Origin of the sequence: Mobilisporobacter senegalensis (genome assembly GCF_003752155.1) — a bacterium.
GTDB classification, from domain to species: domain Bacteria; phylum Bacillota; class Clostridia; order Lachnospirales; family Lachnospiraceae; genus Mobilisporobacter; species Mobilisporobacter senegalensis.
This window is the reverse complement of record NZ_RJVG01000012.1, coordinates 1-57,671: the sequence shown is the minus strand read 5'-3', so window position 1 is coordinate 57,671 and position 57,671 is coordinate 1. Positions and strand designations below refer to the sequence as shown.

The window sequence follows — 57,671 nt, the reverse complement described above, 5'->3', positions numbered from 1 at the left end:
GACATGTATTAGGGCATGCAAACTGGAGCCATTTTTCAAGTAATATGGTATTATTTTTAGTTTTAGGGCCCATGCTGGAAGAGAAATATGGTACAAAATCATTTATAAAAATGATAGGGATTACTGCAGTGATCTCTGGTCTTTTTTATATAATATTTTATCCTGCCAGCGTCTTATTAGGAGCCAGCGGAATCGTATTCATGATGATAGTATTATCGTCAGCAGCAGGTGTAAAGGATGGAAAAATTCCTATCACTCTTATATTGGTCACTATTATATATCTGGGGGGTGAAGTGCTGGATGGAGCCGGCATGGAAGACGGTATTGCACACGCAGCTCATATTATAGGCGGGATATGTGGAGCTGGATTTGGATTATATAAGCAACGTCAATAAAGCTATTTGGAATGTTATATTGGACTTAATAATTAATATAAAAGCCAATAATGACTGTATTAAATTATGATTTTAGAATAGAATAAAAATATTAGTTTGAATTAAGGAGGGATTCATATGCAAAAAATCATTCCACATTTATGGTACGACAAAGAAGCCAGGGAAGCTGCAGATTTCTATATGTCTTTATTTAAAAATTCCAGGATTAAGAATACGACAATCTTAAATGATACACCATCAGGGACAGCAGAACTGCTTACAATTGAACTGGAAGGGCAGGAATTCATGTTAATATCAGCCGGTCCCTTTTTTAAATTCACTCCGGCTGTATCATTTCTTGTTGCTTGTAATTCTACGAATGAGGCAGAATTACTCTGGGATAAATTTGTAGAAAATGGCTCAGTTCTCATACCTCTAGAAACATATAACTTTAGCAGGAAATTTGGCTGGGTAATGGATAAATATGGACTTTTCTGGCAAATAATCCATAAGGATGAAATGGTGATAGAACAAAAAATAACACCAGTAGTAACGTTTGTTGGGGAACAAAGTGGGAAAGCAGAAGAAGCGATTCAATTCTATACCTCTATATTTAAACACTCAAAAATTAATAATATCCTAAGATACAATGAAAGTGATACTGTGAATAGAGCTAATACGGTGGAGAATGGAGAATTTATATTAGAAAATCAAACATTTATAGCTATGGATAGCCCACATGACTATGATTTTACTTTTAATGAGGCAATATCATTTGTTGTAAATTGTGATACCCAGGAAGAAATAGACTACTATTGGGACAAGTTATCTGCATATCCTGAGGCAGAGCAATGCGGATGGTTAAAGGATAGATATGGATTGTCCTGGCAGATTACACCAACAATAATGAATGATATGATGAACGAGAAGGATGATTTAAGATTAGCTAATGTTACAAAGGCATTTCTTAAAATGAAAAAATTTGATATCTCTGAATTAAAAAAAGCGTATGCAAAAATAACGATACAAACTACCATCAATGCTCCAATCGAAAAAGTATGGGAGTATTGGACAAAGCCAGAACATATAAAAAAATGGAATAGCGCATCCGGTGACTTTGATTTTAGCGGTACTTACGATGAGATGAAATTACATGAAGTCATTTCCTATGTACTTGTTGATGGCAGAAAGGTAAAAAGTACTTTCATAAGTGAAGATGAGAAAACTAAAATCATTGAAACATTCGATCCGGAAGAGGCGAATTCCATCCAGGTGCAGCAGGAAGGCTGGCAGGCGATTTTGGATAATTTTAAAAAATATACAGAGCAAAATTAAAGGAGAATACATTATGATAAATCCAGCAAAATTATTTAAATTAAAAAGTTTATGGGATGCATTCACAAAAAATCACCCTAAATTCCCTAAATTTCTTGAGGCAGTGCATAAGAATGGAATAGAAGAAGGAACAATATTTGAAATGAACGTAACTACCAGATCAGGTAAGACTTTAAGCTGTAATTTGAAACTTACGGAATCGGATACTAAATTATTTAAAGAATTATCAGATTTATTTGGCAGCATGTAACAAAAACATAGGCAAATAATAGTATAATAATTGGTATCAGGCAGACACTAGCAGGGTGATATTTTTTCAAAATTGAGCTGGTAAATGAGAAACATCATAGAGTACCTATGATGTTTTTTTAAATATGAAAATAAATAGCAGCCCAAATGGGAAATAGGAAAGGAGACACAATGAATGAGAGAAAAATAGAAACAAGCTGGAATTTTGACAATAGTTATGCCCGTCTTCCCAAATCTTTTTTTACCAGTCTGAAACCATCACCAGTAAAAGGGCCGGAATTAATTACTCTTAATGATACATTAGCTGCATCCTTAGGATTGAATATCCAGGAATTGCGAAGCAGTGACGGAGCAGCCATATTTGCTGGAAATCAGATTCCTGCCGGAGCGGCTCCTCTTGCCCAAGCCTATGCAGGGCATCAATACGGATATTTTACTATGTTAGGAGATGGCAGGGCGATTTTACTTGGGGAACAGATTACACCTAAAGGTGAACGATTTGATATTCAACTTAAGGGTTCCGGCAGAACACCATATTCACGTGGTGGCGATGGAAGAGCAGTTCTTGGACCAATGTTAAGGGAATACATTATCAGTGAAGCGATGTATGCCCTGGGAATTCCTACAACCCGTAGTCTTGCTGTAGTATCAACAGGTGAAACGGTAATCAGAGAAACGATGCAGCCTGGTGCAATTCTTGCACGTGTAGCAGCCAGCCATATTCGCGTTGGTACCTTTCAATATGTTTCCAATTGGTGCAGTACTGATGAATTACGAAATCTGGCAGATTATACATTACAAAGACATTATCCAGACAGTCATCATGGGGCAAATCCTTATCTTACCTTATTGAGAGAAGCAATCAGACGGCAGGCTTTCCTTATAGCAAAATGGCAGCTGGTTGGATTTGTGCATGGAGTAATGAATACGGACAATATGGCTATAAGTGGAGAAACAATTGATTATGGTCCTTGTGCTTTCATGGATATCTATGATCCTGCAACCGTATTTAGTTCCATCGACAGTAAAGGCCGTTATGCCTATGGAAATCAGCCAAGTATCGGCGCGTGGAATCTGGCCAGATTTGCCGAAACACTATTGCCATTGCTTCATGAAAACGAAGAAGAAGCCATTCATTTGGCTGAGATTGAGATATCTAAATTTAATGAGTTATATCACAAGTATTGGATGAAAGGAATGAGAGAAAAACTGGGCATATTCAATGAAGAGAGGGAGGATGAAGTGCTTATCCAGTCTCTTCTTAATATGATGCAGAAATATAGTGCAGATTACACCAATATCTTTTGCGCCCTGACTCATGATAAAATGGAAGAAACAGTATTATATAATACAGAGGAATTTTCACAATGGTATCAATTATGGCAGGCAAGAATGGGAAGACAGAAAGAAACGAAAGAAATTTCAAAGCAGCTAATGAGTGACAGTAATCCTGGAGTAATCCCTCGGAATCATAGAGTAGAAGAGGCGCTGGAAGCTGCCGAGAAAGGAGATTACAGCGTGATGGAACGACTGCTTCATGTTCTTTCAAACCCCTATGGACATTTGCCAGAACATGCAGAGTATGCCAAGTTACCTGAGGTGTCCGGCAAATGTTATAAAACCTATTGCGGTACTTAATATAGTAGTTTCCTTTTTTTGTAATATAATTTTTTTATAGTAAGTAGATAGTTGACACTCTTAATAACATATGTTATTATTAACATATGTTATTATTAACATATGTTATATTTAGAAGGAGTTAAAATAATGTCTATTAAATACGCTATTTTAGGAATATTAAGCTATAACTCATACACAGGATATGATCTTAAGAAGATTATCCAGGATTCACCGTTTATGCATTGGTCCGGTAATAATAATCAGATCTATAGATCTTTAGTGGAACTATTGGGGGAAGGATTAGTTACGAATGAAGTTCTGCATCAGGAAAGTTCTCCTTCCAAAAAGCTTTATACAATAACGGAAGAAGGAAGGGTCAGGTTAAAAGAATGGATACTTTTATCGCCGGAACCTCCGGAATTTAAAAAATCTTTCTTAGTTCAATTAGCATGGGCGGATCAGCTTACTGATGATGAGCTTAATGATCTATTAATGAAATATGAGTATGAAATCAATATGCAGATATTATTACAGCAGGAAATGATCCGAAGAGGTCCTTTTTTACCAAACAGGAGTCCAAGAGAGGAATTCATATGGAATATGATTCATAAAAATATCATATCTGCTTACGAAAATGAAGTGAAATGGGTGGCTTATTTACGCCAGGAATTATGTAAACAAAAGAGGAGAACAATACTATGAACTATACTGTGATAGAAGAAAACAATAAAAAATATATTGAATGTGGAACGAAAGAGGCATCTATTCATAATGAACAAAGCGCATTGGACTTAATTGGAGCATGTTTTGAGAATGAAACGAATCTCATATTGATTCATATGGATGCTTTGTCAGATGATTTTTTCAAATTAAGGACGGGTTTAGCTGGTAGTATATTACAAAAGTTTGTAAATTATAATATTAAAATTGCTGTCGTTATTACAGATACTGACAAAGTAAAAGGAAAATTTAAAGATTTATTAGTAGAATCAAATAATGGAAATGATTTTAGAGTCTTTAATAGCAAGAATAAAGCTTTGAATTGGATAACAAATTTATAAGCAATATACAAAGAGGAGATTGGAATTTATAGATTTACAATCTCCTTTATGCATGGGTAAAGAGTAATAAAACTTTGCAAAAATATACTTGACATTTAAATATTACAGCTGTAATATTTACTTAAAAGAGAAAAAAATTTTTTTATCTTAAAATCTTACAAATGTAATATTAAAAGATAAAGAACAGAAACTAAATAAATTAAAAATTATCTTAATCTCTTAAATATTTTTAATGTCAAAAGAATGTTTAGTAAAATCAGAATAGGAGAGTGTATATGAGACGAATAGTATTAACATTAATTTTAGGGGTTTGCTTATTAACTACTGCATGTAATAAATCAATTGTAGAAAAAAATCAAAAAGGGGATGAAGTAATATCAGCCAAGGATGTAGAAGGCAGTAAGGAAGAGAAATTGCTAGAGAAAGATAGTATGAAAGAAAAAGTGATAAATGAAGTAAATTTTAGTGAAAGTTTTCAAGATATAAATGGATGTGCTTATTTCTATGATGAAAATGATAATAGATACGATATCTATAATTCAAAGCTAACCAAAGAACAGATATCCCCATATTCATCATTTAAAATAATATCTACACTTATGGGTTTGGACGCGGGTGTTATACAATCAAAACAATCTACCATGGGATATAATGGAGAAAATTACTGGAATGAGGATTGGAATAAAAATCTGAACTTAGAAGAAGCATTTAAAACATCATGTGTCTGGTATTTTGAGAAAGTGGTTGATGGTCTTAGTAAAGATTATGTCCAAAAGATATTAGAAAGTTTAGAATACGGTAATAACGACTTGAGTACATGGACAGCAACAGGACATAATGATTTTTGGTTAGATGCTTCTTTAAAGATTTCTCCAGAAGAGCAAATAGAAGTATTAGTTAAGATTTTTAATTATAAGACATCGTTTTCTAAAGAGCATATTAATTTATTGAAAGAAATTATGCTGGTTAAATCGGACCAGGAATATAAAATATATGGAAAAACTGGCAGCGCTAAGGTGGAAAATGGATGGTTTGTAGGATTCTTTGAGAAGAATGATCGTAAAGTTTACTTTGCTGTTAGGCTGGATGAGGAATTTTTAGAATTGCCAGGACCGAAAGCAAAGGAAATCACATTTGACATAATCAAACAATATTATTAAGGGATATTGTTAATGAATATAATGAAACAATATTGATAAGTAATCATTGTTGGTATAGAAATAGATATATAAAGGGCATGAAATCAAGAGTGAATATGATTTCATGCCCCTTTATATCTATTCAGATGAATATATATTTTTATCTTTTAAGATAGATAAAGTAATACTTGCAGCATTACTTCCGTTACTCTTATCATTATTTTGAATATGAGTAGCAAAGAAATAGGTATTATCTTTTACCTCTATAAATCCGACAAACCATCCATTTACATTTTTGCCATCTACACTACCAGTGCCAGTTTTACCATAGAGATTAGCTTCATTAGAACTGGATAGCAACATAGCGTCTTTTACTGTTTGGATGTTTTTATCTTCAAATTGGAATGTATTATAGTAGAATTTAGATAACAATTCCACTTGTTCCATCGGGGAAATTTTTAAAGAGGATTCCATCCAGTAATTTGAAATGCCTCCAGATAGGCTTTGATTACCATATTCAATTTTTTGATAATAATGTTTTAAGGTCTGCAGACCTGTTCTTTGGTCTAATGCTTGAAAATACCAATTTACAGAGTTTTTCATAGCTGTATTTAATGAATGATCTTGATTCCAAGTATCATATGGATATATAATTTTATCCCACATAATCAAGGAAGAATGAGGTGATATACTATTTGCTTCTAGACCAAATAAAGCACTATATATTTTATAAGTTGAATCTGGCGATACACGCTTCATTGCATCAGTTTCATTGTATATAAAGCAATAATCTTTATTTGGCTCATATAAGACAAAACTGCCATTATAATCTTTAAAGTAATCACTTAAATCTTCTGTTGTGGTTCTTATATTTGAAGTCTTATAAATACTGTCATTAAAGCCATGAGTGGAAAGAATTGGTGTAAATCCCAATATAGTAATTCCAATCAAAATGAATATCAGTGTACTTTTTAATTTTAACCATTGAGACTCTCCCTGAAAAGAAACAATATTAATAATTCTTTTCTTAATCTGCTTTTTTGGACCACCCATTCCTGAAACTGATGAAAGGTAAGAAAGTTTTTGTGCAAAGTTGAGTAATGTATGTCCATATTCCGAATGATATTCTTTATCAAGCATGGATAAAACGGATGAGTCACAGGCTAATTCACAATCGTTACGCATTTCTTTTATAACATACCATATTACGGGATTAAACCAATATATGATCTGTGTTAGACACATCCAAAGATTAACCTGTATATCTCTATGCTTATAGTGTTGAAGTTCATGTAGAAGAATATATCGAATTTCTTTAAGTTTAAATTCTGATATCAAATACATTGGAAGAATAATGCAGGGCTTAAAATGTCCCATAGTGACAGGGGTGTTTAAATAGGCACTGGTTAAAATAGGAAGCTCGTTCTTTAAACCTATATCCTTAACACATATCTTACATAGCAGTCTGATTTTTTTGTTTTGTACTGGTAAAGAAGAGGTTTTTAACTGCTTAATTTTATGATTATTATAAATTGTTATAGTAGTCATAACAATAATTCCAATCGTCCAAATGCTTATTAGAAATACGTTGATATAGGAGGGAGTTTTACTGTTAATGGAAATTGAAAAATCCTGTAACCAATTACCACTTAATAGTTGTTTTCCGTTATTTAATGTTTGAGTAACTCCATTCTGATTTGACATTCTTACATTATGCAGTCCTATCATCCAGTTTTGAAGATTTTGAAAACCTAAAGTATTTACAGGAAGAAAAGGAATTATTAGCATGCTTAATGTAAGAAACCATATATTGTACTGCATTCGGATGGAAATATGTTTTTTGAATATTCTTTTAATTAGCAGGATGGCAGCAATAAGTATTGAAATAACTAGATTACTCAAGAGAAAGGAAATACCAAAAGTATGAATCAAATTAATCTCCTCCCTCTTTGGAGTCCAATAGATTACGTAGTTCCTCTATTTCTTTATCTGAAAGTTTTTCATTCGCCAGAAAGTTTGTTAACATGGAAGCTATATTTCCATCATATAAACGTTCTAAAAAATGAATATTTTCATGCTTTAAATATTCTCCTTCTTTCACTAATGGAGTATAGATGAATACACGGCCCTCTTTTTCGTAAATAAGTGCTCCTTTTTGTACCAGACGTTTTAGCATTGTTTGAATTGTTTTTGGACTCCAATCCGTGGTCCGTATTAATTTTTCGATCACCTCATTTGTACTAATAGGTGAATGGCTCCATATAATTTTCATTACTTTATATTCCGCTTCTGAAATTTGAGGTAAGTTTTTCATAATTCATATCTCCTTAAATATTACACATGTAATATAATAATTATATTCTTATAAAAATGACTTGTCAATTCAATTCATTTAGGATATCCATAAACTGACATACAATTAACATAAATAAATATTAAAATCGAAAAATCAGTCCTAAAAATATATTTCTAACTATTTTTAGAATTCAAACCTATTTTACCACGGTTCATCTTAGCAAAATCTAAGGAACATAACGCTTGGCAAGATATTTCAAAAATATTACTACCAGGAGGAAAAGAACATGATTCGAGTGGAACACATTAACAAGACCTTTCAGGTCGCAAGGCGTAATTCAGGTATTTCAGAGGCTTTTAAGGCTTTATTTCATAAGGAATACGAATGCGTAAAGGCTCTTGATGACATCTCTTTCACCATTGATGAGGGAGAGATGGTTGGGTATATTGGCCCTAACGGAGCCGGAAAAAGCAGTACAATTAAAATTTTGAGCGGTATATTAACACCAGATAGTGGCAGTTGCCAAATTAATGGGCGGACTCCATGGAAAGAGAGAATTGCACATGTACGTGATATAGGAGTTGTATTTGGACAACGGTCCCAATTATGGTGGGATGTGCCGGTGATAGATTCTTTTGAATTATTAAGGGATATTTATAGTATTCCCATGAAGAAATTTAAAGAGAATCTGGATGAATTAGTAACTTTACTGAATTTAGAAGAAATCATCAAAACACCAGCCAGACAGTTATCCTTAGGACAGAGGATGCGATGTGAAATTGGGGCGTCTCTTATACATAGTCCTAAGATATTATTTTTGGATGAACCAACAATTGGCCTGGATGCAGTATCAAAGATAGCAGTTCGAAATTTTATCTTAGATATGAATAAAAGGCATAAAACTACGGTTATACTCACGACCCATGATATGCAGGATATTGAGGCTCTTACCAGGAGAATTATTCTCATAGGAAAGGGAAAGATCCTAATGGATGGAGACCTTGAAAGTATGAAAAAAGGTTCTTCTGTTGATGAAGTAGTAGTGGAACTTTATAAAAAGTATGAAATATAAGGAGGAGACTATGAATAAATACTTATCTTTTTTTCGGCTCCGATTTATATATGGATTTCAATATAGAGCAGCAGCACTGGCAGGTATAATGACCCAATTTACCTGGGGCGCCCTGGAAATATTAATGTTTAAAGCTTTCTATAATGCAGATGCAAAAGCATTTCCAATGACATTTTCTGCATTAGTTTCTTATGTATGGATGCAGCAGGCATTTTTAGCTCTATTTATGACTTGGATTTTAGAAAATGAAATATTTGATATAATAACGAACGGTAATATTGCCTATGAATTATGCAGACCTGTTGATGTCTATAATATGTGGTTTACAAGAAGTATGGCAAACAGACTTTCAAAAGCTCTATTAAGAAGTATGCCTATATTGTTATTTGCCGTATTTTTACCAGCTCCTTATGGATTAAGACTTCCTGATAATGGAAAAACTTTCAGCTGGTTTCTGCTTACTATGGTATTGGGGTTTTTAACCGTAATTGCTTATTGCATGTTACTATATATCATAAATTTTTATACTATTTCCCCCATGGGAATTCGAATGGTATCTGTTGCAGTGGTTGAATTTTTCTCTGGTGCAGTAATCCCATTGCCGTTTTTTCCAAAAGGAATCCGTGAAATATTTGAAATACTTCCTTTTGCATCTATGCAGAATGTACCTTTGCGTATTTACTCCGGGGATATTAGTGGAACAGGATTATATAGAGCAGCAGGCTTGCAAATATTTTGGGTTATTTTATTAATTGTGGCTGGTAAAATACTTATGACTAAAGCTCTCAAAAAAGTTGTTGTGCAGGGAGGCTGAGAAAAATGAAACTATATTACAAATACTTTCTGATACATTTAAAAAGTATATTTCAACATAAAGCTTCTTTTCTACTAACGACGATAGGACAGTTCTTAGTTTCTTTTAATGTATTTTTGGGAGTTTATTTTATGTTCTTACGTTTTAATAAAGTAAATAATTTTACCTATAGTGAAGTTTTATTATGTTTTTCTATTGTACTGATACAATTTTCTTTGGCTGAATGTTTTGCCAGAGGATTTGATACTTTTTCATCTACCATTAGCAATGGTGAATTTGACAGGATCATGGTAAGACCAAGAAATGAGATGCTGCAGGTTCTTGGAAGTAAGATTGAATTCACGAGAATAGGACGTATTCTCCAGGCGCTTATCATGTTTATCTATGGTATTATGAAAAGCAATGTAACATGGAGTTATGGCAGAATATTTACAGTAGTATTCATGATAATTGGTGGAACTGTTGTGTTTACCGGGATTTTCATAATTTATGCAGCTCTTTGCTTTTTTACCATAGAAGGATTGGAGTTTATGAATATATTTACAGATGGAGCCAGAGAATATGGAAAATATCCTGTGAGTATTTATGGGAAAATAGTGCTGCAAATCTGCACTTTTATCATACCATTTGCATTGGTTCAATATTATCCCCTATTATATGTACTTGGGAAAAGCCATAATGAGGGGTATATATTTTTTCCAATCCTGGGCTGTGGTTTTATCATTCCATGCTATCTGTTCTGGAAATTTGGTATCAGACATTATAAATCTACCGGCTCTTAAACCAAAAATTAACAAAAAGGACAATGTTCATAGGAATGACTGGCTGGTCTAACCAATATATTTTAATAATAAAGATTATTGGAGTTCACTATGAGATGGAAAAAATATAAAAGTATAATAGCGACCATTCTTTTGTTTTCATTGGCATATTTTTTTGGTGGAGGGATTGCTTTATTAACGAATGCTTATGAAAAGGATACACTAAAAGAGTCAGGAGGCGAAAATTGGGGCCTTGGATTTCCTACGGAAGGACAGCCGCCTACGGCGAATGCAACTCCCGATGAATTAAAAGAGTATGACACTTACTATATTGGAGATACCAATAAGAAAGTCATTTATCTGACATTTGATGCAGGATATGAAAATGGTTATACAGCAGCAATTCTGGATGCATTAAAAAAGCATGATGTACATGTGACCTTTTTCCTGGTAGGAAATTTTATAAATACAAGTCCTGATCTTGTAAAACGAATGATAGAAGAAGGTCATCATGTAGCAAACCATACATACAATCATCCAAATATGTCAAGGATTTCATCCATGGATAGTTTTCGGAAGGAGATTGAAGATTTGGAAAAAGCTTATGAAGAAACCACAGGTGAGAAAATGTCCAAATTTTATCGTCCACCTCAGGGTAAATATAGTGTAGATAATTTAAAGATGGCAAAAGAGCTTGGGTATAAGACTTTCTTCTGGAGCCTTGCCTATGTAGACTGGTATAATGATAAACAACCAACGAAAGAAGAAGCATTTAAAAAGTTATTAGGCAGGATTCATCCGGGTGCGATTGTTCTTCTTCATAGTACTTCTAAGACAAATTCGGAAATCTTAGATGAACTCCTTACCAAATGGGAAGAAATGGGCTATACATTTGGAACCCTGGATGAATTTTGATACATTACACTTACAATAAAGACTATCTGGAAGATTCACAAAGTAGTAAATCTTCCAGATAGTCTTTTATTTCTATACAACTAAAATATAGACGAAAAAATACTAAAATAGTATTTATAAATCTTTTTTTGTGATTTATTATAAAATATACATAAATTATTATTGTAGTTTTGATCAAAAAATAGTATAATGAAAAAATTAAACACTATATTGAAAAAAATAGTTTAAAAGTGAAGGTGTTATATCATGAATCCCGAACAATTTGAAAAATATCAGTTTTTTACTGAAAAGACAATTAATACTCTCTCTCAAAAAGTCACTGTTCTTGAGAATAAACTAAATATGTTAACGAATCTATTGGAAATAAGCAAATATATTAATACCTATATCAAAGACCCAAATCTTTTTAGAATAATTAATGATATGTTAATTGGTGTATTTGGTGCAGAGGATTCTATCATATATATTAAAATCAATGATGAGTATTATGAAGCGAATGATGAAATGAATTTAAGTTTTATCAAGGTAGGGAAAAAATTGATAATGGATCATAATGAGGAGGAATTTATTATATCGAATGAATCTCCTATTTATGAATGCCAGGACTGCAAAAAAAGTGTATACTCCTGTCTTGGTGTACCGATTAAGGTTGATAATCGTTTACTAGGTTTTATTCTGGTTCAGCATAGAGAAAAAAGGTATTTTACAAAAGATCATGCAATATTTTTATCTTCTATCAGTAATCATATTGGTGTTGCTATAGAAAATAATTTTTTATATAAGCAAATTAAAGACAGTGCGAATCGTGACGGTCTTACAGAACTTTTTAATAAGAGATATTTTTTTGAAACACTTAATCTTAATCCGAACCTGTCAGAGGAAAATTATAGTATTGCAATGCTTGATTTAGATGAATTTAAATATATCAATGACACCTATGGACACCCATACGGTGATATGGCATTAATTAAAGTTGGTAATATTATTAATAATTATGCAAGGCCTAAAGATATTGCTGCCAGATATGGGGGAGATGAAATCATAGTGTATTTTAATAACCTGTATGATAAGGAGGAAGTACTCCGTTATGTTGAAATAATAAGACAGGAAATTGAACGTACAATTATTAAAGACGATAATATTCTTTTTTCTATTACTGCAAGTTTTGGAGTGTATTGTAAGTACAATGAAACCCTCACTTTAGACGAAGTAATCAAAAAAGTGGATGATATTTTGTATCAAAGTAAGAGAAGTGGTAAAAACAGAATAACGATAAATTAAAAATGGGCTGTTCTAACAGCCCATTTTTTATATCCAATAAAACTTAAAAATTGATTTAAATCACATACATAATTTTAACAATCTATAAAATTAATATAGCTAGTAATGACAGACAATAGATGAGGAGACGATAAAATGTTCTTAAATAAAAAGAAAAAAACGGATATAAGTGAGAGACCAGATGATAATAATAAGACAAGTGAATCGGTAATTAATAAGGGATTCAGTCAATTTCTGAATTTTGTTGATTCAACAAAAAAGCTATTAAAGGATACAACGAAACAGCATACCAGAGTGAATAAGCAACATGATGATCTGGCACATCTGACAGAGAATGTCCAGGAACATATGAATGTGATCTCACGTTTAACAGATGAAACAAGCAAAGCAACAGAGAAACTATCAGATGAGGGGAAAAGTTTAAAACAGATCACCAATGAAACAGTAAAAATGTCCCAGGAAGGGAAAGCAGCAATTGAAGAGATGGTTGAGATCATAAAAATACTTGAAAATGAAAATAAAAACAGCAGAAATATGATCAATGAACTTGTGAATAAATTTGGGAAAGTGAATGAAGTAGTTGATTTAATTAATAATATAGCAAATCAAACCAATCTTTTAGCCTTAAATGCTGCCATTGAAGCAGCAAGGGCCGGTGAACATGGGAAAGGTTTTTCGGTAGTTGCAGGAGAAGTTAAAATATTAGCAGAGCAGACAAAAAACAGTACGAAAGATATTTCTGGACTAATTAACAGCATCTCTGCAGAAGCAAAAAATGTCCGGAATAATTCAGAACGATCGATTGAGGTCATAAAAAAAGGAGTTAGTACATCTTCCAATGCCATTGAAAAAATTGAATCAAGCTTATTATCTGTTTCAAAGGTTGATGATGAAGTGAAGAAGGTGATTGCTATCTTACATACTCAGCAAGCCCATACTTTAAATATGATTGAACAAATCGTGAAAGTCGATGATATTCTTAAGATAACCACGAAGGCAATTACATCCCATATTGAAGAGGCAAACGTTGTGGATCATTATTTAGAGGATGCTTCTAAAAAAATTGGAGAATTTGAAAATATAATGAATGGAAGCCGGCACAATTTTATCTGATGACATTACCATTTGAAAAAACAGGTAAATGTATAATGGGTTAATAAAAAGGTAAAAATGGTATTAAAGGTTCGTTTCTAAAAAGCTATTAGTACAATATAATTGTACTTTAGTTCATATATTATATATAAAATATTATAATTTAGGAGGAGCATAATGCAAAAGTATGTGTGTGATGTTTGTGGATATATATATGATCCGGAAGTAGGCGATCCTGATGGTGGTATTGCACCTGGGACAGCTTTTGAGGATATCCCGGATGATTGGGTTTGTCCATTATGTGGTGTTTCAAAAGATGAATTTTCTCCAACAGATTAATTAAAAACATGAATATGATTTAAATATCAAATTAAAAAATCCTGATTTAGAAATTATCTAAAATCCAGGATTTTTTATTATTTTAACTAAAATTTATTACTCATTTTCTGTATAAATTTTTAATATAAATCTTTTTAAGAAATTACTCTTACCTCTCCCCTTAATATAAAAATATCCAAAGGTTGAAAAAACAACAGCACCAATAAAATTAACGAATAGATCCATCATAGTATCAATGAGTCCTATATCAATATAACCTTTCCAAGGTTCTCCATTGATAATTACACTGTCAAAATTAACTTTAACAGGAATATTATGTCCATTCTGATTTAATAATACGGATTGAAAAGATGAGATATAAGTATCTTTTTGCATATCCATACCAAAATAAGTATCCATAGCAAATTCAAAGAATTCCCAAACTACACCAATTGTCATGGAAAAGCAGAAGGCAACAAGAGCAACAAAAAGAGGAGACAGGGAGATGGAAAAGCGTTTATTTTTATTAAGGATATCAATGAGGGAGAGACCGATGGCAGATGCTAAAAATCCATTTATAGTATGTAGGATAGTATCCCAATAAGGAAAAATTAAATAATATGAATTGATTTCCCCTAAAATTTCTGCCGAAAATATAAATAGCAATATGATGGTTTCCAAAGTATCTGGAATATCAATATGAATCCTTCGTTCAATAAAACTTGGTACTAAAAATAAAATCATAGTCAAAACACATAAAAAAACATTCTCATAATTCCTATCATGAAGCTGGGCAAAAAAAACGTAGATAACTAACATTCTTAATATAAAATAGACGATAGAAATTGCTTTATATTTTTTGTTTGGACGTAGTTTTAGAAATTTCAAAATCATATCCTCCTGAATGAATTAAATTAGCCGGTTAATATAGAATATTCTCAACTATATTATTGTATCATGTTACACTGTTTTTGCAAATCTAATAAGCACTTCGTATGATCATGTAAACTCAGGATAACATGAAATGTTATCTATAATTGGTAGAATCTTTGGAAAATTACAGTATAATGAGTATAAAGGATGTGAAAAGTATGATAAATATGAATTTAAAACAATTAAGAAAAATGAATAAATTCACCCAGGAAGAAGTTGCTGATAAGATTGGTGTTTCCAGGCAGGCAGTCGCAAAATGGGAGAGTGGTGAAACAATACCGGATATAAATAATTGTATGGCTTTGGCTAAAATATATGATGTTTCATTGGATAATCTGATTAATTATTCTGAGGAGAAAGAAAAAATAAGTATTCCACCTAAAGGAAAACATATTTTTGGATCTGTAAAGGTGGGAGAACGGGGACAAATAGTAATTCCTAAAAAGGCAAGAGAGATATTTAATATTAATCCTGGTGACAGTTTACTTGTTCTTGGAGATGAAGAGCAGGGAATTGCTTTAGCCCAATATGATAGATTAATGAATTTTATAGAGGCTGTATATAAAGCAGAAGATTGTTCAGAGGAGTGAATAGATGAATCAGAGTGGAACTTATGAAACAGGAAATCAAAAGAATAAAAAGAAATTTAAAATATGGAAGATAATTTTAATTATCTTATTAGTACTCATAACTGCAGGTGCAATCGGAATAGCTATATTTGCTTATCAGAATCTGCATTATGATGAATGGCCTTTAAAGAAAACATTGAAAAGCGGCTATGAAGAGAAACAGGTTACTCTTTTAGATGGAACGATGCTAAATTATGCAGAAGGTCCAGACAATGGTCCTGCCCTTCTTTTAATTCATGGGCAATCAATGGCATGGGAAGATTATTCGAGAGTACTCCCTCAGTTATCCAAATACTATCATGTATTTGCAATTGATTGCCATGGACATGGTGAATCCAGTCATGATCCTTCAAAATATACAGGAGTTGCTATGGGGCAGGATTTTGTCTGGTTCATAAAGAATGTCATTGGTGAACCCTGCGTGGTATCTGGTCATTCTTCCGGTGGAATTTTAGCAGCATGGATTGCATCCAATTCCCCTGAAGATGTTTTAGGACTTGTGTTAGAAGACCCTCCATTCTTTAGCGTAACTCCGGAAGAGATGCAGAATACATTTGTCTGGAAAGAGAGTTTTGAGTTAGGATATAACTTTAGAAATCAGACAAAAGAGAATGATTTTGTAGTGTATTACATGGAAAACAGTTACCTCTGGGGGATGTTTGGTGATTTGCCTAAACTTCTTTCGAAAAGTGCAAAAGAATACAGGGAAAAACATCCGGGGGAACCATTAAAATTATGGTATGTTCCATACAACTGGATTCATGGAACACTCTACATGGATAATTTTGATCAGGATTTTTCACATTCATTTTATACAGGAACATGGTTCGAAGGTTTGGATCAGGAAGAAACCTTATCAAACATAAAAGCTCCATCTGTTTATATTAAGGCTAAGACTCAATATGGAGAGGATGGAGTACTTTACGCTGCTAATAGTGATGAAGATGCAGAAAAAGTTCATAATCTGATCAAAGGAAATGAGATGATAACAATAAAATCTGGACATGATATACATTTTGAGAAGCCGGATGAATTCGTTCAAATCATGGTAGATTTTTTGGATAAGATAGATTAATAATTAAGAGAGGCTTTCATAGCCATTAGATACCATCTGTGTAGAGCCACACAGATGGTATTTTTGTAGGAAGCAGAATTATAAGTAGTAGGTCTGTATATTAATTTTCTATTGACAGAATAAATATATTGCACTATGATGAAATAAAGTAAACTAATAGTTTAGCTTACTATCTGTGTATACGATGGAAGGTGAAGTGATTGGGCGTTACAGCGCGTAAGGAAAAAGAAAGAGATATACGAAAGAAAGATATTATTGATGCTGCTGAAAAAATATTCTTTGAAAAAGGGTTTCATAATGCCACAATGGATGATATAGCAAAAGAAGCAGAGTTCAGTAAAAGGACAGTATACGTATATTTTAGGAGCAAAGAACAGCTATATTTTGAAATTATGATAAGAGGGTATAAGTTATTAAATGGTCTTTTTGAAAAAGTGGTAGAAGAAAACTGCACTAAAACAGGAATTGAAAAAACAGAATTACTGGGAAAAGCACTTGTTGATTTTAGTAATCTATATCCGGAGTATTTCAAAGCCATTATGGACTATGAAAATGGCGATATGGATTTTGAAAATAATGATGATAAGTCGATTAAAGAATGTTATATGGAGGGTGAGAAATTATTTGATTTCCTAAAGGATACATTGGATGAGGGAATTCAAGATGGTACGGTCTTAAATGGTATAGATGTAATTAATACAGCATTGATCTTATGGGCAAGTATGGTTGGAGTATTGAATACATCAAAAAAGAAGGAAAAATATTTAATACATTATCGCAATAGAACAATAGAGGAATTAGTAGAGGAAGCTCTTAAATTTTTGATTTGTTCCATTAAAAAGTAGTGAAAAGGGGAGTGTAGAATATGAAAAAACGGATTATTCCTATAGGTATCATGGTTTTAATTATATGTGCAATTATATTCTTTGTAATTCTGACAAGAAAAGATAAAGTGATAAATCTAAAAGACAATATGACAGGTAAGAGTGTAAGTATCAGTATTTATAAAGGTAAAAATTATCTCCATGACTTTAAAGTGAATTCTTTTATAACAATAAAAACACCCCCTCAGATGGCTGTCTGGGTTGAAGATCTACAAGGAAATTATATTGAAACTCTTTATGCTACAAGTAAAATTGTTCATCAAAACTGGAGTAAAGCGTCATCTGATCATGTGGGCAAAGGTCAGATTCAACGTAAAGAAGCGCTTCCATACTGGACACATAAGCGAAGTAATGTACAAATTGTACCTGATACAATTACATCGGCTACACCAAAGGGGAATGCCACAATTCACACAAAATTAGATACAGAGAAAAATCAATATATAATTCTGGCAGAAATAAATATGTCAACCGATTTCAACGATTATTATCCAAGAGAAGCTAAAATTGGGGATGTCAGCTATTCAGGGGGTGAATATGGAAGCGGCCAGCCTGGAATAGTATACTCTGCAACTATAGATTCAACAGATCAAAAAACTTACGAGCTGGTGCAAATAGGGCACAGCAGTCCTGATGGAAGCGATGGAAAACTAAATCAAGACTTTACTAAATTAACAACAGCAAAAGATATTATTGATAAAATAACGTTTACAATAAAGTAATAACCGCCACCAACGTGAAAAGGGCGCCCCACAATTTAGTGGGACAGCCCCCTTTTTATATCATTTATTTTGCAGCATATCATCTAAGATCCGCTTTGCTTTTACATTATTGTGCTCACATTGCTCCAGAATATGGCTGACAGTTTCATATCCAAGTTTCATAGTATATTCCGTAGCAAAGGCAAAAGATGAATTGAGCAAATCATCACATCTTTTTGGATTGGGCTTCATATCATCAATACATTTTTTGCGGAATAATTTTACACAGTTATATAATAATTCAAGGCTTTCCAATAAGGAATCTGCAATCAGTGGCAAAAATGCATTGAGTTCAAATTCACCATGAGCTGCTGCAGAAGAAATTGCATAATCATTTGCCATAACACGCATAGATACCTGGATGACCATTTCAGGAATAACAGGATTTATCTTTCCTGGCATGATGGTACTTCCCATCTGCATTGGTCTTAATCGGATTTCACCAATGGCATTTGAATTCATGAGACGCAGATCGTTGGCTATCTTCATCATATTGACTGCAAGTGCCTTTAATAAGCCCGAAACTTCAACAAAAACATCATTATTTTGTGTAATATCCAGAGGATATTCTGAAACAGCAAGTCCAATACCGGTCATATTCCTCAGTGCTTCAATAATACCAAAACGATACTGTTTCTCTGCATTGGTACCAGTTCCAATTGCAGTTCCACCAATATTGACCTGGCGTAAACGTTCTTCCACTTTATAGAGCCGCCATCGATCCCTCGCAATAGCCTGTGCATAGGCTCCGAATTCTGCTCCAAGTGTTACAGGGATTGCATCCATTAGTTCCGTCCTGCCCACTTTTTTGATGTGGTCATATTCGTTTTCTTTCTTCTGAAGAGCTTCCTGTAATTTTGCACATTCCTCGCTTAGATCACGTAAAGTATCAATTGCAGCAATCCGTAAAGCAGTGGGATAAACATCATTGGTGGACTGACCCCGGTTTACATCATCAAGAGGATGGATAATATCATAAGAACCAGAAGTCTTGCCTATAAGTTGTAAAGCAAGATTAGCGATGACTTCATTTACATTCATATTTGTTGATGTTCCAGCTCCCCCCTGAAGGGACTGGGTAATGAACTGATCGTCTTCCCCTCCGGCAAGTATGAGATCGCAGGCTTTGATGATCGGTCTATAAATGTCCTTGCTATCTCTGCCAATATCAATATAAGTCTGTGCTGCGGCTTTTTTAATTTTTACAATAGAATAAATAAGGTGGAGATTTGTCCGCTTACATTTTAAATTAAAATTTTCATACGCCCGTTTGGTCTGCAGGCCATACAGTTCATTCGCCTCAAATTCCATTTGACCCAGTTTATCCGATTCTGTTCTCATATTAACTCCTATCTTGGTGCTTCATGTGTGTTTCAACCTAATTCGTCCAGCACCGCCTCAAGATGAGGAAAAATTTTCAGGCTGCGTTTCAGGATTCCCTGCATATAGGCTATGGTTACTCCATAATTGGTAATTGGTACACCCTGATCTACTGCACATTTCATACGGTAGCGTACTTCACGTTCATTCAGCATACAACCACCGCAGTGAATAATCATTTTATAAGGGGATAGATTCTCAGGAAACTCTGTACCAGATGTAAACTGAAAATTTATATTTTTACCGGTATAGTTTTTGATCCAGCGAGGAATTTTAACAGTACCGATATCATCACATTGGCGATGATGGGAACAGCCTTCTGAAATTAAAACCGTATCCCCATCCTTAAGTTCTTCAACAGCTACAACGCCCTTTACAGCAGTATCAAGGAGTCCTTTATATCTGGCCATAAGAATAGAAAAGGATGTAAGGGGTATATTTGATGGGGCATCTGCTGACACTTTTGCAAATACCTGGCTATCAGTAATAATCATTGCCGGTTCTTTACCAAGATTCTCAAGTGTCTCTCGAAGTTCATATTCTTTTACAACAATTGCTGTTGCATCTGCCTCAAGTATGTCACGAATCGTTTGCTGTTGGGGCAGAATTAACCTGCCCTTTGGTGCAGCCTTGTCAATAGGTGTCACAAGTACAACAAAATCAGATGGATGAAGAAGATCAGCAACAATCTTTAGTTTTTCATCATCTATTTGTACTGAGTGTGCAATTTTTTCTTTCAATTCATATATTCCGGTTAATTCCTGTGCACTAACATATATCTCATTCGGTTTTTTTGCCGGCAAATTACCAAGCAGATCTGATTTATTATAAGCGATAAGATATGGTATCTCCTTAGAGATAAATGTATTTACTAAATCCAGATCAGTATCCGCCATTCCTTCCGTAGCATCAACAACAAGTATGGCGATATCAGTTTTATTCAGAACTTGCTTTGCTTTTTTTATACGAAGCTCACCAAGTCCTCCCTCATCATCAATACCTGGAGTATCAATGATCATAACGGGTCCCAATGGGAGTAATTCCATTGCCTTATAGACGGGGTCAGTTGTTGTTCCTTTTACATCAGAAACAACGGCAAGTGATTGGGCTGTAACGGCATTCACAAGACTTGATTTCCCTGCATTTCTTTTACCAAAAAAACCAATATGAATTCTATTTGCTGATGGGGTTTCATTTAATCCCATAATTATTCCTCCACTAAAACTTCTAATTAGAATCTGAAATCACGAATTCCTTCTTCTATTTTCTCAAGGTGATCAATACAGATTTCACGGACTTTTTCTTTTGGAATCTTCTTCAATTCTGCTTCAATCAACTTTTCACCAATTGCCTTTGTTTCTTCAGCAGCATAATCCATAAGGTATTCTTTTAAGGTCATCAGTGCATTTGGCTGGCAGCAGTTTTGAATCTGGCCGCTCTTGCAAAGCTGCATAAAACGATCTCCTGTTCTGCCTTCACGATAGCAGGCAGTACAAAAAGATGGAATATATCCCAGTTCCATAAGCCATTTTACAACTTCATCAAGAGTCCGCTGATCGCTTACGTCAAATTGTTCCGAACGTTCATCATCCGGTTCCGGTTCATCGTATCCTCCAACGCTGGTACGAGAACCACCGCTAAGTTGAGATACGCCAAGGCGCAGAACCTTTCCTCTTACCTCTTTCGATTCACGGGTAGAGATTATCATTCCAGTGTAAGGCACGCAGATTCTTACGAGAGCACAAATCTTTGCAAATACTTCGTCGCTGATACTGTTGTCAAAAGCATTCGGATCAATATCATCGGCACGTTTTATACGTGGGACACTGATCGTATGAGGGCCCACACCATGAACTGCTTCAAGATGTTCTGCATGCATAAGTAATGCTGCAAATTCATATCTGTATAATTCAAGTCCAAATAATACACCGAGTCCTACATCGTCAATTCCACCCTCCATCGCTCTGTCCATTGCTTCTGTATGATAAGCATAATCATGCTTTGGACCTGTTGGATGAAGTTTTTCATAACTTTCTTTATGATAAGTCTCCTGAAATAGAATATAAGTTCCAATTCCAGCATCTTTTAATTTTCGATAATTTTCAACTGTCGTAGCTGCTATATTTACGTTAACACGACGGATAGCACCATTCTTATGTTTAATACTATAAATTGTATCAATACATTCAAGTATATATTCAATAGGGTTCATCGTAGGATGTTCACCGGCTTCAATGGCAAGACGTTTATGTCCCATATCCTGCAATGCAGTGACTTCTTTCACGATATCTTCCTGAGTCAGTTTCTTTCTGGCAATATGTTTGTTTTTTAGATGGTATGGGCAGTATATACACCCGTTTACACAATAATTAGATAGATAAAGGGGAGCGAACATTACAATACGATTTCCATAAAAATCTTTTTTTATTTGTTCTGCAAGAGTATAGATTTTTTGTATTCTCTCTTCATCTGGACAGGCTAAAAGTACGGAGGCTTCTCTGTGAGTAAGGCCTTTTCTTAATTTAGCTTTTTCAATAAGTGCATCAACTAGTTCAAGGTTGTTTTTGTTTTCATCAGCATAGGCAAGTGTTGCCAGAACTTCTTCATTATCGATGAATTCCTCTGCTTTTAGTGATTTTGGATTATACATAGTGATTTTCCTTTCTTTCAGGTTAGAATTTCTTCCCTGTTAGTTATATGATATTGTTTTTAGATACTAAGATTTCTACTTCATTCATCAGTACCGCATATTACATTAGAATAAGCGGTCTTGGCGTTAATATTGGGAATACGTCCGATTTTACCTGATAGAGCACTGATAATATCCTGGGGGGCATCCACGGCAATACTGATTACATTAACCTTGCGTTTTGGGTAGGGAATTCCCATTCGTCCAATAATATATTCGCCATATTCATGTAATACGGAGTTGAGTTTGTCCACTGATTCTGAATTTTCAACTATGATGCCTATGACTGCGATTCTTGTCTCCATAATTTAAACCACCTTCCATCTAAGATAGGGTTGGAATCTGAGTAAATGACTTTGTTATAATTATAACATTCTTAAAATTGAGTGTCAAATGATAGATAGGTTATGAATAGGATAAATCCTATAAAAATAAGGTCAGCTATTTCAAATTGGAATAACTGACCTTATTTTTACTTTTGCATATCACGCAAAAAATGATGTATCACTACAATGATAAAAGCAGCAAGAAGGGAATTCATAAATCCGCCCATATTAACTCCATCTACAAAGTTATCAGCAATCATAATTGTCCAGGCATTTACAATAAAGTTGAATAAACCTAAAGTAAGTATGCTAAAAGGTAATGTGATTAAAAGTAGTAATGGCTTTAATAAAAGATTTACAATTAATAAGACAAATCCCATAATGAGCAAATCAGAAATATCATCAATGTAAATCGTATCAATTATCATAGATAATCCATAAATGGATAATATGATGGATAGGTATTTTAAAAATATTTTAGTCATTCTAACCTCCTTACCTGATCTTAATGAAAACGCTGGCGTTAGCAGTTTTAATATCAACTAGATCATATGGCTCATCCTGTGTCAGGGAATCCAGTAAATTCATTGTTATATCAATAAGTTCCTTCACCAGGTAAATGCCAAAGGATGGAGAAGTTACTGTTTGCGTAGATTTTGGTGTAAAAAGACATATAACCGTTAATAAATCAGAGGTACAATCTAATAATTCCTGAAAGATATACATAGGAATAGGAAAGGGCAAGCCCCAATGGGTATTCTTACCTACTTGTATCTTTAACCATAATATACGGAAATGTTTATTCCACATAAATCTTTACCTTAACTGTAGATTGATGCTCCTCATCCCATACTTCTATATCTATGATATCCGGATCTTCAATTGTACCATTTAGTATCTCTTCAATTATTTTGGCAAAATCAATACTTGTAATATCAATGCCTTTTGCCTCCATCTCTTTTCTGGCATCGGTTGGAACCATAACGGTCAACTTGTCAGCAATCTCACCAATGGTAGTTAATAATTTGATAGGAATATTAACATTAACATTGACCGAATTATTATCTGCATTCACTTTAATCTTAAAGTATTTGTAATTACGTATAGGATTAGACATGATTCCTACATCTGGTTCTGATGCAGATTCCTTTCCCATATTAATTGCTTCTAATAATTCCATACCTTCAGCAGCAGTAATCTGCCCTTTTTCAATCATTTCTAAAATTCGTTGTTGTTCACTCATACTATGACCTCCTTAAATTATAAAATTTTTAATCTTTCCGTTGCTTCTTTTGGTGTAATTTCGCCTTTGGATAATTGGTCAAGAATTTCATTCCTGGATGCTAATTTATCTTCATTTTCTTTTATTGTTTCTTTGGTTGAGACTTCAAATCCCAACCCTTTTATTACAGAATCCAGTTTTCCACGGACTGTTGGATAGGAGATACCCAGTTCTTTTTCCACATCTTTGATATTACCTCTGCATTTAATGAATACCTTAGCAAATTCTAGATCTTCCTCGGGAAGTCTGCAGAATTCACAAGGTTCAAAATCTCCTTCAATTGATGTGGAACACTTTGGACACCCTAATTTTATGATAGAAAGTTTTTCACCACATACAGGGCATTTTCCAGGAGCTTTGTATTTCATAGTCTTCACCATCCTAATGTAATATTATGATTCTAATATACATCCTGTGATTAAAATAGTCAATAGATAAATTAAAATAATTAATTTCAATATTAATATTATTAATTTTGGAGTTAATTATTTTAAGAGAATGACTTAAAGTTAAAAAATTATATGGCAAAGTTTAATTTGATTCCGGCCTTGCAAAAAATAGTCAATATGTAATAATAAAAATATAAATATTGACCCATTCGGTCAGAAATCATAAGAAGGAGGTAAAATATATGAGTGAAATATTTTCAGAGCTTCCCAAGAAGAGGCGTACAGCCATTGTAAATGCAGGTCTTGAAGTATTTTCAAAATTTGAATATAAGCGTGCTTCTACGGAAGAGATAGCCATAAAAGCTGGTATATCCAAAGGATTGCTGTTCTACTATTTTCATAACAAGATGAGCTTATACATGTTCTTACTGGATTATTGCAATGATTTATTGAAAGAGCAGAGCGAGATCATGAAATTAGAAGATATTACGGATTTTTTTGAATATATTGGAAAGGCAGTAGAGCTAAAAACCATCCTTCTGGAAAAAAATCCTTATATTATGGATTTTACCATGAGAGCTTATTATTCTCAAAATGAAATTATATCAGAAAAACTGCAGAATAAAATTCAAAAGGATATGAATGACCAATACAGTACTCATTTTAAAAAAGTTGATTATTCAAAATTCAGGGAAGAAGCAGACCCGGAAGAAATTTATCAGATGTTGATCTGGATGACGGATGGGTATTTACATGAAAAACAAAGAAGGAGTGAAGCAATCAATGTTGTTTCTGTAAAGAAAGAACTTGATAAGTGGATTGATAAATTAAAACGAATATCTTATAAGGAGGATTATTTATGAGTAATCATAATATAGAATTAATTTCACTTTCCTATCACAATTATTTTATTCAGGGATATATGTTAGGAACCGGTGACAAAACAATTGTATTGTTACACGGAGGCGGAGTTGATTCTGCATTAATCTCCTGGAAGGAAGTGATGCTGCTCCTTTCAGATGAGTACCGTGTATATACATTTGATTTATTAGGATATGGAAAGAGTGATATGCCAGATGCAATTTTATCTATTCCATTCTATATTGATATGCTCCATTCAATTATGGGACAGTTAAAGGTAGATCAATGTATTCTATCAGGTCTGTCTCTTGGTGGTGGCATAGCAATCGGTTATGCCCTGAAATATCCTGAGAAAATTGAAAAGTTAATTCCAGTAGGTGCATGGGGATTATATAGCAGGATGCCATTCCATAGATTATGTTACTGGTATGTGAACAGCCCTGTTAATTTAACTGCATATCAATGGTTAGGCAAGAATAAAAAGAGAGTCCGGGGAAATATTGCAGGAAATTTAATTGGTGATAAATCAAGGATAACGGATGATTTGGTCGATCAAGTTTATCAATTGCTCCAATCTCCTGATTCAGGAAAGGCATTTCAATCCTTTCAACGTTATGAACTGGGGAAAAAGAAAGTCACTACAGATATATTGGATGAGATACATAAATTAACAATGCCGGTATTATTTATAAATGGTGAAAAAGATCCAGGAGTTCCTGTGAAATATGTCAGGGAAGCCAGTAAACGAGTGAGTGGTTCCAAGATACATATTATGAAAGGCTGCAAGCATTGGGCCCAGAAAGAAAGACCGGAAGAATATGCAGAAGTAGTGAGAGGTTTTATCAAGTAAAATGTAAAAGAACTTACTGTACTTAGATCAAAATAATAGAGAAAACCTCAGTTTGCAATATGAAAAAAACTGAGGTTTTTCATGTATAAATGAAATATATGCAACATATCAATTATTAATAAAAACAAATTTTGCAGGTAGAGTAATGAGCCGGATATTCCATAATTTTGATAATAATAAATGCTCTTACAATGAAAATTCTTATGATACTATTCTTAATTCCAATAGTATATCAAACAATAACCAGACAAATTTTAATAACAATTTAAATGTTCAGTGTGATGAGATTATTGAGCACACGAGACAAACTTTCCTGGCACTGGTAGAAGTGATCATTCCTCAAACACCAAGACTTGCTCAGGAGTATGGAAGAATTCAGTATTATGGGGCAAAAGATTTAAATATTGATGAATACCTGATCATGTCATTTAATAATTATCCTATTCCTTTGGCCAATTCTATTGCACAATTATTAGATGCAGCAGCTTCTCAGCTATTTACTATAAATGGTTCTTTGGGGCTTGGTATTTTTATAGCACTATCCCCAAGGGACCGGATGCGGGTGTTGATCTCAATTGAGGAACTGGCCATTGATTTAGACAGATTACCAGAACCATTTAAGAACGATCCTGAGTTAGTACTTTCTGTTATTGAAGCCATAAAAAGGTTAACATTAATGGGATATTATTCAGAATGGTCTGGATATGGTTCTACACGATTAGATCCTCCTGACAGACGTGTATTAGAATTTTTCCCTATCAGCTGGCAGCAAGTAGGATATCCTGGCCCTTCCCTGGGCTATCGGGCATTAAGAGAATTATAAATATTATATATCACATAAGGAGAGAATGTATGAATGTTGATGCTGATGTCATAATCATTGGAGCAGGTGGCGGAGGAGCAGTGGTTGCAAAGGAACTGGCTGAAAATGGGATTAAGGTATTAGTATTAGAAGCTGGTCCATGGTATGGGAATAAGAACTGGCCGAATCCCAATACTGACTATGGTGCTTTAAGCAGTAGTAGTTACGATGATCTAAGTATTGATATATTGAAGGAATGCTTTACCGATCTGGAAGATGATATGAATGACTTTGTATCCGGTAAATTTCGCTGGGGACCTGCAAACAGGGAAATGAGTCCATGGGCCAGAAGATTTTCATCCGGTGGTTATGCCTGGCAGGTTGCGGGAATAGGAGGAACTACTCTTCATTATTTTGCAAATTCACCCCGTGCGTTTCCAAGTGCAGTTGATGACATCTGGCCTATATCTTATGAAGAACTTATCCCATATTATGAGAAGGTGGAAGCAACCCTGCCAGTTCATTCAGCTCCTGCAACGGCGAAGGAAGAATTGTTTTATTATGGAGCAAGAAAAGCCGGGTGGGAACGATTGGAATCACCGGACGTAACTAGCCCCGGATATCGGCCTCAGCCTAATGCAATATTAAGTCCCAACCCCCGTATCAATGATCCGGATTTTGATTTAGAGAATAATACCTCAGTTGGGTGCACTTTACGCGGGCATTGTGTAAATGGATGCCATATAGGACCAACAGTGGATGCAGTAGCAAAGAGATCCACCTTAGTAAGTTATATACCACTCGCACTTAGAACAGGGAACGCAGAGATCCGGCCAAATACATTTGTTACAAGAATTTTGACAGAAGAAGATCCTATAGAAGGCTTATATGCCTCAGGTGTTGAATATAGAAATACATGGACAGGAGAGACTGGTAGTTTACGGGCAAACGTAATAGTAATGGCAGCCGGAGGAATAGAAACACCGCGCCTTTGGCTGAATTCTGAATTACCTGAAAATGAATGGGTAGGAAGAGGACTGATTAATCATTGGTTTGACAGTGTAGCAGGAATCTTTGATGAAAGAGACCTAATGAATATATTAGGTGTTTCAGATGTGAAACCATATGTGGGACAGAATGCAGCAGCCAGATTCGATTATCCAGGGCTTGGAGTCGTTGAAACTTATGGGATGAGTCCCGGGTTATTCGCAACAACACTATATGGATCCAGTAATGAGGGTTATAGTGCCATGACCCAATTAAATGAGTCAATATCTTGGGATATTGAAGGAGGAGTTATTGGAGAGCAGCTTAAGGAGTTAATGAGAAATTATCCAAGAACAGTGAATACATTAATTTTTACAGATGATGATGTGAATTGGGAAAACAGAGTTACAGTGGATCCCGAACGAAAAGACGAGAATGGAAATATACCAGTGATTTACTATCAACCGAGTCAAAATAGTATAGAAAAAAGAGATGAATTAGCTAATATTGCTGCAGGCATTCTAAGGAATGCGGGTGCCAAGACAATTATCCGTTCCAACTGGCTGCCGGATATATATATTCATATTCAAAGTACTATGAGAATAGGCCTAGTGACAGATAACAACTGTGAAGCCAGGCAGGTAAAAAGATTATATATTGCGGATAACAGTGTATTATATAATGGGATAGGAGGACCAAATCCTACCCTTACCACTCAGGCACTTGCTACAAGGACAGCAGAAAAGATTTTAAATACATATTTTAGTTAATGGATAGGACTTTGGATTTGTGTTTATAATAGTGATACAAATCCAGGTCCAAACTTATATGAGTCGTCTGTATTAACAAGAATATAGATTAAAAGAATCCTATATATTCAAAATAAAATGAAAAAACATTTGACATGCAACCAAAAGGTTGCTAATATTAATTCATGGACAAAATATTTAATGCATTAGGTGACAAATCCCGTAGGTACCTGCTGGATCTATTATATGAAAAAAATGGACAATCTCTAACTGAGCTTAGTTCAAATTTAGAAATGTCAAGACAGGCTGTGACTAAGCATCTTAAAATTTTAGAAAATGCCAGCTTAATAGTGCCAGTATGGAGGGGAAAAGAGAAGCTACATTATTTAAATCCGGTTCCTTTACAACTTATTTATTCCAGATGGATAAGTAAATTTGAAGAGAGCAGATTACAAGGTCTATATGAACTAAAAAATATTTTAGAAAATAACACTCAGGAGGTTAAAATGAAAGGTTTTATGTATCAAATTGTTATAACATCAAGTGCAGAAAAGGTATGGGAATCACTGATTAATCCCGAATTTACACGAAAATTCTGGTTTGGACGCAGGGTCATATCAGATTGGAAAATAGGCTCAGCTGTGTCTATAATGACACCAGAAGAAAAAGAAGAAGTAAAAGGTGAAGTCGTTGATTTCCAGGAAAATAAAAGATTAGCTTATACATGGCAAGTTCCTGGGGAAGAGGATGAAAAAGTGACAACAGTAGTTTTTGAATTACAGGAAATGGGGCCGATGACGAAATTAACAATTTTGCATGATATTGATGCAGATAGTGCAAAGTTCCAACAGGCAGCAGCTGGATGGACATTTATTCTGTGTGGATTAAAGACCTTCTTAGAAACAGGTACACCTATGCCTTCTATACCTTGGAACGGTAAAGATAATACAAAATAAGAAGATATAATTTTATAAATGACATAGAAATAGTAATTAGAAATAAAACGTCAGATATTATCCGTGAAAATTAAAATGGATATTATTTGACGTTTTTAATATATTTTGTTTTATAAAGGCATTACAGTTTTATTGAACTCCTGATTAATAATCTGACCAAAAGCATTATAAAGAGCAGATAGTCCACAGAAGATTCCAACATATCCTGCAAAGGTATGTATTGACTCTGAACCTGTAAAGTTTGCAAGTGAGAGCAGTAAGAATAAAAGTGTTAGAGATCCAAATACTACCTGACTGGCACGGTTATGCTTCAATGTACCAATAAACATAAAGCCTGTGAACACAAACCATAGTCCCAGATAGAATCCCATGCTCATAGGATCGGCAGCTTCTATTTTAGAAAATGGATTTATCCATATTAAAATTAATGACCACCAGAAGAATCCATACGCAGTGAATGCAGTTGCACCAAAGGTATTATTTTTCTTGAATTCCATAATTCCTGCAATGATCTGGGCAGCTCCGCCCAAAGCAAATCCCATTGCGATAATAACAATTGAGAGAGAAATAAAGCCTGCATTGTGTAAATTAAGTAAGCATGTTGTCATTCCAAACCCTAAAAGCCCAAGAGGAGCCGGATTTGCAATATTTGAACTTGTTCCTTGAGTTGACATTTTTTGATAAATATCCTTTCATTTTTTCTATTTATGTGAGCACACTTGACCTATGGTAACATCTTTCTATTTGAAATTCAATCATTATTTTTAAAAGTATATTGGCCTTATATAAAGATGTACCTTACGACTTCTTTCTACATAAAATATAGTAGCACTGACACGGCGAGGTGTTCCTATGTCTTTTGAAATAAGGATAATTGGTATATTAATAATAATGATAGTTCTTGGAATCATATTATTTATTGAGCATAAAAAAGAATCATGATAAAATTAAGAATAAATAAAGACTTATACTTAAGGAGAAATATATATGCAAGGATATAATTGTATCATGGTATATAACCATAGCAGAAATAAAATACTGTTTTGTAAAAGAGTAAAAGATCCATATAAAGGATTATATAACTTAGTAGGCGGTAAAATTGAAGAGAGAGAAGAAGGGTATATTGGAGCTTACCGTGAACTTGAAGAGGAAACAGGTATCACGAAAGAAGATATATTGTTAAATCATATGATGGATTTTACCTACTATAATCAAAAATGCTATGTAGAAGTTTATGTTGGTATCTTAAAAAGAGAGATTGACTTGAAAGAAGAATTGCATCCTCTTTATTGGCTGGATGTTACAGAAGATTTCTTTTCTTTGGATAGGTTTGCAGGGGAAGGTAATATTGGTCATATGATCGAACAGGTGAACCAATATGGAATGGGGATACCGAAAGGTTTTGTATGATCAGACAGGATTGATATCAATGGTGATACCTGGACTGGAAGAATAAATAATTATTAAAATTCATATACTATTCTATTAACATGATAAATTGAGGTGCAGTATTTGAATTACGATGGAATTATTATTGGCATACTGACTTTCGTCATAATTGGATTGCTACATCCAGTTGTTATTAAAGCAGAGTATTATGTGGGTACGAAAGTATGGCCGTTTTTCTTAATATCAGGTCTGTTGTGTATCAGTGGATCTTTTTTCATAAATTCAGTGGTCATAGCATCAGTATTCTCTATTTTAGGATTTTCACTCCTTTGGAGCATAAGAGAGCTATTTGAACAAAAAAATAGAGTAGCCAGAGGATGGTTTCCTAAAAATCCAAAGAAAGACGATCTGTTTTAACAGAAAGCCAGAGGAAGAATAAAAGAAAAATATATTTATTGATATTAGGGCTTTTCTGGACAAATCTTCTTTTGATCCAAAAATTCTATAAGATGGTTGTATTTTAGAAAAGCCCTTTGCATTTTAGCTGCTAAGATTAGAAACTAATTATTACCTTTTTCTCTTTTTTTGTTGGATCTGCTTTTCTCGTGGTGACCTTCGTGTACACCTATTATTTTACCGTCAATAATACCTAGATCTGCATTATTTTTAGGGTGCATCTTACGTAATTCCGGGTTGCTTTTTTCTCGGTCTTTCATTCTATTCTTATTATTATCCATAATTAAAATTCCTTTCTATCAATATTTCCCTAAATAGTATTGGCATTAAAAATAAAATTTATTGCAGAATATTTCAATTAGAATTTGAAATTAATACAGTGAAAAGTTATAAATCAACCTGAACTTTGACATTCCACTAAGAAACAATCCTATATTTTCATATCCAAACGTATAAATATAATAGATGAAATCAGGAATGGGATGAATATATGACAAGGATGAATCAGAATGTAAATTTAAAAAATTACTTTTTTAAAATCATGTTACTCTTTAATGGGCTAGCTTTCCTATCAGGCATTCTGTATCAATGTCTGGATACAGATTCTTTCTTATGGAATATTTATGGTTTTATTATGCTGCCGGTATTTGGGTTAAATGCTTATATGGCTTACGTTGATTTTAAATATAACTGGCTTAGTTATATTTATTTAGCAGCAGAACCTGTCATAATGATTCTCCTTATTACTATTAATTTGGTAGTATCTAGTGATCCAATGAATCAGACTTCCCCAAATATTGTTACAAAGATAATGATACATTCTCTTTTTATTATGGGTATGTTAATTGCAGGCAGTAATATATTTGTAAAACAAAGGGATAAGGAAGATTGTTGTTTCAACATAGAAGGATGCTCAGATAAGCATAAAATGAAAAAGAATGTTATACTCCTGATACTTACTATGATACAGATTACAGGATTATGGATTTCTTATAAGATTTTAAAACCACACAAAGGAATTTCCCTTATATCTGTAGCACATTTATCTTTATTTTATGCGTATATCTATTTAAGTACAGGTTTCTTAATTAGAAAAATTTTAAAGTCAGTGAAATATAAAATCCTGAATATATTTGTATTACTATCAACGATAGTAATCGTATTTAGCTGCTTTATCCCGTTTATAACAATTCCGCTCCTCATACATAATGGTGATAAGAACTATTCAGTGTCTTTTGGAGAGTATTATAAACTGAACCCGATTTTTAAAAACAGTGGATTTAGACAGTCCAGATTTTATTTACCAGAATATTTTTATGGAACGAAATCGAAAGGTTATAAAGTCATGGAGAACATTCTCTTTTATGAGGGAAAGGAAGAGGATGCAGGATTAAAACTCTATTTTGATGTATATTCTCCAGAGACGGGTGGGGAAAATCTTCCTGGCAAAAACTCGGTCCTTATAAGAATTCATGGGGGCGGCTGGGCATTTGGAGACAAAGGTATATTAAATTCAGCACAGATGAATAAATATTTCGCGAATCAGGGCTATATCGTTTTTGACATTCAATATGGGTTCAGTAAGTTTAATCCGCTATATAACCCTTTTATAATGAAGGATGTCCGTTATGGAGATTATACCATTGATGATATGGTTCGTCATATCGGGAAATTTACTACATATCTTGCCGAGCATAGGAAAGAGTATGATGCTAATATAAATTCTGTATTTATATCAGGAGGTTCTGCTGGGGGAAATCTTTCTTTGGCAGCAGGTCTTGGAATTGCAAGTGAAAAATATACAAATATTTTAGACTCCAGGATTAAGATAAAAGGGCTAATTCCTTTTTATCCTGCAAATGAGATACCAGTAGTACTTGGTATAGGAAATAGGAATGAATTTATAAATCCAGGCCTGCTTGCTGATAAAAAATCACCCCCATGTTTAATTTTTCAGGGGACTCACGATGGAATTGTGGATTATACCATTAGTGAAAGATTTAGGGATAGTTATCTTGGAGAGGAGAATGAGAAATGTGCAATCATATATATGCCATTTGGAGAACATGGATGTGATGCATATTTTTCAGGATATTATAATCAGGTATTCTTATATTATATGGAACGGTTCATGTACCAGTATCGATAGGGCATTGAGGAAAAGAAACTATATATTCTATTTATGTATTTCATGGGATGTTACATAAATTTAAATATATAGTTTCTTATATTTTATATAATACATAGAGACATATAGTGCTAAATGACCGGATAATTCCATTCGCATCTTGGATTTGTATAGTATGGTGGTCTTGGACCGATTTTAGGCATTTTAAAAGGCTTCCTGTTAAAAGCGTACAATACATTCACCTTTTCTTTTGATTGATTTTCCAATAATAATTCCACTTCATTACAGGAACTGGTTTTCATAATAGATCTCCTTAAAATAGTACTTTACTTTTTAGTGTATTCATAATTTTATAGTTCGTGCTTATATATAGGGAGGTCCATATATGTTTAAATAGGCACTTTCAATCCTTTTATTACATAATATATTCTGTTGATATTTATAGGAGGGATTATTATAAAGAATTGTAAATATTCAGAGCATGGCAAATATGAAACATATCCAATGCATCCTAATTATGGAACAATAACCCGTTATGAAGACGTACCTGTCACTGTGCCCGAACAAAGGCAATGCAGACAACCTGGACTGGAGAAATTGATGGTTCCAATGCCAATCATCGAAAATCCTGACTATACAGGGAGTGGAAAACTAGCAGGAAAAGCAGCACTTATCACAGGAGGAGACAGCGGTATGGGTGCCGCAGTAGCTATTGCTTTTGCAAAAGAAGGAGCAGACGTTGCCATTGCATATCTGGATGAACATGAAGATGCAATTCGAACGGCGAAAAGAATTGAAGAACTTGGTCAGAATTGTTTATTGCTGCCAGGAGATTTAAGAGAGAAACAACAGTGTATTGATATTGTAGAAGAAACGGTAAAAACATTTGGAAGGCTTGATATTTTATGTAATCATGTAGGAATACAATTTCAACAGCTTAGCTTATTAGATATTACAGATGAACAGTTTGATGATACTTTTAAGGTGAATATCTATTCCCATTTCTATACCACCAGGGCAGCTCTGCCATATCTTAAGGAAGGCAGCTCAATCATTAATACCACATCTGTTGTCGCTTACTATGGGAATGAACAACTAATTGATTATACAGCAACAAAGGCAGCCAATGTGGGATTTACAAGAGCATTGGCAAATAATCTGGTGAGCAGGGGAATCCGTGTAAATGCAGTTGCACCGGGGCGATTCTGGACTCCTCTGATTCCAGCCAGTTTCTCAGCAGATGTAGTAACCCAGGCTGATAATCCTATGCAGCGTCAAGGCCAGCCCTTTGAGATAGCTCCTGCATTTGTTTTTTTGGCATCTGATGATTCAAGGTTTGTTACTGGTCAGACAATTCATGTAAATGGAGGACAGGTCACAGGCTCATAATAAAAATATGACACCATCCTAAAAAAGCAGTACTTAGCAATCACCAGTAATTTTTGTAATACTAAATTATAATAAAATAAATAACAAGGGGTGGTTTCATGTTCAAAAAGAAAATTATTATTATTTCATTGGTTATTACAATGATAGTTTCATTGATTGGCTGTAACAATAATATTAATAGAGAAGCTGGAAAAGAAACTCAGGAGACAAGTACGGTTACAGATGATAAAGGATATATGGATAAAAGCCTGTCCACGAAAAAAAGAGTTGAACTTTTAATTAGTGAGATGAGCCTGGAAGAGAAAGTGGGACAGATGATGCAAGGCAGCAGAGATGTAGTTTCTGGCGATGATCTGAAGGATTTAGGCCTTGGGTCTGTATTAAGTGGCGGTGGTTCTTATCCTGGCAATAATACAATGAAAGATTGGAATGATATGTTTATTGACTATCAGGATTCAGCCATGAGTTCCAAACATAAAATTCCTATCCTGTATGGTGTAGATGCCGTTCACGGATTAGCACTAATTCCCGGAGCAGTTGTATATCCACATAATATTGGATTAGGAGCGGCTAATGATCCTGAATTAACATACCAGATGGGGGCTGCTGTAGCAGAAGAGATGAAACTGGTTAATATTTTGTGGAATTTCTCTCCCTGCGTAGCAGTAAATACTGATCCAAGATGGGGGAGGACTTATGAATGTTTCTCATCTGATCCGGCAATAGTAACTTCTCTTTCTGATGCATATTTAAAAGGACAGTCAGACCAGGGAGTTGCAGCAACGGCTAAGCACTATATTGCAGATGGTGGAACAAAATTCGGAACTGGTGAAGGCAATTTCCTTATAGACCGTGGAGATGTAGTAATAACAGAAGAAGTATTAAGAACGATTCATTTAAAACCATATGAACAATTGATTCAATCTGGTGTTAAAATTATTATGGCATCCTTTAGTTCTTATAATGGCCTAAAAATGCATGAAAATAAATATTTATTAACCGATGTACTAAAAAATGAACTGGGCTTTCAAGGTTTTGTGGTATCTGATTGGGAAGCCATCAATGGCTTAAGCGGCAGCAGTTTTGAAGAAAAAATGATAAAAGCAGTAAATGCCGGTGTCGATATGTTTATGGAACCTTTTAATTATAAAGAGGGGATAAATGCTATTATAAATGGAGTAAATAACAAAGAGATAGGAACAGAAAGAATTGATGATGCAGTAAGCCGGATCTTAACTGTAAAATTTGATATGGGACTCTTTGAAGATCCGTATATGGAGCAATCAACACATCAGATAGAAGATCTGGGGAATGAGGAATATAGAAATCTGGCAAGACAATTAGTAGAAAAATCTCTTGTCCTGTTAAAAAATGAGAATAAGATATTGCCATTAAAAAGAAACCAAAAAATATTTGTGACCGGACCTGCCATTGACGATATGGGGCTTCAATGCGGAGGCTGGGGATTAACCTGGCAAGGGAATATGGATAATGGAGGTAAAAAAGTTACAGAAGGGGCTACCATATTAGAAGGTCTTAGGAAATATGCAGAAAAATATAATCTGGAGATCATTACTGAAAAAGACAGGGCAAAGGAAGCGGATATCGTAATATTAGCAGTTGGAGAAGTACCATATGCTGAATTTGAGGGAGATACAGATGATTTATCCATTACAGGTGCCAAAGGCCATCCAGATAATTTAGAAGCAATAGAATATGCAAAAGCATTAAACAAGCCGGTGCTAACATTAATAGTCGCTGGAAGAAATGTAATAATAAATGAATATATGGAAGACTGGGATGGTATTGTAATGTGCTATTTACCTGGTTCAGAAGGAGAAGGAGTGGCTTCTGTTCTGACTGGAGAAAGTTCCTTTACCGGGAAATTGCCAATGCCGTATTACAAAAATACCACTGATATTGGAAAAGAAGATCCAGATCTATTATATGCTCCGGGGTATGGCTTAAGTTATGAATAAACGTTAAACAGATCATTTAAGAAAAAATTTATCTTATAAAGAAACTATATATTTCAGAAGGAATTTCTCTGAAATATATAGTTTCTTTAGTTTTGATCTGTAATTAAGAAAAGTTATTCCACTCCATGAACTATTTCACAGAATCTTTGTTGTATCTTCAAATGGGGAATTATTTTAATTAAATATTGACAGAATGATATCATTGTTTTATGATGAATATAAATTCATTCAATAAAAAAGGAGGTGTAATATTGCCAAGGACAAAAGAGCAATATGAAATAATGAGAACTGCAACAAGGGAAAAGATACAAGCAGCAGCCATTAAATTATTCAGCCGAAAGGGATTTGCTGCTACCAGTGTACAAGATATTGCAGAGGAGGCAGGTATTAGTACAGGACTTATGTATCGCCACTATAAATCTAAAGATGATTTATTTGTTGCACTTGTAAATGAAGCGGCGGAGGGTTTAAATAAAATAACACGGGCTTTTCAAAGCAAAGAATCTCCCATTGATTTAATATTGGGGCTTACCGGGGAGGTTCTGGATGATTTGACCAGAAATGATGAATTTGCAGAATATACAATATTAATGAATCAGAGCATTGTATTAGAAAAATCAAATCCTTTAGTTTCTAATTTAGTGAAACAAAGTGGATTAATGATGAATCAGACAGCTCATCTTATAGAGGAAGGTCAGAAACTTGGCCAATTTAAAGAAGGAGATCCGTATATGATGGCTCTTTATTACTATGCAGCGATACAAGGCCTGGCAGAGATGAAATTAACACTAGGGAGTGGTTTTGTTACCCCCACCGCCAAAATAGCAACCGCATTTTTAATTAAGGAGGAATAAACCTATGATCGAAGTAAGATCAGCCAAGGAACTGGGAAAAACGGCAGGACAGAAGATAAGTGAAATATTTGTAGATAGCTTTTATGAACATTTATCCTATTTTTCAAAGGATAAAGAGAAATTGGCGAAAGCATTAGAGCATATGTTTGTACTCGACTTATTCTATGTGGCAATAATAGATGGTGAAATAGCCGGAATGACTGCATGTACTAATGGAAAAGATTATTCTGTAAAACAGGATAAAAAAGAATTGATCAAACATTTAGGATTTATAAGAGGTACGATCGCAAACAGAGCATTTAAAAGCGAATTTCAAAAACCCGCTATGTATATTGGAGAAAAGACAGCGTCTGTTGAATTTGTTGCAACTGCTTCTAAATATAGAGGGAGAGGGGCAGCAACGGCTATTATGAATTATCTGTTCCAGCTGCCAGAGTATGACGAATATGTTTTAGAAGCTGCGGATACTAATTATAAGGCAGTAAAACTTTATGAGAAATTAGGTTACAGAGAATTCGAAAGAATAAAGCAAAAGTTCAGTAAATATGTGGGTATTAATTACCGTGTTTATATGAAGTATACAAAGCCTTTAAAATCCACGATGTAATGAAAATAATGTAACTATAAATCCATGGCTGCATAATATTATAATATAACTTCCATAAAGATGGTGCTTTTATGTATGTATATACAGACCAGTATACGGTAGAACCCGGTGATACACTTAGCAGCATTGCAAGACAATTTGATCTGCCCTCTTACCGGCAATTATTATATATCAATCGTGATATTCTGAATTCCAATGCCCTCTATCCGGGACAGAGAATAAATATTCCTAAGATGATACCCATGACCACATATATAGTAGAGCCCGGTGATACTCTGGGGAATATTGTGTATCATTATAACAGGGATTTAATGGATATATATGGACATGAGATTACATTTGATGAAGTTATGGCATATAATCCTGAAATCACCAATCCCAATAATATATACCCTGATATGGTTATTTATTTACCTGAAATATTATAATATTAAGAAAAAGGGAGCATTGCTCCCTTCATCCATTAAAGTGGATTTTCTAATTATTATTGATGGTGCCGGCGCTTTTGTTTATTGCCGTGTATTTATATTTATCTTTTTCACATCTGCTATATCTTAATTATCTTGTTATCTCACCATTCTTTATATCATATTCTAAGACTGCCGTTTGGCTTATTCTTGTTTTTTCGAAAACAGTTTTTTCTTATAGCCCCATCAAGTACATGAAGGGATGTAATACCATTTGCGATTCTCTAAAAAAGGTGAAAGGAAAATCAGAAAAAAGATAATATGCAAACATAAATTTTTTTACTCTTTATATTTGCTTCATTCAAATGCAAGCGATCCTGGGATTGGTGGATTTGGTACAAATTATAAAAACCTTATAAAAGTTAGTAATATGTTACATTTTTATGCTTAAGGGGAATGAATGGTTAAGAGACATTAGCGCCAATGCTCTGTAGTTTTATTAAATAGGAATTGTTGTTCTGGAAAGAGAATTAAGTTGAAATACAACTGGTTCTAGTAAGAGTTTATTTGATGCAATCGGTCATACTATAGGATTAAAACAATAAATAGTGGAGGTGATGGTATAAAAGAACTTTATTATAGCTAAATTATAGATTTTAAATCGATAAATAGAGAGGCACACCAATTTTTCATAATTCTTTGTGCCTTGAACAAAACGAAAGGATTGATTGAAATATGAAAACGTTATTTAATGCAAAAAAATTATTATTAGGAATGCTTGTTCCATTTATACTCCTAACAGATCCGTTATCAACTTTCGCATACGAGAAAAATATTTCGTATTCACCTGAAAAAGAAATAAGCATAAAAAATAAAATTACTAAGGATAATGTAAAAGTGTACTATGATTATGTTAATGACTTTTATTTTACTCAACCTTTTAGAGTTGAAAAAGGGGTTAAGAGAGAAATCAGTTATGAAGAATATATGTCTAGGGTATTAGAAGCTAAGACTTTTAAAGAAACACAAGCTCAACGTACTAATGAAATTTTAAATAGTAATAGTAAATTAATAAATGATAATGGAATCATACAACCAATGATGCTTACATATAGTTATCAATATGGTAAAGCTGGAGAAAAAATTGTACTTAATACTGATAAAGCAACACGTGTGTCACCAACAGTTACAGCAAGAGATATTGATACAAACATTTCTGTAAGTATTAGTACATCAGTATCTGAAACTTTTAAAGGAGATTTCGGAGTAACCGCTGAAATTAAAAAGTTGATAAAAGCAACATTAACACTAGGGTATTCAAAAACTACTGTAAATTCTCAAACATTTAGCAGTAGTGGAACAATACCAAAAGGGTATTCAGGCTATTATCAATTTACTCCTAGAATGCTTTATACATGGGGTACAGTAACTCAGATAGAATATACTAATTATGTAGAATGCCATAGATATTATTCTTCATATACAGCATATTTGCCGAGAGAGGTTGGAGGATATGCTGATGGAGATTATGTTATAAAATTAACTAAGTTGTAAAATGAGTAGTATATTTGTCATTTAATAATAAGAATTTTACTTGGAATTTTCCAAGTAAAATTCTTATTATGTATTATACACATTGAGAGCTATCTGAGATATAATAGAGTAAATATAATTATAGGAGTTAATAAATGAATAAATATAATATGAAACCTAAAAAGATTGTAATAATGCTTATATTTTTAATACTTATCTCAATTACATTTTATTTGGTAATTAATAAAAATAATGAGACTTTATATCAAACTTATGAAAATGCTGTGAACTACGGTAAAAAGGAATTCAATGGAGATGTGACAGTTTTAAAAGAAAGCAGAATTGATGATGATATTGATAATACCAATTTAATCTTTTATAAAGTAGAAGAGAGCACAACAATTTATATTTCTAAAATAGTTAAATATAAGAATAAATTCAAATATTATAGATTATCACCTACATTCAACTTAACGAATCAGGATATTAATTCCTCATATGAAATCCCGGTAACCATAAATAATAATCAATATTATGTTTTAATAGGAAAAGTTGCCAGTACTAATAAGGCTTATAATAATGTAGGAGAACTTAAGCTGCTTTCAGATAGAATTTTTGTAAATATTAATTTAAATGAAGAAAATCAGGTGAGATTTGAGGAAATGGTATTGAAAGATTAGTCCTAAACCAGAGCAGCAATTATAAAATTTGTTACAGTTCAGTCCCAATGTCATTTAGTTAAATTCAATGGTTAGATTCCTAAATGGGGTCTAACCAAATTTTTTTGCTTATTTTCCAAAAACAGTTGACATCTACTTGGATTTATGCGGCCGCTTTCGTAACTGATTATTTTAAGAAATTACGAAAGCGGCCCTTGTAATTAGAAATATATTTGATTCTAATTCAAGGAGGTACACATATGACATTTCCTGAAAAAGTTAAATCTTATCTTTTGGCAGATGTAGCAGATATGGCACTCTGCCCCGCCACTTTTTCAAAAAAATCCCTCTTCTGATTTCACAAGGAACAGAAGTCTTCCATTTGATAAATTAATGCAATTCTGTATTTCAATGGAAAGCAACACGATCAACCAAGAACTCCTCAAAGAGTTCGACTTTAGTTGTAATACACCATCTGCCTCTGCATTCTGTCAACAGCGCGGCAAACTTAAAATGGATGCTTTTACTCATCTTTTGAGAACATTTAATTCTCATTTTCCTTTAAAAATATATAAAGAAAAATATACATTGATTGCGTGTGACGGCTCTGAATTTAATATTCCCAGAAACCCGGCTGATACCAGTACTTTTAATCCGCCAAACAAAACCGCTCTACAGGGCTTTAACATGATGCATACTGTTTCTTTCTATGATGTCCTCGGTAAACGTTATCTTGATGTTGTTGTCCAGCCTGGTCGTGAAAAAGATGAATTCCGGGCGCTGTGTGAACTTACCGATCGATATTCTTATGGTGGGTCTCCCATCATTCTTGCTGACAGAGGCTTTGCTTCTTACAATGTATTTGCACATGCATCCAATTTCGCACAAGCCATGAAAATCTGCATCACTTTTCTTAGGTGGAGTGCGAATGCCTCACCATTAAATATAGAAGGCCTGATAGGTAAATATATACTACCTGTCAGGCCTGACAGAAACTATGCCCGCCAGCATAGAATCCAACATCCAGCAAGCTTCGCCTACAGATTTCAGTAATTCTGACGATGCTGCTCATTAGATAGTATACTCTTTTTTTAGACGGATGCAAATCCGTCTTAAAATCATGCTCTGAAATACCACTTTTAAGTTGGTATATGTCATTTCATCTGTTATTAATATAATATTTAAACTTCATTTCTAATACTACTATCAAAAGAATTGCAATATCAAGGATTAACTAAATGACATTATGGTTGAACTGTAACAAAAATTTTGTAAGATGTTACACTTTCGTGTCTAAGTGGAATGTACTAATAAGAGAAGTTGGCGCCGGCTCTCTGGGAACATGTACTAGATAAAATATGGACATGCTGTTTAATTAAAGAAAGGATGGGGTTTTATGTTTAAAACAAAAAAGAAATTTGTATTGATGTTTAGTGTTTTATTATTAGCTTCACTATTTGCTCCATTGTTACATAATGTAAAGGCAGCTGATATATCGACGAGTAAATTCGGGGGAAAAGCAGAAACAAATCTGACTATACTTGCCAGTAACTATCCTGCATGGGATAGTAGTAAAGTTTACTGGGGCGGAGATATGGTATCCTATAATGGGAAGGATTATAAGGCAAAATGGTGGACTCAGGGAGAGACTCCAGGTGTTGCTGATGTTTGGGAATTGGTAGCAACCAATCCAAATCCAACGACACCTGTTGCAGATGGAGTCTATCGGATCACAAATAAATCCAGTGGAAAAGTATTGGATGTGATAGATAAATCCACTGCCAGCGGTGCTAAGATTCACCAATGGACAAATTATAATACTACCAATCAACAATTTAAAGTTGAAAAACAATCGGATGGCTATTATAAATTAACTGCAGTGCATAGCGGATTAGTCCTCGATGTGCCAAATAGTTCAACCAGTAATAGTGTCCAGTTACAGCAATGGACCAATAATAATACAAATGCCCAAAGATGGCAGATCACAGATGTGGGCGGCGGATATTACAAGGTCATATCAAAAGTAAGTGGTCTGGCAATGGATGTACGGAGTTCCTCAAAAGACGACGGAGCTGTAGTACAACAATATACAGACAATGGAACAGATGCACAGAAATGGTCATTTACTCTGGCAGATTCCACTGATCCAACAGATCCACCTATCACCGGATTTAAGGTTGTGGGATATTATCCAAGCTGGGAACCAGGAAAGATCAATACGATTCAATACAATAATCTGACTCATATTAATTATGCATTTGCAATTCCAACAAGTGATGGTTCACTTCTGCCTTTGGAAAATCCAGACGAAGCCAGACAAATTATTCAAAAAGCTCATGAGAATGGTGTAAAAGTATTACTGGCAGTAGGTGGCTGGTCTTATAATGGAACTCCACTTGAATCCACATTTATGTCAGCAACCAATACTCATGATAAGGTTGTAAGATTTGGAAATGCGATTGTTTCAATGGCAAAACAATATGGATTTGATGGTGTTGATATGGATTGGGAACACCCTCGTAATGATGGCAGCAGCAAACAGCAGTATGAAGATTTGATGGTATACCTTAGTGGTGAATTACATAGAAATAATATGCTTTTAACAGCTGCAGTATTAAGTGGTGTTACACCTGAAGGTGTTGTATATTGGGATGCCGCCGCTCATACAGATAAAGTTATCAGTGTTGTAGACTGGTTCAATGTTATGGCATATGATGGCGGTGATGGTGAAAGACATTCTTCCTATGATTTCGCAATTAACTGTGCTAAATATTGGAGAGATACAAGACATATGCCTCGTGAAAAAGTAGTTTTAGGTGTGCCATTCTACGGCAGACCATCATGGGCTTCTTATGCGGCTATATTACAAGCAAATCCTAATGCCTATAATACTGATGTTTCCATGATAAACGGAATGCAGGCACACTATAATGGAATTCCTACAATTAAAGCAAAAACCCAATGGGCATGTGATAATATCGGTGGCGTCATGGCTTGGGAATTAAGTCAGGATACTACTGATCTAAGTAAGAGCTTACTTAATGCAATTGGTAGTACAGTAAGGGCAAATAAATAATTTAGGGGGGTTATTTATGACAAAGAAAACGCTAAAACGTATTATGGTTTTCTTCTTAATGTCGACATTAGTATTTTCATTCAATGCTTCCAGTATCATGGCAGCGGACTATACACAAGGGGTAACTCTATCTGGAAATAATGCCACTATATGGTTTAAATCATCCGTAAATACATCGTGGGTTGATGTACATTATAAGGTAAATGGTGGTGATCAGCAAAATTTAAGGATGACATATAATTCTGGTGCATCCAGGTATGAACAGGTAATTGACTCAGCAGCAGGAGCAACTCTCCAATACTCCTTTACATATAATAATGGCACTCCAGCTTATGACACACCTACATTTACCTTTTCAGGCCAGTCAAATGGAAGTATCAGTAATGGAGTTTACAGAATTACCAGCAAGGTCAGCGGTAAAGTATTGGATGTGGTAGATAATTCCACAGCAAGTGGTGCTAAAATCCATCAATGGACAAATTATAATGCTACCAATCAACAATTTAGAGTTGAGAAACAATCGGACGGTTATTATAAGATAACAGCAATGCATAGCGGTTTAGTCCTTGATGTGCCAAATAGTTCAACGAGTAATAGTGTTCAATTACAACAATGGACAAGCAATAATACAAATGCCCAGAGATGGCAGATCATAGATATAGGAGGAGGCTATTACAAAGTCATTTCTAAAGTAAGTGGTCTGGCAATGGATGTACGTAGTTCTTCCACTGAAGACGGAGCAGTAGTACAGCAATATACTGACAATGGAACGGATGCCCAGAAATGGTCATTTACTCTTGTGTCAGATACAAATAATCCTTCTTCCGGTTCTATTTATTCCATAAATCCTTCCACTATTCCAAATCCAACAAATGGCGGTGTCAGTGTAAAGGTTATGAACGGTACAAATGGGGCATATTCGGATAGTCAGCTTTATTGGGGAGTAATTGGTAAGAATCCAACAACGGATGCATGGTGTTATTTAGACTTGTCAGGTAATCTGATTCCGATTTCAAATGCATTAAATGATGCTCCTGGTCATTTGACTAAAAATGGGGTCAATTATGCAAATATTTATCATAAAGTAAGTGAAACTTCATGGGTGAACTTACCTAAGATAAAATCAGGAAGAATGTTCTTAAGTGTTGGAACACCATGTTATATTAAAACTTACGATAATGGATTTGCCGGACCGGATATTAATAACCCAACCGATCCGAATCGGAACATTTATTTTGATTTTGTAGAATTCACTGTAGATAAGGATGGTTATCACGGTAACACTACAAGAGTCGATCAATTTGGTTTCCCAGTACAACATCGTCTGGTGAATCAAGCCGGCAATTATGACCGTACTGTAGGTGAACTTGAAAGTGAGACACGTTCCGGTTTATTTACAAAATACCAGAATGAAGTACCAAATGAATTCAAATCTTTAGGCACACTTCAAGCTCCTTATAGAATTGTGTGTCCAATCAGTGGGCCATTCAATACGGGCGGAGCACACCAGAATTATTTTAGCGGCTATTCAAGTATTTCTACCAGGGATATCTTATTAGGAATCGGTGGTGCAAGTAACGCAGAAGTATGTGCAGCACTTAACAGACATGTATATACAGAGCCGGCTAATTGGAATAATGTGAGCAGATATTATCAGGCAGCGCCAGCGAATTATTATGCGAAGTTCTGGCATGATCATAGTATTGACAGATTAGCTTATGGTTTCTGCTATGACGATGTTAACGGACAGGCATCCTATCTGGAGGTTGGAGATCCTAAAGGTCTAATCATCAGAATAGGTTGGTAAATCAAAGTTCTTTTAGAAATTATATTCAAATAATCGAAAAAGTCCGCCGATTATCGGCGGACTTTTTATTACTATAAAAATTCTATCCTATGTGTAAAATAATGAGACTAAATTAAAAACCTCATCCTTTTAGGAGGACACTACAGTAAGTATAATGGAAATTATTAGTAATGGAAAAATGGAGAATATGGAATATCCTTCAACTTCCAGGCTAATAAGAGAGGATATAACTATTAATAAAAAGGAGGAAATGAAACATTGAAAGCAACGGAGAAGGGTTTAAAAAGAAGAATTCTAAGTTTAGTTCTGGTAATGGTAATGGTTTTAGGCAGTGTATCTTTCTTAGCACCGAATGGTATTAAGAAAGTGAAAGCAGCGGAGGCAACAATAACTTCAATGGCATATTTTTCACCAGCAGACGGACCAATTATATCAAAGTCAGGTGTAAGTGAGGCAAGTTATGGATTTGTAATGCCGATTTTTAATGGAGGTGGAGCATCCTGGCAGGAGGTTGCCAATGACTTAACAGTGAATGTTAAGGTAAATGGAACCTGGGTAAATATTGATAACACAGATTTTGTTTATAATGTGAACTGGGGAAATTGGAGTGATAGCGGGTTTAATGGCTACTGGTTTAAGGTTTCTGAAACAACTTATATTCGGTTAGCATCAAAGTCAAGTGGTGTTACACTTGATTACACACTGGAATTCACGAATATTCCAACTACTACAATTACTTCTATGACGCCAACACAAGGGCCGGTGTTAACTGCAGGTGTTACCGGAAGTATTGGTTTTACTTATCCTGTATTTAATGGAAATCCTTCCATTCCATATAATGCAGTTGCCAACGATTTAAAAGTTTATGTGAAAGAGATAGGAAGCAGTGAGTGGATCGATATTGATAATAATGCACCAAGTGGATGGATTTATGACCGGAACTTTGGTCAATTTACAGATGGTGGAGGCGGCTATTGGTTCGTAGTGGACAAGTCTATCAATGTGAAGCTGGAATCTGTATCTTCAAAGGTCTCGCTTATCTATACCATAAATTATTCTGAACCGGTAAGAAATTCATATATAATTTCTGCTTATGATGGAACCAGTTATACTGCAGGTGAAGCAGGTGAAATTGGTATTCCATTACCTAAAATCGATGGAGGAGCACCAACGAAATCGGAGTTAGATAATTTTGTATATCAGATTAAAGTAAATGGTGAGTGGGTAGAGCTTAGTGATTATAGCAAGAGTAGTTTCAGCTATTCTGGAAACGGATACAATAAGATGTCTGCAGCTAATCAATGGGGATATTGGGTAGATTATATCTATGGTCTGTGGTTCCAGCCAATTCAGGTAGATATGGAAATCCGAATTGGATATCCAATGAATGGAATAAAAGGAGGCAATATCAATAGTAATTATGTCTATTATACTTTTACAGGTAACCCTGATGCAGTACGTCCGGATGTGTCAGATCTTGGTAATATAGAGCTTGGAACATCAGAAGATTCTTATATTCCGGGAAATGAGCTTATATGGAACGATGAATTCAGTGGGACTGCTTTAAACATGAATCATTGGTCTTACAATACAGGATACTATATCAATGATGATCCAGGTACATGGGGCTGGGGCAATAATGAAATGGAACATTATACAGATAATGAAAGAAATGTTTTTGTAAGAGACGGAAATTTAAATATTGTTGCATATGAAGAACCAAAATCATTCCCACAGGATCCTAACAGATATGCACAGTATTCCTCAGGTAAGATTACCACCAAGGATAAGTTTACATTTAAATATGGAAGAATCGATTTCCGTGCAAAATTGCCAACTGGAAATGGTATGTGGCCAGCGCTCTGGATGCTGCCAAATGATGATACTTATGGAACTTGGGCTGCCTCCGGTGAATTAGATGTTATGGAAGCAAGAGGACGTTTGCCAGGTTCTACAAGTGGGACCATTCATTTTGGAGGACAGTGGCCGGCAAATACATATATGGGCGCAGATTATTTATTCCCAGAAGGTCAGACATTTGCTTCTGATTATCATGTTTATAGTGTGGTATGGGAAGAGGAAAGTATTAAATGGTATGTAGATGGTAAATGTTTTTCTAAGATTACCAGTGATCAATGGTACTCAACAGGAGCACCTAACGATGAAAATGCTCCATTTGACCAGGAATTCTATATTATAATGAATTTAGCAGTCGGCGGTTGGTTTGATGGTGGAATCACACCGAATCCAAGCGATCTTCCGGGTAAAATGCAGGTTGATTATGTCCGGGTATATAAACCAACGGGAAATGAAGAACCTGGTAATGTTCCAGTTACCGGTATGACTCTTGATAAACAGACAGTAACTTTAACTTCTATAGGACAAACAACATTAATTAATAAGTCCATTACTCCAGGTAATGCAACGAATAAAAATGTAACATGGGAATCAAGTAATCCTGGAGTTGCTACCGTAAGCGCAGGTCAGGTTACTGCTGTTTCTAATGGAACCACTACCATTAAGGCAACTACTCAGGATGGTGGATATTCAGCCACATGTGTAGTAACAGTGAATGCAAATCAATCTGACACGGTTATAATTGGTAATGATATAAGGGGATTAAAGAAGACAGGTGATAAGATAGAATTTTATGTTAATGGTGCAACATTTGCGGATATTCATTATAAGATTAATAATGGTCCACAACAAAATGTGGCTATGACCTCAATCGGTAACTCAAATTATAGATATACAGTAAATAATCTAAATTATGAGGACACCATAGAATATTTCTTCACTTATAATCCGGGAAATGGCGCCTTAGATACAGAAACTTTTACCTACATTCATGGGGTGACCCAAGGTACAGAGGAAGAAACGCCTGGAGGCAATGATACTTATGTAGAAGTAGCTGCAGGAAAAACAGTTACATCCTCAGGCGTAGAAAATGATACATTAGCTGCCGGGAATCTTAACGATAAAAATATGGGAACCAGATGGGCATCCAATTTTAGTGATGATGCATGGTTTATAATAGACCTGGGAGATTCCTATGACATTAATCGTATGGTACTTAACTGGGAAGCAGCTTATGGAAAACAGTATGAAATTTTCGTATCAGGAGATGGAAGGAACTATTCCAGTGTTAAAAGGCAAACGAACGGAACAGGTGGAATTGAAACAATAAATTTCAACGCAGAGAATGTCAGATTTGTGAAATTCCAAGGAATTGAAAGAGCACTGCCATATGGATATTCATTATATGAAGTAGAAGTATATGGTAAATAAAAAGTATTATTTAAATGATATTTTATTATAAAACTTATAGGGGTATTGCAGATAAAGTTTTCTTAGTCCACTAAGATAAACCATATTGCAATAACCCTATATTGATATTAATATTAATTAATAAATTTCTTTTGAATTTAGATAAGCCACCAGTACATATCTTTGGGGGGCAGAACCAATATAGTGAAAGGGATAGCAGGTGCTGACAGTTAGCGTTGCATTTGGTTTTGGAACAATAACTGTTCTGTCATCTTCATCTACAATTCTGACTTTCCTGACTTTATATTTGAACTCACCTGCAGAAGTTCTGACAATTAATAAGTCCCCTTCACCAACATCGCCCAGTTTTCGAAATACAGTATCTCTATGGCCGGAAAGTACAGAATTATCATTTTCTCCGGGAAGAACACTATCAATATAATGCCCGACACCTTTTTCTAATTCTTCTTCATTAGTTCCTTCATAAATGGGAAGGGTCGCTTTTATTTTGGGGATGTAAAGCTCACCAAATTCTTCCCCTATTTCAGGTGATTCTGGATATAATTCCTGTTCCAAAGATTCATCTGACAGTGGGGCTTGTTCATTAGCAGCATTTTGGTTTTCCTGGGCTGTTTCTTCATTTGCAGATACAGTTTTACCCGCATGAAAACCAATGAAAAGTTTATTTAAATTAGCGCCACTAAACCATACTCCCCAAGTAATTAATATAACACTAAATAAAATTAACACCACATGATTTATTTGGTTATTTCTATTATTTTTGTATGATTTCACTTTCAATATTCCTTACCTTTTTGAACAATAAGATTCCAATAAATGCAATAAATAGTCCGAATAAAGAATTTGGTATATAATTAGAAGCAGTTTTTGGTAATTTCGCCCCATTTACAGTAGTTTTTGATTTGTTTTTAACGGATTTCTCCGGTTTATGCTGGTTCACGGTGTCTATTATTTCTTCTTCAATACCATTGATTTTGTCCATAATCGAATCAAACATATCATTTGTAATTATAAAATCCGCTAATAGTTTTGAATCAGAACCATAGATTGCAACTTTTAATTTTTCATTATCTGCTAAAGATTCCAACTTTAGTAGCTGCTCAAAAGATATAGGTTTATCAACACCATTCTTTTCAATGGTATATACAATATTAATTTTTAGTATGGATAAGAATTCATTATAGAGGGATGTAATTTCACTTACTAATTCATCTGTTAATCCATCAGAAATAGCAGTGTCTCCTAAATTCATCAATCGTTCCCCTAAATCCATCAGCCGTTCACTTAAATCCATCAGTCGTTGTTCCACTTCCGGACTTGACAGATAATCTTCCATAGAAGTAAAATAATCAATTATTTGTTGCATTTCTTTATCTGTAATACCTAACTCCTCAAGAATAATTGGAAGAAGTTCTGCGATCATATCTTCGTCGATTCCAGGAAATTCACCGTAATAAGAATCCAGTATTTTAGTTTCTAAGTCTTCAATGAATATGTAGTCATTAATATCTTCTCCAGATTCATCAAGCAATTGAAAGATGGATTCTTTATCAAGATCATATTCTTTATAAAAATAGTTTAAGTTACTTAAATCTGCTTTGATTACTTCACCTAAAAAATCACTTAGATCTTCTACAGTTTCATATTCATCAATAGTTGATTCGTATTTTGCAAGTGAATCATAAATATCTTCTTTTGTTACTTGAAAACCTCTTATAGAACTTACGAGAGATATATAGTCAGCAAATTTTTGGTCAAAATCTGGCTCCCGTTCAAATTCTTTATTTGATTGATAAAAGTACAAAGCAGAATCAAGATTATTTAAAAAGATATAATCCTTTAATTCTTCTCCATTTTTATCTAATAATGCTGTCAGTTCGTCCACATTCATATCAAATCTCTCATAAATATCAGATAAATTACTTAAATCCGATTTTATGACTTCACCTAAATCCTCTTTAAGTTCTTGGACATTGTCATAGTCGTTAATGTGTGCGCTAAAATAAGAGAGAGATTCTTCAATATCCCCTTTTGTTACTTCGAATCCTCTTGTCATACTTATTTCATTTAAATATTCAGTTAAGTCCTGCTCAAAGGTAGTGGCTTCTAAAGCCTTTGCCTGCTGTGGAAATAAACTAAATATCAATGAAACTATAAGTAAAATTGCTCCCAGTTTTTTCATATTAGTCTCCTTTAATCTATTATATAACGTGAAAATTATATAATAATTAAATAGTAATAACCATCTGAGGATTGCTTCCAAATTAAGTGGATTTGTGGAAATGGAAGAAAAATTTTGGAATTTTATAAAAATATTAAATTATGATTATATTTGACATAAAATAGTGTATTTGATAAACTGGAAATAGTTTTCAAATCATAAAAAGTCTCAAAGGGGGAGGAGACAATGGGCCAAAAAGCAAATAGAAATAGAATAGCATCTGCTATCGTATTATGTCTTGTTGTCATTTCGTTTCTTTCCTCATTTTATATAGCAAAAGAAATCAATCATAAATGTATTGGTGAGGATTGTTCTGTCTGTACTCATATTCATGAAGCAGAGAACAGCATTAAGTTATTGGGAAATCTAAAAATAGAATTAGTAAATATTTTAAATATTACTTTTGCTCTTTGTCTTTTTCTTAATACAGGGAATAGTAATAATTTATTATTGACACCTATCACAAGTAAGGTAAGAATGAATCATTGAAAATTCTGGCAAGGGAATACTATGCTCTTTCAGGTAATAGTGTTACCTTGTCTTTTTGCGCCTAAAATTAAAGATAAATGGAGGTTTTCAATGATAAAACGTGTATTAAACTTTATTCTTATTCTTATAGTTGTTGTTACTATGTCAGCCGGCTGTGATTCTGATAGAACACGAAGCAGCAGCACTAATAAACCAGGCAATTCCTTAAATGAGGACGACAATAAAATAAAGGTTACAACGACCATTTTTCCTCAATATGACTTTGTACGGGAGATTGCCGGCGATAAGGTAGAATTATCTATGCTATTAAAACCGGGAGCGGAGAGCCATTCCTATGAGCCAACACCTCAAGATATTATTGAAATTCAGAAGAGTGATGTGTTTATATATGTAGGCGGAGAATCAGATGAATGGGTGAATGAGATATTGGAATCAATGGATACAAGTGATATGAAGATTATTTCGCTCATGGATTGTGTAGAGACAGTAGAGGAAGAAATCGTTGAAGGAATGGAAGAAGAACATGAAGAAGAGCATGAAGAGGAGACTGGAGAAGAACATCAAGAGGATTCGAAAAAAGAGGATGAAGAGGATCATCATGAGACAGAAGAAATAGAATATGATGAACATGTGTGGACTTCGCCTCAAAATGCAATCAGGCTTGTAGAAGATATTACAAACAGCCTTTGCGAAATTGATAAAACAAATAAAGAAATATATAAACAAAATTCCAAGAGATATATTGATAAACTATCAGATCTGGATCAAGATTTTCAAAAGGTAGTATCTTCTGGAAAGAGAAAGACTATTGTATTTGGTGACCGATTCCCATTAAGATATTTTGCAGATGCTTATGGACTTAAATATTATGCTGCTTTTCCAGGCTGTTCTACTGAAACAGAAGCAAGTGCAGCAACAGTGGCATTTTTAATTGATAAAGTGAAAGAAGAACAGATCCCGGTTGTTTTTCATATTGAACTTTCCAATGAGAAAATGGCAGATACGATCTGTGAAGCGACTGGCGCTAAAAAAGGAGTATTTCAATCATATCATAATATTTCTAAAGATGACTTTGAAAAAGGAGTAACTTTACTGGATATGATGGAAGAGAATGTAGAAAGTTTAAAGGAGGCTCTCAACTAATATGAAATTAATTACTTGTGAGGATGTTTCCTTCGCTTATGAAAATAATACAGTGATCCGTGACCTGAATTTTGCAGTCAATAGCGGAGATTATTTATGTGTTATTGGAGAAAACGGTTCAGGGAAAAGTACATTAATCAAAGGCTTATTAAAGCTTAAAGCACCATGCAAAGGAAACATTATTATGGATATATCTTTAAAATCTACAGAGATTGGATATCTGCCACAGCAGGCAGATATCCAAAAAGATTTCCCTGCCAGTGTTTATGAAGTGGTTCTGTCTGGTTGCTTAAATCAATGTGGTATCAGGCCTTTTTATAAAAATAGGGAGAGAGCAATTGCCAATGAAAATATAAATCGGATGGGACTTAAAAATATTAAGAATCATTGCTTTCGGGATTTATCAGGTGGTCAGCAGCAGAGAGTGCTCTTAGCAAGGGCTCTGTGTGCCACGAAAAAACTTCTGCTATTAGATGAGCCGGTAGCAGGGCTGGACCCTGTGGCTGCAAAAGATTTATATCAATTGATCAATGACCTTAATAAAGACGAAAAAATTACTATTATTATGGTTTCCCATGATATTCACAGTGCTGTTGAATTTGCAAGCCATATACTTTATATCAAAGAGGAGCATTTATTTTATGGAACAACAAAGGAGTATCTTAATAGTGATATCGGTGATGATTTTTTAAGGAGGATGGATTATGTTTAATATATTAAAAGAGATGTTCTCCTACCCATTTTTAGTCAGGGCAGTAGTTGTAGGCTTATTAGTATCTGTCTGTGCTTCATTATTAGGAATCAGCTTAGTTCTTAAGCGTTATTCTATGATAGGGGACGGCCTCTCCCATGTAGGATTTGGAGCATTAACAGTTGCCACTGCCATGAATGCTGCACCATTGACAGTTGCCATACCGGTTGTTGTTCTGGCTGCATTTTTATTATTAAATATCAGCAAAAACAGTAAAATCAAAGGAGATGCAGCAATTGCCCTTATATCAACAAGTGCTCTTGCAATTGGAGTCATTACAGTATCCGTGACTACTGGAATGACAACGGATGTTTGTAACTATATGTTTGGTAGTATCCTTGCTATGAGTAAAAGTGATGTGAAATTAAGTATAGTATTATCAATCATAGTGTTTTTTCTCTTTCTCATTTTTTATAACAAAATATTTGCAGTTACATTTGACGAAACATTTGCGAAGGCTACAGGTATTAAAGTCCATCTGTATAATATGTTAATTGCCTTTCTTACTGCAATTACAATCGTTTTAGGAATGCGTCTGATGGGAGCTCTGTTAATATCAAGTCTCATTATCTTTCCTGCATTAACTTCAATGCGGGTTTGTAAAAAATTTAAGACGGTTATTATTAGTTCTGCAATAATATCAATTATTTGTTATTTTTGCGGAGTTGTAATGTCTTATGTATATGCAACACCAACAGGAGCAAGTGTAGTAGTGGTGAACATCATTATGTTCATGATTTTTTCTATAGTCGGACTATTAAGAAAGAGAGGGAATCTATGATTAAAAAGGGAATCCTAAGTATAATCTTTATTACGCTTCTTTTCACTGGAATAACCGGATGTACTAAGAGGAATGAAGATAAGAATATTGATAAGACTACGGATAACAAGTCTCAAGATGTTACAGTATTAAAGAGAAAGACAGAACAGACAACAGATAGCGATGATGGTGAGGGCGTTGACAATAATGAGATAATTGAAATTACGGAAAAGATGTTTCTGACCCAGATAAATGACATTTATTATAATTTTCCGGATTATGAGGGAAGAAAAATTAAGGTTGAGGGAATGTATGATTCTGTTGAATCTTATTTGGATGGAAGTACCTTGCACATGGTATATCGGAATGGTCCGGGGTGTTGTGGCAATGATGGATGGGGCGGATTTTATTTAAATTATGAGGGAGAATATCCTGCTAAAAATGACTGGATCCAGGTAATTGGAACTGCCCAATTAGTGGAAATGGATGGGTATCCCTTATTGTATCTTAATGTCAGTGAATTGACTGTTATGGAGGAACGAGGAGCAGAATATGTGGAACAATAACTCTTGAAATCCAACATAATATATGGTATAAATCTTAATAGGAGAGAGAATCGTGAAGTTTTTCAATACCCTGATCATAGATTTTAGAAGGAGGTGATAAAGATGTGTTTCAATAAAAAGTGTACGGTGGATATTATTAATTATGTTATAAAACATTTATGGATTTTCTGTGCAATTTTTTCCGGACAATGGATTCAAGGGGATAAGTGCGCCCATTTTTACAAATTGAATCAGTGTTTATCAGGAAGAGACATATCTTTATCACGAATCATATAATTATAAAAGCCATATGAGTAAATGTGAGTAGGACAGTGGATTATCTCTGCTGTCTTGTTTTTTGTCTTTTTTCCTGAAAGAAAGGAAAATGGATATGAATATTATTAGTTTACAAAATATAAAACAATCATTTGCAGCAAGCAGTATATTTAATGGAGTATCATTAGAAATAAATGAAAATGAGCGGGTAGGTATCATTGGGGGAAATGGTACCGGGAAAACTACATTGCTCAAAATAATAGCAGGTATTTTAAAACCGGAGGAAGGATTTGTTTCCTGGAAGAAAGACACTACTATAGGATTCCTACAACAGATCCCGGAATTTGAAGATGACTTAAGTATTTATGAAATTATGAATACTTCTTTTGATGATTTGATTGAAATCAATAAATGTATGAAGGAATTGGAATTTAAATTACAAAATGATTATTCTGAGGAAATATTAAAAAGATATGGAAATTGCCAAGAAGAATATATTAAAAAAGGTGGATATGAAATCGAATCAAAGATAAAAAGAGTAGTAAATGGGTTAGGAATCGTGTCTCTCCAGGAGAAGAGATGGGGGCAGCTCAGTGGTGGAGAACGAACAAAAGTAGGTCTGGGATTGATTTTACTAAAAGAACCAAACTTACTATTGTTAGATGAACCTACAAACCACCTGGATTTGACTGCCATTGACTGGCTGGCTCAATTTCTTAAAACCTATAAAGGAACGATTCTCTTAGTTTCTCATGACCGTTATTTTCTTGATGAGATCACTACTAAAATTGTAGAAGTAGAGAAGGAAGAACTGACCACATACCATACCAATTATTCCGGATATTTAATAGAAAGAGATGAGAGAATACTCAGGGAATTTCAGCAGTATCAAGATCAGCAGAAAAAGATCAAAAAAATGAAAGAAGCGATTAAACGTTTGAAAGATTGGGCAAATCGTTCAAATCCTCCCAGTGAATCGTTACATCGAAGAGCAAAAAATATGGAGAAAGCATTGAACAGGATTGAAGTGATACAAAAACCATCAGTCCAAAAAAATATGAAACTGGATTTAGCCGTTGAAAACCGGGGAGGAGATGATGTTTTCTACTTAGAAAATATATCAAAAAGTTATGAAGGTTTTGAGTTGTTCACAGACGTCAATTTGAGTGTTAAATATGGAGAGAGGATTGCAATTGTGGGTGACAACGGATGTGGGAAAACTACGTTAATAAAGATTATAACAAAGCAACTCAACCCATCTTCTGGGAATATAAAGCACGGTAGCAGCCTATCCATTGGGTATCTGTCTCAATATGCCGATGAAATGTGCCATGAGTATACAGTCCTTCAAGAATTCAGGGATAAAATAACATTAACAGAGACAGAGTGCAGAAAAATCCTTGCAAAATTTCTATTCTATGGAGATTCTGTTTATAAAAAAGTATCTTCTTTAAGTGGTGGTGAGAGAATGAGATTACGCTGGGCTGAGATAGTCAATGAACGTAATAATGTCTTAATTTTGGATGAACCTACAAATCATCTTGATATTGCATCTAAAGAAGCATTAGAGGATGCTCTGAGTCAATATAAAGGCACCATCATAGCAATATCCCATGACAGATATTTTCTGGATAAATTCTTCAATACAATTTATTGGATGGAAGATAAGAATATAAAACGATATCATGGTAATTTTAGTTTTGCCAAAGAGAAAAGAGCTGCAGCTTTGGAAATTTAAATAAACTTGTCGTCTTAATTATTAGAAAAAAGGCTAAATTCCACGAAGTTTAATTTAGCCTTTTTTCTCTTGACTGGTAAAATTATCTATGTTAAAATATGAATGAATTAAAAAATATTCATTCATATACAGAGGATGTGATAAAAATCACACCTGAATTAAGTTCATTTTACAAGGATAGCTTAAAAAGTTATCTGATTTACAGGAGACCAACTATGAATAGTCAATAGAAAAATTAAAGTTTTTTCAAGAATCTTTGAACTAAAAAAGTGTATAGTAAACAAAGCATCAAAAGG

Annotated in this window: 59 protein-coding genes (1 of these 59 running past the window's edge); 43 read left to right on the top strand and 16 right to left on the bottom strand. The window is 34.2% G+C overall.

Going from position 1 to position 57,671, the window contains the following annotated elements; all coding sequences use genetic code 11:
* The 7 genes from EDD66_RS15765 to EDD66_RS15735 form a co-directional block, all read left to right on the top strand.
* On the top strand, window positions 1–395 hold the 3' portion of the coding sequence (locus EDD66_RS15765; RefSeq protein ID WP_123610545.1) for a rhomboid family intramembrane serine protease. It extends 184 nt beyond the left edge of the window; the window shows 395 of its 579 coding nt (coding positions 185–579); the start codon falls outside the window, past its left edge; its stop codon occupies window positions 393–395.
* 117 nt (window positions 396–512) lie between these two features.
* Window positions 513–1,709, top strand: a complete 1,197-nt coding sequence (locus EDD66_RS15760) for a VOC family protein (protein WP_123610544.1) — start codon at window positions 513–515, stop codon at window positions 1,707–1,709.
* A gap of 13 nt (window positions 1,710–1,722) precedes the next feature.
* Entirely contained in the window at window positions 1,723–1,959 is a 237-nt protein-coding gene (locus EDD66_RS15755) for a hypothetical protein (protein WP_207667807.1), read from the top strand.
* Between the two features lie 170 nt (window positions 1,960–2,129).
* Entirely contained in the window at window positions 2,130–3,596 is a 1,467-nt protein-coding gene (locus EDD66_RS15750; protein WP_123610543.1) for a protein adenylyltransferase SelO, read from the top strand.
* 129 nt (window positions 3,597–3,725) lie between these two features.
* A complete protein-coding gene (locus tag EDD66_RS15745; protein WP_243115391.1) occupies window positions 3,726–4,280 on the top strand; it encodes a PadR family transcriptional regulator in 555 nt (184 codons plus the stop codon).
* Window positions 4,277–4,639, top strand: a complete 363-nt coding sequence (locus tag EDD66_RS15740) for a DUF4180 domain-containing protein (RefSeq protein ID WP_123610541.1) — start codon at window positions 4,277–4,279, stop codon at window positions 4,637–4,639. The genes EDD66_RS15745 and EDD66_RS15740 overlap by 4 nt, the downstream gene beginning before the upstream one ends.
* Before the next feature lie 275 nt (window positions 4,640–4,914).
* The gene (locus EDD66_RS15735) at window positions 4,915–5,799 is read left to right on the top strand and encodes a class D beta-lactamase (RefSeq protein ID WP_123610540.1); all 885 of its coding nucleotides are present in this window, start codon (window positions 4,915–4,917) and stop codon (window positions 5,797–5,799) included.
* 117 nt (window positions 5,800–5,916) lie between these two features.
* Here the strand turns inward: EDD66_RS15735 and EDD66_RS15730 are convergent, their stop codons facing one another.
* Window positions 5,917–7,710, bottom strand: a complete 1,794-nt coding sequence (locus tag EDD66_RS15730) for a BlaR1 family beta-lactam sensor/signal transducer (RefSeq protein ID WP_123610539.1) — start codon at window positions 7,708–7,710, stop codon at window positions 5,917–5,919.
* 1 nt (window position 7,711) lies between these two features.
* Window positions 7,712–8,092 (bottom strand): BlaI/MecI/CopY family transcriptional regulator, encoded by a 381-nt coding sequence (locus EDD66_RS15725; protein WP_123610538.1) that lies wholly within the window; start codon window positions 8,090–8,092, stop codon window positions 7,712–7,714.
* A gap of 268 nt (window positions 8,093–8,360) precedes the next feature.
* Here EDD66_RS15725 and EDD66_RS15720 point away from each other — a divergent pair, with 268 nt between their 5' ends.
* From EDD66_RS15720 to rd, 7 genes are all read left to right on the top strand, one after another.
* A complete protein-coding gene (locus EDD66_RS15720) occupies window positions 8,361–9,146 on the top strand; it encodes an ABC transporter ATP-binding protein (protein WP_123610537.1) in 786 nt (261 codons plus the stop codon).
* A 10-nt stretch (window positions 9,147–9,156) separates the two neighbouring features.
* The gene (locus EDD66_RS15715; RefSeq protein WP_123610536.1) at window positions 9,157–9,960 is read left to right on the top strand and encodes an ABC transporter permease; all 804 of its coding nucleotides are present in this window, start codon (window positions 9,157–9,159) and stop codon (window positions 9,958–9,960) included.
* Between the two features lie 5 nt (window positions 9,961–9,965).
* Window positions 9,966–10,742: an ABC transporter permease gene (locus EDD66_RS15710; RefSeq protein WP_123610535.1), complete on the top strand. Its 777-nt coding sequence runs from the start codon at window positions 9,966–9,968 to the stop codon at window positions 10,740–10,742.
* Window positions 10,743–10,832: 90 nt separating this feature from the next.
* On the top strand, window positions 10,833–11,636 hold the full coding sequence (locus tag EDD66_RS15705) for a polysaccharide deacetylase family protein (protein WP_123610534.1): 804 nt from the start codon (window positions 10,833–10,835) through the stop codon (window positions 11,634–11,636).
* A 246-nt stretch (window positions 11,637–11,882) separates the two neighbouring features.
* Complete coding sequence (locus EDD66_RS15700) at window positions 11,883–12,917, top strand: sensor domain-containing diguanylate cyclase (protein ID WP_123610533.1); 1,035 nt, start codon at window positions 11,883–11,885, stop codon at window positions 12,915–12,917.
* Window positions 12,918–13,052: 135 nt separating this feature from the next.
* Complete coding sequence (locus EDD66_RS15695; RefSeq protein WP_123610532.1) at window positions 13,053–14,030, top strand: methyl-accepting chemotaxis protein; 978 nt, start codon at window positions 13,053–13,055, stop codon at window positions 14,028–14,030.
* Between the two features lie 156 nt (window positions 14,031–14,186).
* Complete coding sequence (gene rd / locus EDD66_RS15690; RefSeq protein ID WP_123610531.1) at window positions 14,187–14,348, top strand: rubredoxin; 162 nt, start codon at window positions 14,187–14,189, stop codon at window positions 14,346–14,348.
* A 96-nt stretch (window positions 14,349–14,444) separates the two neighbouring features.
* Here the strand turns inward: rd and EDD66_RS15685 are convergent, their stop codons facing one another.
* Window positions 14,445–15,215 carry a hypothetical protein gene (locus EDD66_RS15685; protein ID WP_243115390.1) on the bottom strand — a complete coding sequence of 257 codons (771 nt, stop codon included), beginning with the start codon at window positions 15,213–15,215 and terminating at the stop codon, window positions 14,445–14,447.
* A 203-nt stretch (window positions 15,216–15,418) separates the two neighbouring features.
* Between EDD66_RS15685 and EDD66_RS15680 the strand changes: the two genes are divergently transcribed.
* From EDD66_RS15680 to EDD66_RS15665, 4 genes are all read left to right on the top strand, one after another.
* Entirely contained in the window at window positions 15,419–15,850 is a 432-nt protein-coding gene (locus EDD66_RS15680) for a helix-turn-helix transcriptional regulator (protein ID WP_123610529.1), read from the top strand.
* 4 nt (window positions 15,851–15,854) lie between these two features.
* Window positions 15,855–16,964, top strand: coding sequence for an alpha/beta fold hydrolase (locus tag EDD66_RS15675; protein WP_123610528.1), 1,110 nt, complete (start codon window positions 15,855–15,857; stop codon window positions 16,962–16,964).
* A 200-nt stretch (window positions 16,965–17,164) separates the two neighbouring features.
* A complete protein-coding gene (locus tag EDD66_RS15670) occupies window positions 17,165–17,809 on the top strand; it encodes a TetR/AcrR family transcriptional regulator (RefSeq protein WP_123610527.1) in 645 nt (214 codons plus the stop codon).
* A 20-nt stretch (window positions 17,810–17,829) separates the two neighbouring features.
* Window positions 17,830–18,570 carry a DUF2271 domain-containing protein gene (locus EDD66_RS15665; protein ID WP_123610526.1) on the top strand — a complete coding sequence of 247 codons (741 nt, stop codon included), beginning with the start codon at window positions 17,830–17,832 and terminating at the stop codon, window positions 18,568–18,570.
* Window positions 18,571–18,630: 60 nt separating this feature from the next.
* Here EDD66_RS15665 and EDD66_RS15660 read toward each other — a convergent pair whose 3' ends face one another.
* The 8 genes from EDD66_RS15660 to EDD66_RS15625 all read right to left on the bottom strand — a co-directional run bounded on the left by EDD66_RS15660 (window position 18,631) and on the right by EDD66_RS15625 (window position 24,654).
* Window positions 18,631–19,950 (bottom strand): aspartate ammonia-lyase, encoded by a 1,320-nt coding sequence (locus tag EDD66_RS15660; protein ID WP_123610525.1) that lies wholly within the window; start codon window positions 19,948–19,950, stop codon window positions 18,631–18,633.
* A gap of 32 nt (window positions 19,951–19,982) precedes the next feature.
* Window positions 19,983–21,194, bottom strand: a complete 1,212-nt coding sequence (gene hydF, locus EDD66_RS15655) for a [FeFe] hydrogenase H-cluster maturation GTPase HydF (protein ID WP_123610524.1) — start codon at window positions 21,192–21,194, stop codon at window positions 19,983–19,985.
* A 26-nt stretch (window positions 21,195–21,220) separates the two neighbouring features.
* The gene (gene hydG, locus EDD66_RS15650; protein ID WP_123610523.1) at window positions 21,221–22,639 is read right to left on the bottom strand and encodes a [FeFe] hydrogenase H-cluster radical SAM maturase HydG; all 1,419 of its coding nucleotides are present in this window, start codon (window positions 22,637–22,639) and stop codon (window positions 21,221–21,223) included.
* An 80-nt stretch (window positions 22,640–22,719) separates the two neighbouring features.
* Window positions 22,720–22,983 carry a TM1266 family iron-only hydrogenase system putative regulator gene (locus EDD66_RS15645; RefSeq protein WP_123610522.1) on the bottom strand — a complete coding sequence of 88 codons (264 nt, stop codon included), beginning with the start codon at window positions 22,981–22,983 and terminating at the stop codon, window positions 22,720–22,722.
* A gap of 167 nt (window positions 22,984–23,150) precedes the next feature.
* Window positions 23,151–23,489, bottom strand: a complete 339-nt coding sequence (locus EDD66_RS15640) for a phage holin family protein (RefSeq protein WP_123610521.1) — start codon at window positions 23,487–23,489, stop codon at window positions 23,151–23,153.
* A 10-nt stretch (window positions 23,490–23,499) separates the two neighbouring features.
* A complete protein-coding gene (locus EDD66_RS15635) occupies window positions 23,500–23,814 on the bottom strand; it encodes a hypothetical protein (RefSeq protein ID WP_123610520.1) in 315 nt (104 codons plus the stop codon).
* Window positions 23,804–24,247 (bottom strand): SHOCT-like domain-containing protein, encoded by a 444-nt coding sequence (locus tag EDD66_RS15630; protein WP_123610519.1) that lies wholly within the window; start codon window positions 24,245–24,247, stop codon window positions 23,804–23,806. Before EDD66_RS15630 ends, EDD66_RS15635 begins: the two co-directional genes overlap by 11 nt.
* 17 nt (window positions 24,248–24,264) lie before the next feature.
* Complete coding sequence (locus tag EDD66_RS15625; RefSeq protein ID WP_123610518.1) at window positions 24,265–24,654, bottom strand: DUF2089 domain-containing protein; 390 nt, start codon at window positions 24,652–24,654, stop codon at window positions 24,265–24,267.
* Window positions 24,655–24,917: 263 nt separating this feature from the next.
* Between EDD66_RS15625 and EDD66_RS15620 the strand changes: the two genes are divergently transcribed.
* The 5 genes from EDD66_RS15620 (at window position 24,918) to EDD66_RS15600 (ending at window position 29,880) form a co-directional block, all read left to right on the top strand.
* The gene (locus EDD66_RS15620; protein ID WP_123610517.1) at window positions 24,918–25,538 is read left to right on the top strand and encodes a TetR/AcrR family transcriptional regulator; all 621 of its coding nucleotides are present in this window, start codon (window positions 24,918–24,920) and stop codon (window positions 25,536–25,538) included.
* Window positions 25,535–26,386, top strand: a complete 852-nt coding sequence (locus tag EDD66_RS15615) for an alpha/beta fold hydrolase (protein WP_123610516.1) — start codon at window positions 25,535–25,537, stop codon at window positions 26,384–26,386. Before EDD66_RS15620 ends, EDD66_RS15615 begins: the two co-directional genes overlap by 4 nt.
* A 145-nt stretch (window positions 26,387–26,531) precedes the next feature.
* The gene (locus tag EDD66_RS15610; RefSeq protein ID WP_123610515.1) at window positions 26,532–27,209 is read left to right on the top strand and encodes a gluconate 2-dehydrogenase subunit 3 family protein; all 678 of its coding nucleotides are present in this window, start codon (window positions 26,532–26,534) and stop codon (window positions 27,207–27,209) included.
* A 29-nt stretch (window positions 27,210–27,238) separates the two neighbouring features.
* Window positions 27,239–28,945, top strand: a complete 1,707-nt coding sequence (locus tag EDD66_RS15605; RefSeq protein ID WP_123610514.1) for a GMC family oxidoreductase N-terminal domain-containing protein — start codon at window positions 27,239–27,241, stop codon at window positions 28,943–28,945.
* 164 nt (window positions 28,946–29,109) lie between these two features.
* Window positions 29,110–29,880: an SRPBCC domain-containing protein gene (locus EDD66_RS15600; RefSeq protein WP_123610513.1), complete on the top strand. Its 771-nt coding sequence runs from the start codon at window positions 29,110–29,112 to the stop codon at window positions 29,878–29,880.
* A gap of 110 nt (window positions 29,881–29,990) precedes the next feature.
* Here EDD66_RS15600 and EDD66_RS15595 read toward each other — a convergent pair whose 3' ends face one another.
* Complete coding sequence (locus EDD66_RS15595; RefSeq protein WP_123610512.1) at window positions 29,991–30,554, bottom strand: acetate uptake transporter; 564 nt, start codon at window positions 30,552–30,554, stop codon at window positions 29,991–29,993.
* Window positions 30,555–30,867: 313 nt separating this feature from the next.
* Between EDD66_RS15595 and EDD66_RS15590 the strand changes: the two genes are divergently transcribed.
* Together EDD66_RS15590 and EDD66_RS15585 are read left to right on the top strand one after the other, a co-directional pair.
* The gene (locus tag EDD66_RS15590) at window positions 30,868–31,290 is read left to right on the top strand and encodes an NUDIX hydrolase (RefSeq protein WP_123610511.1); all 423 of its coding nucleotides are present in this window, start codon (window positions 30,868–30,870) and stop codon (window positions 31,288–31,290) included.
* 102 nt (window positions 31,291–31,392) lie between these two features.
* Window positions 31,393–31,686, top strand: a complete 294-nt coding sequence (locus EDD66_RS15585) for a DUF4491 family protein (RefSeq protein ID WP_123610510.1) — start codon at window positions 31,393–31,395, stop codon at window positions 31,684–31,686.
* 143 nt (window positions 31,687–31,829) lie between these two features.
* On the opposite strand, the gene EDD66_RS18535 is transcribed toward EDD66_RS15585, so the two are convergent.
* Window positions 31,830–32,006 carry a hypothetical protein gene (locus EDD66_RS18535; protein ID WP_170164390.1) on the bottom strand — a complete coding sequence of 59 codons (177 nt, stop codon included), beginning with the start codon at window positions 32,004–32,006 and terminating at the stop codon, window positions 31,830–31,832.
* 209 nt (window positions 32,007–32,215) lie between these two features.
* Here EDD66_RS18535 and EDD66_RS15580 point away from each other — a divergent pair, with 209 nt between their 5' ends.
* A complete protein-coding gene (locus EDD66_RS15580) occupies window positions 32,216–33,874 on the top strand; it encodes an alpha/beta hydrolase (protein WP_123610509.1) in 1,659 nt (552 codons plus the stop codon).
* Between the two features lie 110 nt (window positions 33,875–33,984).
* On the opposite strand, the gene EDD66_RS18530 is transcribed toward EDD66_RS15580, so the two are convergent.
* Window positions 33,985–34,155: a hypothetical protein gene (locus EDD66_RS18530; protein ID WP_170164389.1), complete on the bottom strand. Its 171-nt coding sequence runs from the start codon at window positions 34,153–34,155 to the stop codon at window positions 33,985–33,987.
* A gap of 202 nt (window positions 34,156–34,357) precedes the next feature.
* Here EDD66_RS18530 and EDD66_RS15575 point away from each other — a divergent pair, with 202 nt between their 5' ends.
* The 11 genes from EDD66_RS15575 to EDD66_RS15520 all read left to right on the top strand — a co-directional run bounded on the left by EDD66_RS15575 (window position 34,358) and on the right by EDD66_RS15520 (window position 49,452).
* Window positions 34,358–35,242, top strand: a complete 885-nt coding sequence (locus EDD66_RS15575; RefSeq protein ID WP_123610508.1) for an SDR family oxidoreductase — start codon at window positions 34,358–34,360, stop codon at window positions 35,240–35,242.
* 98 nt (window positions 35,243–35,340) lie between these two features.
* The gene (locus EDD66_RS15570; protein ID WP_123610507.1) at window positions 35,341–37,221 is read left to right on the top strand and encodes a glycoside hydrolase family 3 protein; all 1,881 of its coding nucleotides are present in this window, start codon (window positions 35,341–35,343) and stop codon (window positions 37,219–37,221) included.
* A 251-nt stretch (window positions 37,222–37,472) separates the two neighbouring features.
* The gene (locus EDD66_RS15565) at window positions 37,473–38,075 is read left to right on the top strand and encodes a TetR/AcrR family transcriptional regulator (protein ID WP_123610506.1); all 603 of its coding nucleotides are present in this window, start codon (window positions 37,473–37,475) and stop codon (window positions 38,073–38,075) included.
* Window positions 38,076–38,079: 4 nt separating this feature from the next.
* A complete protein-coding gene (locus tag EDD66_RS15560; RefSeq protein WP_123610505.1) occupies window positions 38,080–38,682 on the top strand; it encodes a GNAT family N-acetyltransferase in 603 nt (200 codons plus the stop codon).
* A gap of 71 nt (window positions 38,683–38,753) precedes the next feature.
* Window positions 38,754–39,110 carry a LysM peptidoglycan-binding domain-containing protein gene (locus tag EDD66_RS15555; RefSeq protein WP_123610504.1) on the top strand — a complete coding sequence of 119 codons (357 nt, stop codon included), beginning with the start codon at window positions 38,754–38,756 and terminating at the stop codon, window positions 39,108–39,110.
* A gap of 714 nt (window positions 39,111–39,824) precedes the next feature.
* Window positions 39,825–40,643: a hypothetical protein gene (locus tag EDD66_RS15550; RefSeq protein WP_123610503.1), complete on the top strand. Its 819-nt coding sequence runs from the start codon at window positions 39,825–39,827 to the stop codon at window positions 40,641–40,643.
* Between the two features lie 134 nt (window positions 40,644–40,777).
* Window positions 40,778–41,302 carry a hypothetical protein gene (locus tag EDD66_RS15545; RefSeq protein ID WP_123610502.1) on the top strand — a complete coding sequence of 175 codons (525 nt, stop codon included), beginning with the start codon at window positions 40,778–40,780 and terminating at the stop codon, window positions 41,300–41,302.
* 390 nt (window positions 41,303–41,692) lie between these two features.
* Entirely contained in the window at window positions 41,693–42,334 is a 642-nt protein-coding gene (locus tag EDD66_RS15540; RefSeq protein WP_170164388.1) for a transposase, read from the top strand.
* Between the two features lie 343 nt (window positions 42,335–42,677).
* Entirely contained in the window at window positions 42,678–44,357 is a 1,680-nt protein-coding gene (locus EDD66_RS15530; RefSeq protein WP_279232886.1) for an RICIN domain-containing protein, read from the top strand.
* Between the two features lie 16 nt (window positions 44,358–44,373).
* Window positions 44,374–46,164 (top strand): beta-1,3-glucanase family protein, encoded by a 1,791-nt coding sequence (locus EDD66_RS15525; protein WP_123610500.1) that lies wholly within the window; start codon window positions 44,374–44,376, stop codon window positions 46,162–46,164.
* Between the two features lie 258 nt (window positions 46,165–46,422).
* A complete protein-coding gene (locus EDD66_RS15520) occupies window positions 46,423–49,452 on the top strand; it encodes a family 16 glycosylhydrolase (RefSeq protein WP_207667806.1) in 3,030 nt (1,009 codons plus the stop codon).
* A 117-nt stretch (window positions 49,453–49,569) separates the two neighbouring features.
* Here EDD66_RS15520 and EDD66_RS15515 read toward each other — a convergent pair whose 3' ends face one another.
* Entirely contained in the window at window positions 49,570–50,226 is a 657-nt protein-coding gene (locus tag EDD66_RS15515) for a class D sortase (RefSeq protein WP_207667805.1), read from the bottom strand.
* Window positions 50,207–51,634, bottom strand: a complete 1,428-nt coding sequence (locus EDD66_RS15510; RefSeq protein ID WP_123610499.1) for a processed acidic surface protein — start codon at window positions 51,632–51,634, stop codon at window positions 50,207–50,209. Before EDD66_RS15510 ends, EDD66_RS15515 begins: the two co-directional genes overlap by 20 nt.
* A gap of 225 nt (window positions 51,635–51,859) precedes the next feature.
* Between EDD66_RS15510 and EDD66_RS15505 the strand changes: the two genes are divergently transcribed.
* The 6 genes from EDD66_RS15505 to abc-f all read left to right on the top strand — a co-directional run bounded on the left by EDD66_RS15505 (window position 51,860) and on the right by abc-f (window position 57,375).
* The gene (locus tag EDD66_RS15505; RefSeq protein ID WP_123610498.1) at window positions 51,860–52,162 is read left to right on the top strand and encodes a hypothetical protein; all 303 of its coding nucleotides are present in this window, start codon (window positions 51,860–51,862) and stop codon (window positions 52,160–52,162) included.
* A 90-nt stretch (window positions 52,163–52,252) separates the two neighbouring features.
* Entirely contained in the window at window positions 52,253–53,305 is a 1,053-nt protein-coding gene (locus EDD66_RS15500; protein WP_123610497.1) for a metal ABC transporter substrate-binding protein, read from the top strand.
* A gap of 1 nt (window position 53,306) precedes the next feature.
* The gene (locus EDD66_RS15495; protein ID WP_123610496.1) at window positions 53,307–54,017 is read left to right on the top strand and encodes a metal ABC transporter ATP-binding protein; all 711 of its coding nucleotides are present in this window, start codon (window positions 53,307–53,309) and stop codon (window positions 54,015–54,017) included.
* Entirely contained in the window at window positions 54,010–54,837 is an 828-nt protein-coding gene (locus tag EDD66_RS15490; protein ID WP_123610495.1) for a metal ABC transporter permease, read from the top strand. The genes EDD66_RS15495 and EDD66_RS15490 overlap by 8 nt, the downstream gene beginning before the upstream one ends.
* Window positions 54,834–55,382, top strand: coding sequence for a TIGR03943 family putative permease subunit (locus tag EDD66_RS15485; protein WP_123610494.1), 549 nt, complete (start codon window positions 54,834–54,836; stop codon window positions 55,380–55,382). Before EDD66_RS15490 ends, EDD66_RS15485 begins: the two co-directional genes overlap by 4 nt.
* Before the next feature lie 370 nt (window positions 55,383–55,752).
* On the top strand, window positions 55,753–57,375 hold the full coding sequence (abc-f, locus tag EDD66_RS15480) for a ribosomal protection-like ABC-F family protein (RefSeq protein WP_123610493.1): 1,623 nt from the start codon (window positions 55,753–55,755) through the stop codon (window positions 57,373–57,375).
* The last annotated feature ends 296 nt before the right edge of the window (window positions 57,376–57,671 follow it).

Bases quoted from the DNA above. Each gene is read 5' to 3' on its own strand.
- EDD66_RS15760 (WP_123610544.1), top strand. From the start codon at position 513: ATGCAAAAAATCATTCCACATTTATGGTACGACAAAGAAGCCAGGGAA.
- EDD66_RS15755 (WP_207667807.1), top strand. From the start codon at position 1,723: ATGATAAATCCAGCAAAATTATTTAAATTAAAAAGTTTATGGGATGCA.
- EDD66_RS15750 (WP_123610543.1), top strand. From the start codon at position 2,130: ATGAATGAGAGAAAAATAGAAACAAGCTGGAATTTTGACAATAGTTAT.
- EDD66_RS15745 (WP_243115391.1), top strand. From the start codon at position 3,726: ATGTCTATTAAATACGCTATTTTAGGAATATTAAGCTATAACTCATAC.
- EDD66_RS15740 (WP_123610541.1), top strand. From the start codon at position 4,277: ATGAACTATACTGTGATAGAAGAAAACAATAAAAAATATATTGAATGT.
- EDD66_RS15735 (WP_123610540.1), top strand. From the start codon at position 4,915: ATGAGACGAATAGTATTAACATTAATTTTAGGGGTTTGCTTATTAACT.
- EDD66_RS15725 (WP_123610538.1), bottom strand. From the start codon at position 8,092: ATGAAAAACTTACCTCAAATTTCAGAAGCGGAATATAAAGTAATGAAA.
- EDD66_RS15720 (WP_123610537.1), top strand. From the start codon at position 8,361: ATGATTCGAGTGGAACACATTAACAAGACCTTTCAGGTCGCAAGGCGT.
- EDD66_RS15715 (WP_123610536.1), top strand. From the start codon at position 9,157: ATGAATAAATACTTATCTTTTTTTCGGCTCCGATTTATATATGGATTT.
- EDD66_RS15710 (WP_123610535.1), top strand. From the start codon at position 9,966: ATGAAACTATATTACAAATACTTTCTGATACATTTAAAAAGTATATTT.
- EDD66_RS15705 (WP_123610534.1), top strand. From the start codon at position 10,833: ATGAGATGGAAAAAATATAAAAGTATAATAGCGACCATTCTTTTGTTT.
- EDD66_RS15700 (WP_123610533.1), top strand. From the start codon at position 11,883: ATGAATCCCGAACAATTTGAAAAATATCAGTTTTTTACTGAAAAGACA.
- EDD66_RS15695 (WP_123610532.1), top strand. From the start codon at position 13,053: ATGTTCTTAAATAAAAAGAAAAAAACGGATATAAGTGAGAGACCAGAT.
- rd (WP_123610531.1), top strand. From the start codon at position 14,187: ATGCAAAAGTATGTGTGTGATGTTTGTGGATATATATATGATCCGGAA.
- EDD66_RS15680 (WP_123610529.1), top strand. From the start codon at position 15,419: ATGATAAATATGAATTTAAAACAATTAAGAAAAATGAATAAATTCACC.
- EDD66_RS15675 (WP_123610528.1), top strand. From the start codon at position 15,855: ATGAATCAGAGTGGAACTTATGAAACAGGAAATCAAAAGAATAAAAAG.
- EDD66_RS15665 (WP_123610526.1), top strand. From the start codon at position 17,830: ATGAAAAAACGGATTATTCCTATAGGTATCATGGTTTTAATTATATGT.
- EDD66_RS15660 (WP_123610525.1), bottom strand. From the start codon at position 19,950: ATGAGAACAGAATCGGATAAACTGGGTCAAATGGAATTTGAGGCGAAT.
- hydF (WP_123610524.1), bottom strand. From the start codon at position 21,194: ATGGGATTAAATGAAACCCCATCAGCAAATAGAATTCATATTGGTTTT.
- hydG (WP_123610523.1), bottom strand. From the start codon at position 22,639: ATGTATAATCCAAAATCACTAAAAGCAGAGGAATTCATCGATAATGAA.
- EDD66_RS15645 (WP_123610522.1), bottom strand. From the start codon at position 22,983: ATGGAGACAAGAATCGCAGTCATAGGCATCATAGTTGAAAATTCAGAA.
- EDD66_RS15640 (WP_123610521.1), bottom strand. From the start codon at position 23,489: ATGACTAAAATATTTTTAAAATACCTATCCATCATATTATCCATTTAT.
- EDD66_RS15635 (WP_123610520.1), bottom strand. From the start codon at position 23,814: ATGTGGAATAAACATTTCCGTATATTATGGTTAAAGATACAAGTAGGT.
- EDD66_RS15630 (WP_123610519.1), bottom strand. From the start codon at position 24,247: ATGAGTGAACAACAACGAATTTTAGAAATGATTGAAAAAGGGCAGATT.
- EDD66_RS15625 (WP_123610518.1), bottom strand. From the start codon at position 24,654: ATGAAATACAAAGCTCCTGGAAAATGCCCTGTATGTGGTGAAAAACTT.
- EDD66_RS15620 (WP_123610517.1), top strand. From the start codon at position 24,918: ATGAGTGAAATATTTTCAGAGCTTCCCAAGAAGAGGCGTACAGCCATT.
- EDD66_RS15615 (WP_123610516.1), top strand. From the start codon at position 25,535: ATGAGTAATCATAATATAGAATTAATTTCACTTTCCTATCACAATTAT.
- EDD66_RS15610 (WP_123610515.1), top strand. From the start codon at position 26,532: ATGAGCCGGATATTCCATAATTTTGATAATAATAAATGCTCTTACAAT.
- EDD66_RS15605 (WP_123610514.1), top strand. From the start codon at position 27,239: ATGAATGTTGATGCTGATGTCATAATCATTGGAGCAGGTGGCGGAGGA.
- EDD66_RS15600 (WP_123610513.1), top strand. From the start codon at position 29,110: ATGGACAAAATATTTAATGCATTAGGTGACAAATCCCGTAGGTACCTG.
- EDD66_RS15595 (WP_123610512.1), bottom strand. From the start codon at position 30,554: ATGTCAACTCAAGGAACAAGTTCAAATATTGCAAATCCGGCTCCTCTT.
- EDD66_RS15590 (WP_123610511.1), top strand. From the start codon at position 30,868: ATGCAAGGATATAATTGTATCATGGTATATAACCATAGCAGAAATAAA.
- EDD66_RS18535 (WP_170164390.1), bottom strand. From the start codon at position 32,006: ATGGATAATAATAAGAATAGAATGAAAGACCGAGAAAAAAGCAACCCG.
- EDD66_RS15580 (WP_123610509.1), top strand. From the start codon at position 32,216: ATGACAAGGATGAATCAGAATGTAAATTTAAAAAATTACTTTTTTAAA.
- EDD66_RS18530 (WP_170164389.1), bottom strand. From the start codon at position 34,155: ATGAAAACCAGTTCCTGTAATGAAGTGGAATTATTATTGGAAAATCAA.
- EDD66_RS15575 (WP_123610508.1), top strand. From the start codon at position 34,358: ATGCATCCTAATTATGGAACAATAACCCGTTATGAAGACGTACCTGTC.
- EDD66_RS15570 (WP_123610507.1), top strand. From the start codon at position 35,341: ATGTTCAAAAAGAAAATTATTATTATTTCATTGGTTATTACAATGATA.
- EDD66_RS15560 (WP_123610505.1), top strand. From the start codon at position 38,080: ATGATCGAAGTAAGATCAGCCAAGGAACTGGGAAAAACGGCAGGACAG.
- EDD66_RS15555 (WP_123610504.1), top strand. From the start codon at position 38,754: ATGTATGTATATACAGACCAGTATACGGTAGAACCCGGTGATACACTT.
- EDD66_RS15550 (WP_123610503.1), top strand. From the start codon at position 39,825: ATGAAAACGTTATTTAATGCAAAAAAATTATTATTAGGAATGCTTGTT.
- EDD66_RS15545 (WP_123610502.1), top strand. From the start codon at position 40,778: ATGAATAAATATAATATGAAACCTAAAAAGATTGTAATAATGCTTATA.
- EDD66_RS15540 (WP_170164388.1), top strand. From the start codon at position 41,693: ATGGAAAGCAACACGATCAACCAAGAACTCCTCAAAGAGTTCGACTTT.
- EDD66_RS15530 (WP_279232886.1), top strand. From the start codon at position 42,678: ATGTTTAAAACAAAAAAGAAATTTGTATTGATGTTTAGTGTTTTATTA.
- EDD66_RS15525 (WP_123610500.1), top strand. From the start codon at position 44,374: ATGACAAAGAAAACGCTAAAACGTATTATGGTTTTCTTCTTAATGTCG.
- EDD66_RS15510 (WP_123610499.1), bottom strand. From the start codon at position 51,634: ATGAAAAAACTGGGAGCAATTTTACTTATAGTTTCATTGATATTTAGT.
- EDD66_RS15505 (WP_123610498.1), top strand. From the start codon at position 51,860: ATGGGCCAAAAAGCAAATAGAAATAGAATAGCATCTGCTATCGTATTA.
- EDD66_RS15500 (WP_123610497.1), top strand. From the start codon at position 52,253: ATGATAAAACGTGTATTAAACTTTATTCTTATTCTTATAGTTGTTGTT.
- EDD66_RS15495 (WP_123610496.1), top strand. From the start codon at position 53,307: ATGAAATTAATTACTTGTGAGGATGTTTCCTTCGCTTATGAAAATAAT.
- EDD66_RS15490 (WP_123610495.1), top strand. From the start codon at position 54,010: ATGTTTAATATATTAAAAGAGATGTTCTCCTACCCATTTTTAGTCAGG.
- EDD66_RS15485 (WP_123610494.1), top strand. From the start codon at position 54,834: ATGATTAAAAAGGGAATCCTAAGTATAATCTTTATTACGCTTCTTTTC.
- abc-f (WP_123610493.1), top strand. From the start codon at position 55,753: ATGAATATTATTAGTTTACAAAATATAAAACAATCATTTGCAGCAAGC.